The following is a 56,342-nucleotide window of genomic DNA, read 5'->3' on the forward strand; positions in this document are numbered from 1 at the left end:
CTACGTGCTGCGCGAGATGTTCGAGAACGGCTACATCACCCGCGCCGAGATGGAGCGCGCCACCGCCGCGCCGCTGGAAACCGTGCAGGGCGGCCATATCGAGCCGTTCCGCACCGCGATGCCGCCGCGGAACTACTTCACCGACGAGATCCGCCGCCAGCTGTCGGCGCAATACGGCGAGGACGAGTTCTTCACCGGCGGCTATTCCGTCCGCGCCACCATGGACGAAAGCCTCCAGGTGGTGGCCGAGCGCGCGCTGCGCCGGGCGCTGGAGCGCTTCGACCGCGAGCAGGGCGTCTGGCGCGGCGCGGTCGACACCATCGACCCCGCCCGCCTGACCGACGAGGACAGCTGGCGCGCCGCGCTGGCCGAGGCCGAGATCGCCCGCGACATCGAGGGCTGGTCCGCCGCCGTGGTGCTGGAGGTCGGGCAGAACGCGGCCCGCATCGGCATCGAGGGCGTGGAGGAGGACGAGGACGGCCATTTCATCCCCGCCGAGGATGTGACCTGGGCCCGGCCCCTGCGCGAGGACGGCAGCCGCGGGCCGCAGGCGCGCGTGGCCGGCGACCTGTTGTCGGTCGGCGACGTGGTGCATGTGCGCGCCATGACGCGGGACAGCGACGGCAGCTTCCTGCGCTGGACGCTCAGGCAGGTGCCCGAGGTGCAGGGCGCCTTCATGGCGATGGACGTGAACACCGGCCGGGTGCTGGCGATGCAGGGGGGGTTCTCCTACCAGCAGTCGTCGTTCAACCGCGCCACCCAGGCGACGCGGCAGCCGGGCTCGTCGTTCAAGCCCTTCGTCTACGCCGCCGCGCTCGACAGCGGCTACAGCCCCAACACCATCGTCATCGACGCGCCCATCGAGGTGCAGACGCCCGAGGGGGTCTGGCGCCCGCAGAACGCGTCGAACCAGTTCTACGGGCCGTCGCCGCTGCGCACCGGGATCGAGCTCAGCCGCAACCTGATGACCGTGCGGCTGGCCCAGGACGTGGGCATGGAGACCGTCGCCCGCTACGCCGAGCGCTTCGGCGTCTACGACGACATGCAGCCCTTCCTCGCCAACTCGCTGGGCAGCCAGGAGACCACGCTCTACCGCATGGTGGCGGCCTACGCGATGTTCGCCAACGGCGGCGAGCGGGTGGAGCCGACGCTGGTCGACCGCATCCAGGACCGCTGGGGCAACACCGTCTACCGCCATGACCAGCGGCTCTGCCCCGACTGCCAGCTGGCGTCGCTGCAGCCCGGCATGGCGCCCGCCATCGTGTCGAACCGCGAGCGCGTGATCGACCCGATCACCGCCTACCAGCTGACCTCGATGATGCAGGGCGTCGTCACCCGCGGCACCGCGGCGGGGCGGATCGACCTGCCGGTGCCCTCGGCCGGCAAGACCGGCACCACCAACGACGCGCGCGACGTCTGGTATGTGGGCTTCACCTCGACCATCGCGGCGGGCTGCTACATCGGCTACGACACGCCCCGGCCGCTGGGTTCGGGCGCCTCGGGCGGGGGCATGTGCGCGCCGGTGTTCAACGAGTTCATGCAGGAGGCCGTGCGCGAATACGGCGGCGGCCCCTTCGCGGTGCCCGAGGGCGGCGTGTTCTTCCCCATCGACCGCTACTCCGGTCAGCGCCTGCCCGACGGCGCGCAGGGCCCCGACGTGGTCTACGAGCTGTTCCGCGAGGGCGAGGAGCCGTATTTCGGCATCCTGTCGATCATCGACGGCGGCTGGGGCATGGGCTCGGACCTGCCGCTGGTCAGCCGCGGCGAGGGCGAGGCGGGCGACGGCGCGGTGGACGCGGACCAGACGGTGACCACCTCGACCGGCGAGGCGGCGCGGGTGCCGAGCCAGAGCGGCTTCGGCACGCTCAGCTCGGGTGGGCTCTACTAGGGGCGCCGCGGGGCGCGCGCGGCGGCCTTGTCCCGCGCTTCGGGGCTGGTATATCAGCCCCCTGACGAGACAAGGGGCCGAGCCAGATGCGCGCCGAGACGCAAGCCAACATCGAGAAGATCCGCAAGTCGCTGACGCTCCTGGGCCAGCGGCTGGGGCTGGAGACCGCGCAGCACCGGCTTGAGGAATTCAACGCCCGCGTCGAGGACCCCAACCTCTGGAACGACCCGGCCCGCGCGCAGAAGCTGATGCGCGACCGGCAGATGCTGGTCGACCGGCTGGGCACCTACGAGGCGATCCGCGCGGGGCTGAGCGACAATGTCGAGCTGATCGAGCTGGGCGAGGCCGAGGGCGACGCCGAGGTGGTGGCCGAGGCCGAGGCGGCGCTGGCCGAGCTGGTCGGCACCGCGGCGCAGAAGGAGCTGGAGGCGCTGCTGGACGGCGAGGCCGACGGCAACGACGCCTTTCTCGAGATCAACGCGGGCGCCGGCGGCACCGAGGCCTGCGACTGGGCGCAGATGCTGGCGCGGATGTATGTCCGCTGGGCCGAGAGCCGCGGCTTCGAGGTGGACCAGCAGGACATGTCGCCCGGCACCGAGGCCGGCATCAAGTCGGTGGTCTACCAGGTCAAGGGGCCGAACGCCTATGGCTGGCTGAAGTCGGAATCGGGCGTGCACCGCCTGGTGCGGATCAGCCCCTTCGGCAAGGGCACGCGCGAGACGAGTTTCGCGAGCGTGTGGGTCTACCCGGTGGTCGACGACAACATCGAGATCGAGGTCAACGCCAACGACATCCGCATCGACACCTACCGGTCCTCGGGCGCGGGCGGCCAGCACGTGAACACGACCGACTCGGCGGTGCGGATCACCCACCTACCCACCGGCATCGTGGTGACGAGTTCCGAGAAGTCGCAGCACCAGAACCGGGACATCGCGATGAAGGCGCTGAAGTCGCGGCTCTACCAGATGGAGCTGGAGAAGCGCACCGCGGCGATCACCGAGGCGCATGAGGCCAAGGGCGAGGCGGGCTGGGGCAACCAGATCCGGTCCTACGTGCTGCAGCCCTACCAGATGGTGAAGGACCTGCGCACGGGCTACGAGACCAGCGACACCGGCGGCGTGCTCGATGGCGACCTCGACGGGCTGATGGCGAGCGTGCTGGCGCTGAACGTGTCGGGCAAGAGCCGGGCCGAGGCGCGCGCGGAGGACTGAGGGCGGCGCCCGTCCTCGGGCCCCCCCGGGGGGCCCTCGTCCGGGCGACGGCGAGGCGGTGATCCGGCGTGGCGCGGGAGGCTGGCGGCACGGCCGATTGAGTATTTGGAAAGCAAAGATGGGGGCAGGGGGGAGCATGGCCGAGCTGTGGGAGCTGGAGGCGGGCGCGCTGTCGGGGCTGATCGCGCGGCGCGAGGTGTCGCCGGTCGAAGTGATGCGCGCGGTGCTGGCCCGGATCGACGCGGTGAACGGCGAGGTGAACGCCATCGTCGCGTTGCGGGATCGCGAGACGCTGATGGGGGCCGCGCGGATCGCCGAGGCGATGCCGGCGGAGGGCTGGCTGCACGGCGTGCCCGTGGCGATCAAGGACCTGATCGAGGTGAAGGGGATCCGGTCCACCTCGGGCTCGCCGCTGATGAAGGACCATGTGCCGGCCGTCGATGACGGGCTGGCCCGGCGGCTCAGGGCGGCGGGCGCCATCGTGATCGGCAAGACCAACGTGCCGGCCTTCGGGCTTGGTTCGCACACCGTGAACAAGGTCTACGGCGCCACCCGCAACCCCTATGACCTGTCGCGGAGCGCGGGCGGGTCCTCGGGCGGAGCGGCGGCGGCGCTGGCGACGCGGATGCTGCCGGTGGCCGATGGGTCGGACATGATGGGCAGCTTGCGCAACCCGGCCGCCTGGAACAACGTCTATGGCTTCCGGCCCACCGCGGGCCTGGTGCCCGGCGAGCCGCGCGACAGCGTGATCCAGCACCGGCTGTCGACCAACGGGCCGATGGGGCGCAGCGTGGCCGACATGGAGCGCCTGCTGGAGACGCTGAGCGACGGCGCCTACCGCGCCGGGTCGGGCAAGGCGCCGGCGCGGCCGCGGATCGGCTGGCTGGGCGACTGGGGCGGGGCCTACACGATGGAGGACGGGATCCTGGCGCAGGCCGAGGCGGCGCTGGCCGCCATGGAGGGCTTAGGCTGGGCGGTGGAGCCGGTGGCGCCGCCCTATCCGGCCGCGGCGCTGTGGGAGAGCTGGACCATCCTGCGCCAGTTCGCCGTGGCGATGAGCCTCGGGCCCTACTGGCGCGACGAGGCCGCCCAGGCGCAGCTGCCGCCGCAGGCCAGGTGGGAGATCACCCACGGCTTTGCCCGCAAGGGGGCCGAGGTGGAATGGGCGGCCGAGACGCGGCTGGCCTGGCTCGAGGCCGCGCGCGCCCTGTTCGCCCGCTACGACGCCGTGGTGCTGCCCGCGACGCAGGTCTGGCCCTTCCCGGTCGGGGACCGCTGGCCCGAGCGGATCGGCGGCCGCGAGATGGACACCTATCACCGCTGGATGGAGGTGGTGGTGCCGGCGAGCCTGGGCGGGCTGCCGGCGCTGGCGCTGCCCGCGGGCTTCGGGGCGCAGGGGTTGCCCGCCGGGGTGCAGATGATCGGCGCGCCGGGGGCCGACGCGATGCTGATGGCGCTGGGGCGCGCCTACCACGACGCGACCGGCTGGCCGGCGCGGAGGCTGCCCGCGCTCTGATCCCCCTTGGCGGGTGCGCCGGGGCCGGTCTACACTTCCCGCGGGAAACCGGAGCCTGTCGGGGAGGAGGGGCCATGAGCGACACCCTGGGCCATGCCGCGCCCTCCAAGGTGCCGGCGGTGCGCGAGATGGCGGTGGCCGACATCGGCGCGGCGCTGCGGGCGGGGCTGCGCGACTACCTCAGAAAGCCGATGATGGGGCTGTTCTTTTCCCACGTCTACGTGGTGGGGGGGTGGCTTCTCTACATCTTCTTCTTCGTCACCGACCAGGTCTGGTACGCGATCCCGATCACCGTGGGCTTTCCGTTGATCGGCCCCTTCCTCGCGGTGGGGCTCTACGAGGTGTCGCGCCGGCTGGAGGCGGGCGAGACGCAGTGGCGGCGCAACGACATCTTCGGCGTGATCTGGCGCCAGCGGCTGCGGCAGTTGCCGCTGATGTCCTGGGTGGTGATCGTCTACTTCCTGTTCTGGTCCTTCTTCGCGCACATGCTGTTCGCGCTGTTCCTCGGGCCGTCGGCGCTGACCAACGTGACCACCTCCTACGCCTACCTGCTGCAGCCCGAGGGGCTGACCATGCTGCTGGTGGGCACGGGGTTCGGGGCGGCCTTCGCCTTCGTGCTGTTCTGCCTGACGGCGGTGTCGCTGCCGCTGCTCCTGGACAAGGAGCTGGACTTCGTCACCGCGATGCTGACCTCGATCGCCGTGGTGCGCCGGAACCCCAGGGTCATGATCCTGTGGGGCCTGACCATCGCGGTGCTGACCTTCCTCGGCATGGTGCCGGGGCTGCTGGGCCTGTTCGTGGTGCTGCCGGTGCTGGGCCACGCGACCTGGCACATCTACCGCCGCGCGCTGGTGCCGCTGGACTGAGGCGGCCATGAAAAAAGCCGGGCGGCGGGCCCGGCTTTTCCTGTTTCGGCGGCTCCTGGCGCTCAGGAGGTCTTGAGGTCCGCGCCCGGGGCGGGGCCGGCGGCCGAGGGGCGCGGCACGGCGGGGGCGGGGGTCGACGGCGCCATGCGCGGCATCGACGACGACGCGCCGGTCGACAGCGGATCCTCGGCGCGCTGCACCGAGCCCTCGAAATGGGCGCCCGACTCGATCGCGATGGTCTTGTGGATGATGTCGCCCTCGACCCGCGCGGTGGAGGTCAGGCGCACCTTGAGGCCGCGCACCTTGCCGATCACGCGGCCGGTCACGACGATGTCGTCGGCGACGATCTCGCCCTCGATGTTGGCGCTTTCGCCCACGGTCAGCAGGTGGGCGCGGATGTCGCCCTGCACGGTGCCCTCGACCTGGATGTCGCCGGTGGTGCGCAGGTTGCCGGTCACCGTCAGGTCGGAACTCAGGATCGACGGGTTGGGCTTGGACTTGGGCGACGAGGTGGGGGTGGACATGTCTGCTCCCGGCTTGGGGCTGGATTTCGTATCGGACGCGGAGGCGGGGGCGCTGTCGGCGCCGGACGCCTTCGGCCCGGGTTCATTGATCTTGGATTTAGAAAACATCGCGTCCTGCCGTGATGAAGGTCATGGGATTCACCGGATCGCCGTTGCGCCGCACTTCGTAGTGCAGGTGCGTGCCGGTGCACCGTCCGGTGCAGCCCATATCACCGATATGCTCCCCGCGCGAGACCCTTTCGCCCTCGGAGACGTGCAGCCGGCTCAGGTGGGCGTAGCGGGTGGTGATGCCGAAGCCGTGGTCGATCTCGACCATCAGCCCGTAACCGCTTTGCCGGCCTGCGAAAACCACCCGGCCATCGCCGCCGGCCACGATGTTGGTGCCGCGCGCCCCGGCGAAGTCGATGCCGGCGTGAAGCCGCCGACCGCCGTTGAACGGGTCGCTGCGGTAGCCGAAGCCCGAGGTGTTGCGGAAGCTGCCGCGCACCGGGATCGAGAAGGGCAGCTGCTCGGCCGCGATCCGGTGCAGGTTCATCTGGTCGAGCTGTTCCAGCAGTTCGTTGGCCCGCAGGCTCATGGCGTCCGGCACCCCGTCGCCCGAGGTGGACACCGCGATCGGCATCAGCGGGCCGCCCTGGCCGGAATAGGTGGCGCGCACCTGCCCGATCAGCCGGTCGGTCGGGATGCCCGAGGCCGACAGCATCCGGTCGAGCGGCTCCATCGACACGGCGACGGCCTCCTCGATCTGGCGGAACACGCGCTCCTGCCGCTCGGCGGCGAGCGCGGCCTCGAACTGCAGCCGGTCGATCTCGGTTGCGGCCTCGGCCACCAGCACGGCGGAGCCGTCGCGCTGGTCGGCGGTGGTCTCCAGCGCGGACGCCAGCACCTCGATTGTGCGGCCGAGCTCGGCCTCGCGGGCGGCGGCGGTCTGGGCAGTGCCGGTTTCGGTGCGCAGTTCGCTGCGCAGGGCGACGACCTCGGTGCGGAAGCCGTCGCGCTCGTCGATGGTGCGGCGCAGCGTGGCCTGGATCACGTTGACCGCGGTCTCGAGCTCGCGGCGGCGCTCCTCGCTGTCCAGAAGCCGGGCCTGCATCGCCGCGACCTGGTCCATCGCGGTGGCAAAGCGTTCCTGCGCCTGCACCGCCTCCATGCTGCGCACGTCGACCTCGTGCGAGAGCTGGTTCAGGCGGGTCTGGTAGAGCAGGCTTTCGCGTGCGGCCTGTTCGCGGGCGTTGCCGGCGGAAATCGCGTCGATCAGGAACACCGAGGTGACGATCACCGTCCATCCGACGACCACCGCGAAGCCCGACAGGATGGCGGCCTGCGTCACGGGTCTCAGGCGGATGAATCGTGTGCCCTGGTCGGATTTCAGGAAGAGCCGCTGCTCGGGCAGGCGCTGTTCCAGGGCCGCATTCAAGCGGCCGATCAGCCGTGCTGTCACGTCGTTTGCCCCATCTTCCCCCCGATTATTATGACCCGTGCCGGTTCTTGTCCGACCGGCTGCGGTCCACTGGGGGAATACTCAGGACCGCGCACTGCCTCAACAGGCTATCCTGCCACGGCCCAAAAAGCACCGAAATTTGGCCGGTTTGGGCAAAAATCCGCCGATCCGGGGCGCGCGCGCGGGTCTCAATCGGCCAGCGGCCAGTAGAAATCGGGCGGCAGGCCGGCCTCGGCGCGCTTTTCCTCGTTGAAGGGCGGCTTCAGCGCGCCGTGGAAATAGTGGCGGACAAGGCCGTGAAAGGCGTCCTTCGGGTCGGCGTTCTCGCGCCCGCAGAGGAAGTGGAACCACTTCGAGCCATAGGCGACGTGGTGCACCTCCTCGGCGTAGATCACCTCCAGCGCGGCCACCGCCTGCGCCGCCGCTGGGTCGTCCTTGGCCTTGCGGAAGGTCTCGATCATCGTCGGCGTCACGTCGAGCCCGCGCGCCTCCAGCACCATCGGCACCACGGCGAGGCGGCCCATCAGGTCGTCGCGCGTGTCCTCGGCGGCACGCCACATGCCGGCATGGGCGGGCAGCGCGCCGTAGTGGCTGCCCATCGCCTCCAGGCAATCGGCGACCAGGTTGAAATGCTTGGATTCCTCGTCGGCCGCGCGCACCCAGTCGTCGTAGAAGCCGGAAGGCATCGGCACATGGGTGAAGCGCGCGATGATGTCCCAGTGCAGGTCGACGGCGTTCAGCTCGATGTGGGCCACGGCGTGCAGCAGCGCGAGGCGCCCCTCGCGGGTGCCGGGGCGGCGGCGGGGCACGTCGCGGGGGGCCAGCAGGTCGGGCTTGTCGGGGCGCGCGGGGCGGAGCGGCGGGGCGGCGGTGCCGATCTCGGGCAGCCGGCCCTCGGCGCGGGCGGCATGCCAGGCGGCGGCATGGCGGCGCGACAGCGCGGTCTTGTCCCGCGCGTCGGCGGTGGTCAGGACGGCCTCGGCCATCCGGGCAAGGGGGAGCATCTCGGTCATGGGCGCGGTGTGGCGGGGCGCGCGCCGGTCGTCAAGCCGCGCGGAAAACTCGAGTTTTCCGCACCGAAAAACTCGAGTTTTTCGTGCCGTTTTCCTGCAGGAAAACGCCGCGGCGCGCGGGCCTCAGAGCCCCTTGACCGCCGCAAGAACCGCCTCGGCGTGGCCCGGCACCTTGACCTTGCGCCATTCCGCGCGCAGCACGCCCGACCCGTCGATCAGGAAGGTCGACCGCTCGATCCCCATGTAGGTCTTGCCGTACATGGATTTCTCGGCCCAGACCCCGTAGCGCTCGCACACGTCGCTGGCCTCGTCGGAGGCCAGCACCACGCCCAGCCCGTGCTTGGCCACGAACTTGTCATGCGACTTGACGCTGTCCTTGGACACACCCACCACCACGGCGCCGGCGGCCTCGAACTCGGCGGCCATCGCGGTGAAATCCTTGGCCTCGGTGGTGCAGCCCGAGGTGTCGTCCTTGGGGTAGAAATACAGCACCACGGCCTTGGGGCGCAGCGCCGACAGCGTGATCTCGCCACCGCCGTCGCGGGGCAGGGTGAAGTCGGGGGCGGGGGCGCCTATCTCGGTCATCGGGTCCTCGTCTGGTCAGTCATCGCTCGCGGCGCCGCCCGGCGCCGGTCGAATTGCAAGCTAGGCGGATTGCGGCGAAGATAAAGCCCGGACAGGCAAGGCAGATGACAGCGGACAGGCAGGCCACCCCCGACGGCGCCCCACCCGGCGCGCGCCCCCCGCGCCGGCGGCGGCGGGGGCGTGTCGCGCTGCTGCTCCTGGCCCTCGGGCTGCTGCTCCTGCCGGCGCTGGCGGCGGGCGCGCTCTACGTCCGGCTCGGCGGCACGCCGCTGGCGCTGCCCGGGCCGATCGCCGACCGGATCGAGGCGCGCCTCGACGCCGCCATGGCCGCCAACCGGGTCGAGATCGGCACCATCGAGATCAGCCGCCCCGAGGGCACGGTCGAGCTGGGCCTGACGCTGCGCGACCTGCGCCTGTCCGACCCCGACGGCGCGCCGCGCGCGGCCTTTCCCGCGCTGTCGGTCGAGCTGTCGACCGCCGCGCTGCTGCAGGGCCGGGTGCACCCGCTGCGCGTCGACCTGGCCGGGGCGGGGCTGCGGCTGGCGCGGGACGCGTCGGGGCAGATCGACCTCGCCCTGATCGCGGGCGGCGCGGCCAGCGAGCTGAGTCTGGCCGAGACGCTCGCCCGCCTCGACACCATGTTCGCCAGCCCCGCCTTCGCCGAGCTGGAGGGCGTCACCGGCACCGGGCTGCAGCTGGTGATGGAGGACGCGATGACCGGGCAGGTGATGCGCGTCCGCGAGGCGCGGATGCGGCTCGAACGCAAGGACGGCGTGCTCAGCCTCAGCCTCGGCGGCGCGCTCGAGGGCAGCCGCGCGGCGACCCTCGACATCGCCCTCACCCGCGACGCGGGCACCGGCACCGCGAACCTCGGCTTCGCCTTTTCCGGCGTCGCCGCGCGCGACGTCGCCACCATCGGCCCGGCGCTGGCCTGGGTCGACCTGATGCGCGCGCCGATCTCGGGGTTCCTCGGCGGCGCGCTCATGGAGGACGGCTCGGTCGGCGACCTGCGCGTCTCGCTCGACATCGGGCCGGGGCAGCTGCGGGTGGACGGCGCCGAGACGCCGCTGGGCTTCGACCGCGTGGCCGCCGCGCTGCGCTACGACGCGACCAGCGGCCGGATCACCTTCGACAGCCTCGCGCTGTCCGCCCCGCAGCTGGGCTTCGACGCCACCGGCCACGCCGACGCCTCGCCCGACGGCAGCCGCTACACCGCCCAGTTCCGCCTGTCCGACATCACCCTCGCCCCGGGCGAGCTGTTCCCGGCGCCGCTTTCGCTGGATGGCGGGGCGCTGGACCTGCGCCTCACGCTGGCCCCCCGGCTCGAGATCGAGATCGGGCAGGCCGCGCTGTTCGACGACGGGCTGGCGCTGTCGGCCCATGGCCGGCTGTGGGGCACCGAGGCGGGGCTGGCCCTGTCGCTTGACGCCAGCCTGCCCGAGGCCGGGGCGGCGCAGGTGCTGGCCTACTGGCCCGAGGCCGCGATCCCGGCCACCCGGACATGGCTGGCCCGGAACCTGCCGGCCGCGCGCCTGCACGGCGTGGACGTCGCGGTGCGCGCCGCGCCGGGGCAGGCGCCCGAGGTCGCGCTCGACCTCGACTTCACCGAGGCCGAGCTGGTCGCCCTCGCGGCGCTGCCCCCCATCACCGGGGCCGCCGGCTATGTCAGCCTGGTGGGCCCGCGGCTGGTGCTGCGCCTCGACGAGGGCCAGATCGCGGCGCCGGGCGGGGCGGCGGTGGCGCTGGACGGCTCCACCATGACGGTGGCCAACACCCGCGTTCCGGGCCCCGAGGCCGAGCTGGACCTTGTGGTCGCGGGCGAACTGACCGACCTCCTGACGCTGCTGCAGGCGCCGCCGGTCCGGCTGATGCAGGGCAGTGCGATGACGCCCGCCCGGATCGGCACCGGCGCGGCCGAGATGCACGCCACCATCGTCACCCGCCTGATGCGGCAGGAGGGGATGGGCGACACCCGCTTCGAGGTCGCGGGCACGGTGCGCGGCTTTGCCTCGGACACGCTGGTGCCCGGCCGCAGCCTCGCCGCCGAGGCGCTGCAGGTCGCCGTCACCCCCGAGGCGGTGCGCATCTCGGGGCGGGCGAGCTTTGACGGCGTGCCCGTCACGGGCAGCTGGAGCCGCCCCCTCGGCCCCGGCGCCGCGCCCGCCGCCCGGGTCGAGGCCCGCACCGGACTGACGCGCGAGCGGCTGGCCGACCTTGGCCTGCCGCTGCCGGCCTGGCTGATGTCCGGGCAGGCCGAGGCGGCGCTGGTGCTCGACCTGCCGGACGGCGCCGCGCCGGTCCTGCAGGTCACGTCCGACCTGTCGGGGGCGGCGCTTGCGCTGCCGCCGCTGGGCTGGCGGCTGACGCAGGGCCAGACCGGGCGGCTGGACGCGGTGATCCGGCTCGGCCCCGCGCCCGAGGTCACGCGGCTGGCGCTGGAGGCGGGCGGGCTGACGCTGGAGGGGCGGGTCAGCCTGCGCCCGGGCGGCGGCTTCGACCGGCTGACGGCCGACCGCTTCCGCCTCGGGCGCTGGCTCGACGTGACCGGCGCCCTGATCGGCCGCGGCGGCGGGCGGCCGCCGGCGGTCGAGGTGACGGGCGGCACGCTCGACCTGCGCGGCGCGGCGCCCGCGGGCCGGGGCGGCGGCGGGGCCGGGGCCGGGGTGCCGATCACGGCGACGCTCGACCGGCTGCAGGTGACCGAGGGCATCGCCCTGACCGCGCTGCTGGCCGAGCTGACCACCGACGGCGGCCTGTCGGGCCAGTTCCGCGCGCGGGTCAACGGCGAGGCGCCGATCACCGGCACGCTGGTCGCGACCGAGGCCGGCCCCGCGGTGCGCATCAGGGCCGAGGACGGCGGCGCGGTGCTGCGGTCGGCGGGCGTGTTCCGCTCGGCCTATGGCGGCGCGATGGAGCTGGTTCTGCGCGCCACCGGGGCCGAGGGCACCTATGACGGCACCCTCAGCATCGACAGCCCGCGGCTGCGCGACGCGCCCGCCATGGCCGAGCTGCTGAACCTGATCTCGGTGGTGGGGCTCTTGGAGCAGCTGTCGGAGGAGGGCATCAACCTCGGCACGGTCGACGCGCGGTTCCGCATCACGCCGACGCAGCTGATCTTGCAGGAAGGCGTGGCCTTCGGCGCCTCGCTCGGCGTGTCGATGGACGGAACCTACGCGCTGGCCACCCGGCAGCTGGACATGGCCGGCGTGATCTCGCCGCTGAACGCGGTCAACAGCCTGTTCGGCGCGATCTTCTCGCCGCGGCGCGAGGGGCTGTTCGGCTTTGCCTACCGGTTGACGGGGCCCTCCGATAACCCGCAGGTGGCGGTCAACCCGCTTTCGATTCTGACCCCCGGCGTGTTCCGCGAGATCTTTCGCCGCCCGCCGCCGAACCTCGACTGACCGCGATGAAGCTCGACGATTTCGATTTCGACCTGCCCGAGGACCTGATCGCCACGCGCCCCGCGCGGCCGCGATCCTCGGCGCGTCTGCTCTACGCCAACGGCCCCGAGACCCAGGACCGGCATGTCCACGACCTGCCGTCGATCCTGCGCCGCGGCGACCGGCTGATCCTGAACGACACCCGCGTGATCCCCGCGCGGCTGACCGGCGAGCGGCTGCGCGCGACGCCCGAGGGCGAGGTGCGCGCCAAGGTCGAGGTCACGCTGATGGAGCCGCAGGCCGACGGCACCTGGTCGGCGCTGGCGAAACCGCTGCGCAAGCTGGGCCTGGGCGAGACCATCGTCTTTTCCCCCGACCTGTCGGCCGAGGTGCAGGGCCTGCACGACGGGCTGCGCCTGCGCTTCAACCTCACGGGGCCCGACTTCGACGCCGCGCTCAACGCCGCGGGCGCCATGCCGCTGCCGCCCTACATCGCCGGCAAGCGCGCCCCCGACGAGCGCGACCGCGAGGATTACCAGACCATCTGGGCGAAACGCGCGGGCGCGGTGGCCGCGCCGACGGCAAGCCTGCATTTCGACGAGGCGCTGGTGGCCGCGCTGGGGCAGGCGGGGATCGACTTCACCTTCGTCACGCTCCATGTCGGCGCGGGCACCTTCCTGCCGGTCACGGTCGACGACGTGACCACCCACCGGATGCACGCCGAATGGGGCGAGGTGCGCCCGCAGGCCGCCGACGAGATGAACGCGACCCGCGCCGCCGGCGGCCGGATCATCCCCGTGGGCACCACCGCGCTCCGCCTGATCGAGACGGCGGCGGCCGCGGACGGCACCATGCGGCCCTTCGAGGGCGACACCGACATCTTCATCTACCCCGGCTATGCCTGGAAGATCACCGACGGGCTGATGACCAATTTCCACCTGCCGAAATCGACGCTGATGATGCTGGTCTCGGCTCTGATGGGGCAGGACCGGGTGCGCGAGATCTACGCCCACGCCATCGCGGAGCGCTACCGGTTCTTCTCCTACGGGGATGCCTCCTTGCTCATGCCCGCCCGGATGTGAGAGACCGGGGCAGGGGCGAAACGCCCCGTGGAAAGGACCGGCCGCGATGATCGGCGTCTTGCGCACAACCTGGCCGCTGTTCCTGGGCCTGATGTTCCTGATGCTCGGCAACGGCCTGCAGGGCACGCTCCTGGGCATCCGCGGCGCCGAGGAGGGATTCACCACCGGGCAGATGTCAGTGGTGATGTCGGCCTATTTCGTGGGCTTCCTGTTCGCCTCGCGCATGGCGCCGGCGATGATCCGCCGGGTCGGGCATGTCCGCGTCTTCGCGGCGCTCGGTTCCTTCATCTCGGCCGCGCTGATCCTGTTCCCGACGCTGACCGACCCGATCGCCTGGACGCTGCTGCGCGTGGTCATCGGGTTCTGCTTCTGCGGGGTCTACATCACGGTCGAAAGCTGGCTGAACGACGCCTCGTCGAACGAGACGCGGGGGCGCGCGATGTCGCTCTACCTGATCGTGCAGATGGTGGGCATCATCGCGGCGCAGGCGCTCCTGAACCTGCCGGACCCGAGCGGGTTCCTTTTGTTCATCATCCCCTCGGTGCTGGTCTCCATCGCCTTCGCGCCGATCCTGCTGACGGCCAACCCCGCGCCGGTCTTCGCCGACGCCAAGCGGATGCGGCTGGCCGAGATCTACCGCACCTCGCCGCTCGGCTGCGTGTCGGTGTTCCTGCTCGGCGGCATCTTCTCGGCGCTGTTCGGCATGGCCTCGGTGTTCGGCACCGAGGCGGGGCTGACGGTGGGCGAGATCTCGATCTTCGTGGCGATCATCTACACCGGGGGGCTTTTGTGCCAGTATCCCATCGGCTGGGCGTCGGACCGGATGGACCGCCGCACGCTGATCCTGGGGCTGTCGGCCTTCGGGGCGGTGGCGTCGCTGGCCGTGCTGCCCTTCGTGGGCCAGTTCGGCGCGCTGCTGGTGGTGGGGTTCGTCATCGGCGGGGTGGCCAACCCGCTCTATTCCCTCGCCATCGCCTACACCAACGATTACCTTGCGCCCGAGGACATGGCGAGCGCGTCCGCGGGCCTCTTGCTCCTGAACGGGATCGGGGCGATCGGCGGGCCGCTGCTGGTGGGCTGGCTCATGGCGGCGACGGGGCCGGGGGGCTTCTTCGCCTTCATGGGCGGCCTCCTGGCGCTGATGGCGGCCTACTCGGCCTGGCGGATGACGCGGCGGCCGGCGGGGGCCAAGACCGGCGCCTTCGTGGCGGTGGTGCCCAGCGTCTCGCCCGCCACGGTGGCGGCCGCCGCCATCGAGGCGTCGGTGCGCGACCGGGCCGAACCGGGCGACGAGGCGGTGGCGAAGGGCTGAGAACAGGGGGAAGCCGGGCGATGAGGACGGCCAAGACGAACCGGGCGGGCGAGGTCCTGACCTTCTGGGAGGAGGCGGGCCCGGCGACGTGGTACGCCAAGGACGAGCTGTTCGACCGCACCATCCGCGACCGCTTCGGCGCGCTTTGGGAAACCGCCTGCGACGGGGCCTGCGACCACTGGGCGATGGGGCCGCGCGGCGCGCTGGCCCTGATCGTGCTGCTCGACCAGTTCCCGCGCAACATGTTCCGCGACAGCCCGCGCGCCTTCGCCTCGGACGCCCGCGCCCTGCGCTTTGCCAGCACCGCGGTTCTGCACGGCTGGGACCTGCGGGTGGCGGGGCCGCTGCGGCAGTTCGTCTACATGCCCTTCATGCATTCCGAGCGGCTGACCGACCAGGACCGGTCGGTGCGGCTGTTCAAGGCGCGGATGGCCGAGGGCGACAACCTGCTGCACGCCCGCGTCCACCGCGAGATCATCCGCCGCTTCGGCCGCTTTCCCTACCGCAACGCGGCGCTGGGGCGGGTGTCGACGCCCGAGGAACAGGCGTTCCTGACCGGCGCGGGCTACGGCGGCATCCTGCGCGAGCTGGAGCCGGCGGCGGCCTGAGTCGACGGAGAACCGCGGTTTTCTTGGGCGCGAAACCGCGGTGCCGCGGTTCCGTCTTGCCGAAGCCACACGCCCCCGCGCCGGCGGCCAGCCCTGCGCCCCGCGCAAACCCGCCTGCGACCCAACGGCAATTGTCCGCGCGCCCGGAAATCGTTTAACGTTGAACAAATGATTTCCGGAGGAGAACGACCCGTGGCATCCCAGAGTTTCGACGTCATCGTGATCGGTGCCGGCCCCGGCGGCTATGTCGCCGCCATCCGCGCCAGCCAGCTGGGCCTCAAGACGGCCATCGTCGAACGCGAGCACATGGGCGGCATCTGCCTGAACTGGGGCTGCATCCCCACCAAGGCGATGCTGCGGTCGTCCGAGGTTTTCCACCTGATGCACCGCGCCAAGGATTTCGGGCTCAAGGCCGAGAACATCTCCTACGACCTCGACGCGGTGGTGAAGCGGTCGCGCGGCGTGGCCAAGCAGCTGAACTCGGGCGTCGGCCACCTGATGAAGAAGAACAAGGTCACCGTCCTGATGGGCGAGGCGACCATCCCCGCCAAGGGCCGCGTCACGGTCAAGACCGACAAGGGCACCGAGGATCTGACCGCGCCCCACATCATCCTGGCCACCGGCGCCCGCGCGCGCGAACTGCCGGGGCTCGAGGCCGACGGCAAGCGGGTCTGGACCTACAAGCACGCGCTGGTCCCGCCGCACATGCCCAAGAAGCTGCTGGTGATCGGCTCGGGCGCCATCGGGATCGAGTTCGCCAGCTTCTACAACACGCTCGGCGCCGACACGACCGTGGTCGAGGTGATGGACCGCATCCTGCCCGTCGAGGACGCCGAGATCAGCGCCTTCGCCAAGAAGTCCTTCGAGAAGCAGGGGATGAAGATCATCCAGAAGGGCACGGTCAAGAAGCTCGACCGCGCGGCCGACAAGGTCACGGCCCACATCGAGGTGGGCGGCAAGACCGAAACGCATGAGTTCGACACCGTGATCTCGGCCGTCGGCATCGTCGGCAACGTGGAGAACCTCGGGCTCGAGGCGCTCGGCGTGAAGATCGACCGCACCCACGTCGTGACCGACGACCACTGCCGCACCGGGGTCGAGGGGCTGTACGCCATCGGCGACGTCGCCGGCGCGCCGTGGCTGGCGCACAAGGCGTCGCACGAGGGCGTCATGGTCGCCGAGATGATCGCGGGCCGCCCCGTGCACCCGATCAAGGCCACCTCCATCCCCGGCTGCACCTACTGCCACCCGCAGGTGGCGAGCGTCGGTCTGACCGAGGCCAAGGCCAAGGAGCTGGGCCACGAGGTCCGCGTCGGCCGCTTCCCCTTCATCGGCAACGGCAAGGCCATCGCGCTGGGCGAGCCCGAGGGGCTGGTGAAGACGGTGTTCGACGCCAGGACGGGCGAGCTTCTGGGCGCGCACATGATCGGCGCGGAAGTCACCGAGATGATCCAGGGCTACACGTTGGGCAAGCAGCTGGAGACCACCGAGGAGGACCTGATGCACACGGTCTTCCCGCACCCGACCCTGTCCGAGATGATGCACGAAAGCGTGCTCGACGCCTACGGCCGCGTCATTCACATCTGACCCGGACGCCAGGGCAAAGGGGGCGGTCCCGCCGGGGCCGCCCCTTTTTCGTGCCTACTCCAGCGTGATCGGCACCTCGGCGATGGCCGAGTAGTCGGTGCCGAGGAAGTAGCGGATCGCGTAGGCGCCGGGCGTCTCGGGCAGGGTCAGCTGGGCGGGGTTGCCGTCGCGGGTGTAGGTGTAGGCCACCCAGCCGCCGTCCGATCCGTCGGCCAGCCCGATCCCGAGGAAATCGCCGTCGTAGCCCGGCCCGGTCCAGCCCACCTCGATCGTCGATCCCGCCGCCGCACGGGCGGGCGCCGTGATCGTGGCGCCGACCGCCGTCACCGTGATCGGCGTCTGGGCGATGGCGGTGTAGTCCTGCCCGACGATGTAGCGGATCAGGTAGTCGCCGGGTTCGGTCGGCATCTCCAGGCGCAGCGGGTTGCCCTCGCGGGTGTAGGTGTAGGTCTCCCACTGGGCGCCGTCGGTCGCGTCCACCCGGCCGACGCCGAGGAAGTCGCCGTCATAGCCCGGCCCGGTCCAGCCCACCTCGACCATGGCCCCCGCCACCGCGCTGGCCGGCGCGGTGATCGACGCGCCCACGGCGGTGACGGTGATCGGCACCTGCGCCAGCGGCGTTGCGTCCTGGTTCAGGAAGTAGGTGATCAGGTAGTCGCCGGGCGTGACCGGCACCGCCAGCCGCAGGGGGCTGCCGTCGCGGGTGTAGGTGTAGTTCTCCCAGCGCCGGCCGCCCTCAGCCCCGACGAGCCCGATGCCGATGTAGTCCTGCGGCGCGTCCGGGCCGGTCCAGCCGACCTCGATGGTCGATCCGGCCACGGCGGTCGCGGGCGCGGTCAGGCTGGCGCTGGCCGCGGTCACGGTGATCGGCAGCTCGGCGATGACCGTGTTGTCCTGGTTCACGACGTAGCGGATCACGTAGTCGCCGGGGGCGGGGGGCACCTCCAGCCGCAGGGGGTTGCCCTCGCGGGTGTAGGTGTAGTTGTCCCAGCGGTCGGACCGTTCCGCGGTGGCCAGCCCGATGCCGATGAAATCCTGCGGGTAGCCGGGGCCGGTCCAGCCCACCTCGATGGTCGAACCCGCCGCCGCCGTCGCCGGCCCGGTCAGGGTGGCGGTGACCGGGGTCACGGTGATCGGCAGCTCGGCGATGACGGTCTGGTCCTGGTTCGCGATGTAGCGGATCAGGTAGTCGCCGGGCGTCACCGGCACCTCGAGCAGCAGGGGGTTGCCCTCGCGGGTGTAGGTGTAGTTTTCCCAGCGGTCCGAGCGTTCGGCCGTGGTCAGCCCGATGCCGATGTAGTCCTGCCGGTAGTCGGGGCCGGTCCAGCCGACCTCGATGGTGGACCCGGCCACGGCGGTGGCAGGCGCGGTCAGGGTGGCGCTGACCGGCGTCACGGTGATCGGCACCTCGGCCAGCACCTCGGCCCCGTCCGACGAGAAGTAGCGGATCAGGTGCGGCCCGGGCTGCATCGGCATTTCCAGCATCAGGGGCGAGGGCTCGCGGGTGTAGGTGTAGTTGTCCCAGCGCGCCGACCCGGTGGCCTCCGGGGTGCCGACGCCGATGTAGTCGCGCGGGTCGCCCGGGCCGGTCCAGCCGACCTCGATGGTGGCGCCGGCCACGGCGGTGGCGGGGGCGGTCAGGCTGGCCGCCGGCAGCGGCGCCTCGAACACCAGCACGATCTCGCGCGGCTGGTCGACGATGACGAAGTCGGCCGCCTGTTCCACCTCGCGCGCGGTCCAGTAGCCGGTGACACGGTAGGCGCCGCGGGTCAGTGCGACCTGCGCCGGGTTGGCCGGCGCGATCTCGCCCGCGGGGGCCAGCGGCGTCACCTCCCACAGCACCGGGTCGGTGATGAGCGGCCCGTCGGCGCTGTCGAGCCGCGCGGTGAAGGTCACGTCGACCAGCAGCGCGGGCAGCGGGATCACCACCTCCTGCGGCTGGCCCGAGACGACCGTGAAGCGCGCCTCATGCGTCGTGCCCTGCGCCACGCGCAGCACGCTGAGCCGGTAGTCGCCGGGCAGGAGCTGCACGTTGCCGCCGGGCGCCTGCACGGGGCCCAGCAGCACGTTGCCCGCGGCATCCGTCAGGGTCCAGTCGAGGGGCGAGGCGGGCACCGACATGTCGGGCTCCACCCGCGCGGTGAAGGTGACGGGCACCGTCTCCACGATCTCTGGCATCGGCACGACGACCGGGGCGATCCCGCCCGGCACGACGGTGAAGCCGGCCTGGTAGGGCACCGGCCCCGCGGGTTCGGCCCGCGTCGCGCGGGCGATGTAGGCGCCTGGCAGGAGGTCGGCGGCGATGGCCGCGCCCTGCGTGCCGTCGGACAGGACGGCGCCGTCGGCGGTCAGGATGGTCCAGGTCACGGGCCGGGTCGGCGGGGTGTTGCCGGGCACCACCACGGCCTGCAGCTGCACCGACACCGGGGCAGGGGCCTGCACCACCTGCTGCAGCGCGCTGGACAGTTCGGCGGCGTTGTCGGCGGTCAGGAACAGCCCGCCGGTGCCCTCGGCGATGCACTGCATCTGCGCGCGCGCCTCGGGTTCCGAGGCGACGTCGAAGCCGATCACGTGGGCGGTGAAGGCGACGCCGGCCTCTTCCAGCGCGCGGGCCATGGCGCAGGGGTCGGGGTTGCAGTTCTCGATCCCGTCCGACACCAGGATGACGGTCGCCGCCTCCTCGGTGTAGCGCAGCGACTGCGCCGCGGCGACGACGGCGTCGGTCATCGGCGTGCGGCCGCGGGGGTTGATGCTGTTCACCGCCTCGAGGATCCGGTCCTGGGTGAAGGGGCCGGGGGCGACGATGGTCTCGATGTCGGTGCAGGACCCGCGCTCGCGGTGGCCGTAGACCGTCAGGCCCAGCGACGCGTCGTCGGGCAGGTCGGCCAGCAGCTCGGCGATCACCTCGCGGGCGATGACGACCTTGTTCACCCCGTCGATCTGCCCCCACATCGAGCCCGAGGCGTCGAGCACGAGAATGGTGTTCGGCCGGTCGCCCTGCTGCGCCAGCGCGGCCAGCGGCAGCAGGAGGAGGGAAAGAAGGGCGATCAGAAAGGCACGCATCGGGAATGGTCCTGTTGTTGTGACATCGGGACGGAGTCTGTCATCCGCCACGCTAGACCACTGCGCGCCGATCAAGAAGCAAGGAATTCCGCCGGTTGGCGCCACGCCATGCTTGACCCCGGGGGGCCGCGCGGCGATGCAGGCGCCATGGCGCGCGATCTTCCCCACCTGCCGGACCGGACCCCGTGGGCGTTGATCGGCGCGCTCTACGCCGCGGGCCTCGTGGCGGCGGGGCAGTTCGCCAAGGTCTCCCTCACGCTGCCGGCGCTGGCGCTGGCCTACCCGGACGCGCCGGTCGCCTTCGCCGTGTCGGGCGTGGCGGTCATGGGCATCCTGTTCGGCGTCATGGCGGGCGGGATCACCGCCAGCCTCGGGCCGCGGCGGGCGATCCTGGCGGCGCTGGCCCTGTCGGCGCTGGCGGGGGCGGGGCAGGCGGTGCTGCCGCCCTTCGCGGCGCTGATGGCGCTGAGGGTGCTGGAGGGCGCGGGGCACCTGGTGCTTGTGGTGGCGATCCCGACGCTGATGGCCGGCCTCGCCGCGCCGCGCGACCGGGGGCTGGTCATGGGCATCTGGGCGACGTTCTTCGGCGTCGGCTTCGCGCTGGCGGCGCTGGTGGTGGGGCAGGACGCCGGCGTGGTCTACGGCACCCACGCGGGCCTCGCCGCGCTGCTGGGCCTGGTGTTGTGGCGGATGCTGCCGCCGCGGGTGGCCACGGCGCCCCGGCCCCTGCCGCGGCTGGCCGACCATGTCGCCATCTACCGCACCCCGCGCCTGTTCGCGCCCGCGCTGGGCCACGGCACCTACGCCTTCCTGTTCCTTGCGCTGGTCACCTTCCTGCCCGCCGCGCTGGGCGCGCCCTGGCTGGCGGCGGTGCTGCCGCTGGTGGGGCTGGCGGGGTCGCTGGCGGTGGGGCCGCTGACCCGGCTGGTGGCGCCGGGGGCGCTGGTCGCGGGGGGCTTTGCCGCCATGGCGGCGCTGTTCGCGGCGGCGCTGGTGCTGCCGGGGCTGGCCGTGCCGCTGGTGGTGGCGGGGATGCTGGTGTCGGGGGTCATCGCCGGCGGGGGCTTTGCCGCGGTGCCCTGGCTGAACGGCGCCGAGGCGGACCGGGCGCTGGCCAACGGCGCGCTGGCGCAGCTGGGCAACATCGGCACCTTCTCGGGCACGCCGGTGCTGGCCGCGCTGGGGGCGGGGGCGAGCCTGCCCATGGCCATCGCGGTGGGCGTTTTCGGGGCCGCGGCCACCGCGCTGGCCTATCGCGCCGCCGCGCGGGTGAATGTTCGCTGAACGTTCTCACATTTTGGTTGGAGACTCGGCCGCGCTCCCCTATCTGTTGCCGAACCGTTAACCACAGGCCCTCCCCATGCCCGAGCTGAAGCAGATCGAGGTGCGCGGCGCGCGCGAGCACAACCTCAAGAACGTCGATCTCGACATCCCCCGCGACCGGCTGGTGGTGATCACCGGGCTGTCGGGCTCGGGCAAGTCGTCGCTCGCCTTCGACACGATCTACGCCGAGGGGCAGCGCCGCTATGTCGAGAGCCTGTCGGCCTATGCGCGCCAGTTCCTCGACATGATGCAGAAGCCCGACGTGGACCACATCTCGGGCCTGTCGCCGGCGATCTCGATCGAGCAGAAGACGACTTCTAAGAACCCGCGCTCCACCGTCGGCACGGTGACGGAGATCTACGACTACCTGCGGCTCCTTTTCGCCCGCGCGGGCACGCCCTATTCGCCGGCGACCGGCTTGCCGATCGAGGCGCAGCAGGTGCAGGACATGGTCGACCGGGTGATGGCGATGGAGGAGGGGACGCGCGCCTACCTGCTCGCCCCCATCGTGCGCGACCGCAAGGGCGAGTATCGCAAGGAGTTCCTGGAGCTGCGCAAGCAGGGCTTCCAGCGGGTGAAGGTGGACGGGGAGTTCTACGAGCTCGACGCGCCGCCCACGCTGGACAAGAAGTTCCGCCACGACATCGACGTGGTGGTCGACCGGATCGTGGTGCGGCCGGGGATCGAGACGCGGCTGGCGGACAGTTTCCGCACCGCGCTGGACCTGGCCGACGGGATCGCGGTGCTGGAGACCGTGCCGCGCGGCTCCTCGGAGGCCTCCGCCTCCTCGTCGCGCGAGGAGGGCTCGGCAGAGACCGACGAGCCGGCGCGCATCACCTTTTCCGAGAATTTCGCCTGCCCCGTCTCGGGCTTCACCATCCCCGAGATCGAGCCGCGCCTGTTCTCGTTCAACGCGCCCTTCGGCGCCTGCCCGGTCTGCGACGGGCTGGGGATGGAGCTGTTCTTCGACGAGCGCCTGATGGTGCCCGACGCCGCCCTCAGCCTCGAGAACGGCGCCATCGCGCCCTGGCGCAAGGGCAAGTCGCCCTATTTCACCCAGACCATCCACGCCATCGCCCGCCACTACGGCTTCGACCCCAAGACCCCGTGGAAGAACCTGTCGCCCGCCGTGCAGCAGGTGTTCCTGCGCGGCTCGGGCGAGGAGGAGATCCAGTTCCGCTATGACGAGGGCGGCCGCGTCTACCAGGTGAAACGCACCTTCGAGGGCGTCATTCCCAACATGGAGCGCCGCTACCGCGAGACCGACAGCGCCTGGGTCCGCGAGGAGTTCGAGCAGTACCAGAACAACCGCCCCTGCGGCGCCTGCGGCGGCTACCGGCTGCGCCCCGAGGCGCTGGCGGTGCGGGTCGCGGGGCTGCACGTGGGCGAGGTGGTGCAGATGTCGATCCGCGAGGCCCATCGCTGGTGCGAGACGGTGCCCGCCCACCTGACCGCGCAGAAGAACGAGATCGCCCGCGCCATCCTCAAGGAGATCCGCGAGCGGCTGGGTTTCCTGAACAACGTCGGCCTGGACTACCTGACGCTCAGCCGCAATGCCGGCACGCTGTCGGGCGGGGAAAGCCAGCGCATCCGGCTCGCCTCCCAGATCGGCAGCGGGCTGACCGGCGTGCTCTACGTCCTCGACGAGCCCTCGATCGGGTTGCACCAGCGCGACAACTCCCGCCTGCTCGACACGCTGCGCAACCTGCGCGACCAGGGCAACACGGTGCTGGTGGTGGAGCATGACGAGGAGGCGATCCGCGACGCCGACTACGTCTTCGACATCGGCCCCGGCGCGGGCGTGCATGGCGGCCGCGTGGTGGCGCATGGCACGCCGGCCGAGATCGCGGCCGACCCGGCCAGCCTGACCGGGCAATACCTGTCGGGCGCGCGCGAGATCTCGGTACCGGCCGAGCGGCGCAAGGGCAACGGCAAGAAGCTGACGGTGGTCAAGGCCACCGGCAACAACCTCAAGGCGGTGACGGCCGAGTTCCCGCTGGGCCGCTTCGTCTGCGTCACCGGCGTCTCGGGCGGGGGCAAGTCGACCCTCACCATCGAGACCCTGTTCAAGACCGCCGCGATGCGCCTGAACGGCGCCCGCGAGACGCCCGCGCCCTGCGAGACCATCAAGGGCTTCGAGCATCTCGACAAGGTGATCGACATCGACCAGCGCCCGATCGGCCGCACCCCGCGGTCGAACCCCGCGACCTACACCGGCGCCTTCACCCCGATCCGCGACTGGTTCGCCGGGCTGCCCGAGGCCAAGGCGCGGGGCTACGCGCCCGGGCGCTTCAGCTTCAACGTCAAGGGCGGCCGCTGCGAGGCCTGCCAGGGCGATGGCGTCATCAAGATCGAGATGCACTTCCTGCCCGACGTCTACGTGACCTGCGAGACCTGCAAGGGCAAGCGCTACAACCGCGAGACGCTGGAGGTGCAGTTCAAGGGCAAGTCCATCGCCGACGTGCTCGACATGACGGTCGAGGACGCGCAGGAGTTCTTCAAGGCGGTGCCGTCGATCCGCGAGAAGATGGACGCGCTGGTCCGGGTGGGCCTCGGCTACATCAAGGTGGGCCAGCAGGCGACGACTCTCTCGGGCGGCGAGGCGCAGCGGGTGAAGCTGTCGAAGGAGCTGTCGAAACGGTCGACGGGGCGCACGCTCTACATCCTCGACGAGCCGACGACGGGGCTGCATTTCGAGGATGTGCGCAAGCTGCTGGAGGTGCTGCACGAGCTGGTCGAGCAGGGCAACAGCGTGGTTGTGATCGAGCACAACCTCGACGTGGTCAAGACCGCCGACTGGATCATCGACATCGGCCCCGAGGGCGGCGACGGCGGCGGCGAGATCGTCGCCGCCGGCACGCCCGAGCAGGTGGCCGAGGTCGAGCGGTCGCACACCGGGCGCTACCTCAAGCCGATGCTGAAGCCGCGCAAGCACGCCGCCGAGTAGCGGGCGGCGCCGCCGCGCCCCCGACCCGGCGCCGCGCGGGCGGTTGCCGGGCTTGCGTATTTTCGGAAAGATGAAGGGCGGGGCGCGGCACGGGGGAGGCGGCGATGGTGGGCAGGCCGAAGGTGGGGCTGGCGCTCGGCTCGGGCGGGGCGCGGGGCTGGGCGCATCTGGGCGTGTTGTCGGTGCTGGACGAGATCGGCGTGCGCCCCGGCTTCATCGCGGGCAGTTCCATGGGCGCGCTGGTGGGCGCGGCCGAGGCGGGCGGCGCGCGGGCCGAGCTGGAGGCCTGGGCGCGCGGGCTGACGCAGGCGAGGTTCCTGCGGCTGATGGATTTCCGGTTCTCGGCCGGCGGGCTGGTGGCGGGGCGCGAGATCGCCTCGGTGCTGGGGGAGTGGGGGCTCGACGTCGGCATCGGCGCGCTTGACATTCCCTTCACCGCGGTCGCCACCGACCTGGAAACGGGCCGCGAGGTCTGGCTCGACGACGGGCCGCTCCTGCCGGCCGTGCGTGCCTCGGTCTCGATCCCCGGCCTGTTCTCGCCGCAGCACATCGACGGGCGCTGGCTGGTCGATGGCGGGCTGACGAACCCGGTGCCGGTCTCGGTGGCGCGGGCGCGGGGGGCGCGGGTGATCCTGGCGGTGAACCCCAATGCCAAGCCGTCGGGGCGGGTCTGGGTGCCGCAGCCGCCCGGGGCGGGCCTCTGGACGCGGCTGGCCGAGGCGCTGCCCGAGGCGCTGCGGCCCGAGGCGGCCGAGCCGGAGCCGACGCCCCAGGGCGCCGACGTGGTCGCGGCCTCGATCGACATGATGATGGAATACCTGCGCCGCACCCGCGCCGCCGCCGACCCGGCCGACGTGACGATCGAGATCAACCTGTCGGCGCTGTCGAGCCTGTCCTTCTTCGAGGCCGAGACCGCCATCGCCGCGGGCCGGGCGGCGGCCGAGGCCGCGCGGCCCCGGATCGAGGCGGCGCTGGAGGCCGTGGCCTGAGCCTACTCGGCCGCGCGCAGCGGCGGGGTCGGCGTGGCGGTCGGGTCGAGCTCGGTGTCCGCGTAGGGGTCGGACTGCGGCGGCAGGTCCTCGGGCGGCGCGACCTCGTCCGGCGCGGGCGCGGGGTCGGGGCGCGGATCCTCGTCCCAGAAGATCGTGGGGTTCTTCGCCTGCCGCGCCTGCCGCTGCAGCGCCCAGTCCTGCGCGCGCTGGCTCATGCGGCGGGCGCCGAGACGCCCGAGGCCGCGGGTGACCCAGCCGAGGATGGTCCAGAACCACACCCTGAGCGCCAGCAGCGACGGCGTGAACACCAGCGTCAGCACGGTGGCGATGCCGAGGCCGAACACGACCGCGGTGGCCAGCTGTTTCCACCACAGCGCGGTGGGGCTGTCGACGGTGTAGCCGCCGTTGGCGAAGTCGAGAGAGATGCCGTACATCATCGGCGCGAGCCCGGCCATGGTGGTGATCGTGGTCAGCAGCACCGGGCGGATCCGCGCCTCGACGGTGCGCGTGATCGCCTCGATCCGCGGCATGTAGCGGGCGTATTCCTGGTAGGTGTCGATCAGCACGATGTTGTTGTTCACCACGATCCCGGCCAGCGCCACGATCCCGGTGCCGGTCATGATGATCGAGAAGGTCTGGTCCATCACCAGCATCCCGATCAGCACGCCGGCGGTGGACAGCACCACGGCCAGCAGCACCAGCACGGCGTTGTAGACCGAGTTGAACTGCGCCAGCAGGATGATGAACATCAGCCCCAGCGCCGCCCCGAAGGCCTGGCCGAGGAAGGCCTGGCTTTCGGCCTGTTCCTCCTGGTCGCCGGTCCATTCCCAGCTGACCGAGGCGGGGAAGGGGTTTTCGGTCTGGATCCACTCGGTCACGGCGGCGATGCGTTCGTTCGCGGTGACCGGCACGGCGGTGAGCGTGCCCGCGTCGAGCCCGGCGCGGAGGTCGTCGGCCGTGGTGCCCTCGACCAGCGCCGAGATCTGCCAGCCGGTGCCGGCGGCGGTGAAATCGGCGGGGCCCTGCACCGTGGCTGCGCCGGTGTCGAACAGGTAGCCGCGCGTGGCGCCGCCGGCGTCGGCCACGCGGACGAGGCCCGCGACCACGTCGGCCTTCACGTCGAAGACGCGGGACTGGTCGATGCGGTTGATCTCGGCCAGCTGCCGGGCGGGCGTGTAGGTGACGAAGTTCGACAGCGGCACCAGCCCGTCGCGGGTGCGCACGCGCAGGGTGTCGAGGGTGGACAGCACCCGCGCCTCCTCGGGGAAGCGGACGCGGATGTCGATCTCCTCGTCCGAGGTCGGCACCCGCATGGTGTCGAGCAGGATGCCGCGCGTGACCAGCTGCACCATCGCGCCCACGGTGGCGACGTCGGCGCCGAAGCGGCCCGCGGCCTCGACGTCGACGTCGATCTGCCAGTCGATGCCGGGCAGCGGCAGCGTGTCCTCGATCAGGGTCAGGCCGGGCAGCCCCTCGAAATGGGCGCGCGCGATGCGGGTGGCCTCCTGCAGCTCCTCCCAGTTGTCGCCGGACAGGCGCAGGTGGACGGGCTTGCCCGAGGCGGGGCCGCGGGACTGCGAGAAGATCTCGGTCTGGATGCCGGGCAGCTGGTCGAGGCGCGCCTGCAGCCGGTCGAGGATGACGTCCCCGTCCTCGCGCTGGCCCCAGGGCTCGAGGTCGAGCTGGACCTGGCCGATGGTGTCGGCGGGCGCCGCGGCGCCGCCGGTGTTGTTGTTGAGCCCGCCCTCGCCGGCGAAGGCGAACACGTCGCGCACGCCCTCGGTGTCGAGCACGATCGCCTCGACCTGGCGCACCAGCGCGTCCTGTTCGGAGACCGACAGGTTGCCGCGGGCGCGGACGTAGACGATGGCGTTCTCGGGCTCGCTCTCGACGAAGAACTCGACGCCGTTGTTGTTCTCGCCGAAGTAGGTGAACACGGCGATCACGAAGGCGACCACGGCGGCGATGGTCACCAGCGGCATCACCGGGTTGCCGACGATGGCGTGGATGACCCAGCCGAAGACCGTGCGGCGGTAGCCCGCCCGGACCTTGCCGGCCTTGCGTTCGATCCGCACCGAGCCCAGCAGCACCGACATGGCGATGGAGCCCAGCAGGAACATCGCCGCGCCCGGCGCCATCTGCAGCATCGGCGCGGCGTCGGCGGGCACCGGGATCAGCACGCCCGGCCGGATCGTCTGCAGCGCGGCGAGGAACATGAAGTAGGCCGTTGCCAGCGTCAGCACGAGGCGCGCGGCGTACCACGGGATCACCACCATCACGACCGCGGTGATGCGGTCGACGATGCGGGTGAAGCGCGCCGCGACGCCGCCGATCACCGGCAGGTAGATCAGCGCCACGATCAGCGAGGCGGTCAGCACGAAGATCAGCGTCACGGGCAACATGCCCATGAACTCGCCGGGCACGCCGGGCCAGAACAGCATCGGCAGGAAGGCGCAGAGCGTGGTCGCGGTCGAGGACACGACCGGCCAGAACATGCGCTTGGCCGCGTCGGTGTAGGCCTGCATGGGGCGCGCGCCTTCCTGCAGGCGCTTGTCGGCGTATTCGACGACGACGATGGCGCCGTCGACCAGCATCCCCACCGCGAGGATCAGGCCGAACATCACGATGTTCGAGATGGTGACGCCCATCACGCCGAGAAGGATGAAGCACAGCAGGAACGAGGTGGGGATCGCAAAGCCCACCAGCAGCGCCGAGCGCGTGCCGAGCGAGGCCAGCACCACGATCATGACAAGCGCGATGGCGGTCAGCACCGAGCCCTCGAGCTGGCGCACCATGCTGTCGACGGTGACCGACTGGTCCAGCGTGGTGGCGACCTGCACCGATTCCTGCAGCTCGGGCGGCCAGGTGGCGCGGACCTGCTCGACCGTCTCGCGCACCAGCGCGGCGGTGTCGATGATGTTGAAGCCCTGCCGCTTGACCACCTGCAGCGCGATGGTGGTCTCGCCGTTGAAGCGCGCGGTGCCGGCGCGGTCCTGGTAGGTCAGCCGGATCTCGGCCAGCTCGCCCAGCGTGACCACGCGGTCACCGTTCACCGTGATCGGCAGGCCGTAGACATCGGCCGCATTGTCGAAGGACGACGGGATCTTGACCGAGATCGCCCCGTTCTCGGTGGTGACCTCGCCGGCGGCGATCAGCTGGTTGTTGTTCACGACCGCGTTGATGAGGTCGGCCGCGGTGACGTCGTAGGCCTCGAGCGCGAGCGGGTCGAGGATGACCTCGAGCATCTCCTCCCGCGTGCCGGCAAGCCCCGCCTCGAGCACCGGCGACAGCGCCTCGAGCGCCTCCTGCATCTCGTTGGCGAGCCGGATCAGCGTGCGCTCGGGCGCGTCGCCCGACAGCGCCACGATGATGATCGGGAACTCGGAGAAGTTGATCTCGTTGATCGAGTAGCTTTCGGCGCCCTCGGGAAACTGCGCCTCGGCGCGGCCCATGGCGTCGCGCACGTCGGCGATGGTGGCGCCCTTGTCCCAGCCGAACTCGAATTCCAGGAACACCCCCGCGAAGCCCTCGGACGCGGTGGCGTTGATCGAGGTCAGCCCGTCGAGGTCCTGGAACTCGGCCTCCATCGGGCGCACCAGAAGCCGCTCGCTGTCATCGGCCGAGATGCCGGGAAAGGGGACCGAGACGAACAGGCCGGGGATGTCGATGTCGGGCTCGCCCTCCTTGGGCAGGCCGACATAGGCCGCGGTGCCCATCACCAGCGACAGGATCACGAAGGCCACGACCATGCGGGCGCGGCTGGCGGCCCAGTCGATGACGCCGATCATTGCGTCAGCTCCTCGTAGGTCACCTGCACCGGCACGCCGTCGGTGACGAACTCCTGGCCCACGGTGATGACGTCGGCGACCTCCGGCAGGCCGGTCAGCCAGACGCCCGTGGCGGTGTCGCGGATCATGCGGACGGGGACGAAGCGGACGACGCCGTCCTCGACGATGCGCACGCCGAGCGCGCCGTCGTCGCTCAACGTCATCGCCGAGGCGGGCAGCAGGTGCGCGGGCGTGCCGTCGGTCTGGATCAGGATGTCGGCGGTCTGGCCGTCGCGGATCGACACGTCGGGGTTCGGCACGGTGATCTCGACGCGGAAGGTGCGCGTGGCGGGGTCGGCCGAGCGGCTGAGGAAGCTGACGGTGCCCAGCACCTCGCGGCCCGACGCGAGCCGCGCGCCGGCGGTGGCGCCGACCTCGACACGGTCGACCTGCGCCTCGGGGACGAAGCCCACCAGCTTGATCGGGTCCAGCTCGATGATGGTGGCGCAGGGGCTGCCGGGCTGCATCAGCGTGCCCAGCTCGGCGGTGTCGGTCTCGAGGTAGCCGGGGAAGGGGGCCGCGATGCGCAGGCGTCCGATCTCCTCCTCGGCGCGGGTCACGGCGGCCTCGGCCGAGCGGATGCCCGAGCGCGCCTGCGACACGGCGGCCTCGGCCGACTGGATCTGCGCCAGCGCGCCCTCGCGGGTGGCGGCGGCGCTGGCGGCGCGTGTCTCGGAGGCGAAGCCGCTTTCGCTCAGGCGGCTGGCGGCGTTTGCGTCGATCTCGGCGGCGGTCAGCTGCGCGCGGGCGCCGGCCAGTTGCGCCTCGGCCTCGGGCAGGCGGGCGCGCGCGGTGTCGAGCGCGGCCTGCGCCTCCTCCAGCGCGGACAGGCGGGTGCCGGGGTCGATCTCGCACAGGAGCTGCCCGGCCTCGACATAGGCGCCGGCGCGGATCGGCGCCGACAGGATGCGGCCCGAGGTCTCGGCGGCGACGGTGACCTCGCGCATCGCCTCGGTCCGGCCGCGCAGGAGCACGGCGTTCTCGGTCACCTGCGCGGTGGAGCGGCGGGCGACGACGTGGATGCGCGGGTCGGCCTCGGCCTCGGCGGCGGGGGCTTGGTCGGCCTCCGCGACGGCCGGGGCGGCGGCCTCCTCGGCGGGGGTGGCGGCGCCGAAGCGGCCCGCGAACTCCATCAGGCGGTCGCGGTCGAGGATCAGGAAATACAGGGCGACGCAGACCAGCGCCGCGAACAGGAGGGGGAAGAAACGCATCGTGAACCTCGATCCCGGGCCGCCGGGGCATCCGCGGCGATCCGGCCATGCCTGCCGTTCCGTCGGCTCGCAGGAGTTACGCTGAACCAACCGGTTCAGATTAAATTTTTCTGCGGTGCCGCGCAAGACTGAACTAAGCCGTTCAGATTTGCCGTCAACGGCTGCGGCCGGGGCGGCGCGCCCTTGCGGCGACGGGTCCGAACGGGCTAAGAGGCGCCGAGGCATGACAGACGAGCGGGGCCCCGGCGGGATGTCCAGTACCGACAGTTTCATCGACGAGGTCACCGAGGAGGTCCGCCGCGACCGGCTCTACGCGCTGTTCCGCCGCTGGGCGTGGCTGGTCGCGCTGCTGGTGGTGGGGATCGTCGGCGGCGCGGCCTGGCTGGAATACAGCCGCGCGCAGGAGCGGGCCGCGGCCGAGGCCTTCGGCGACGCGCTGATCGCGGCGCTGGACACCGCCGACCCCGAGGCGCGGGTGGCCGCGCTCGAGGCGGTCCCGGCGGGCAGCCCCGAGGCGCGCATCCTCGTGGCGCTGATCGCCGCGGGCGAGGTCGCGCAGGGCGGCGCCGAGGCGTCCGCCGCCGCGGCGGCGCTCCGGGCGGCGGCCGAGGCGCCCGACCTGCCGCGGCGCTACCGCGACCTCGCCACCCTCAAGGCCGAGATGCTGGCGCCCTCCGAGCCCGCCGCCGCGCGGCTGATCCTCGGCGCGCTGGCCGAGCCGGGCGCGCCCTACGCGGCGCTGGCCGAGGAGCAGCTGGCGCTGGTCGACATCCGCAGCGGCGACCTGGAGGCCGGGCTCGACCGGCTGCGGGCGCTGGAGCGCAGCGCGGCGGCGACGCCGGGCTTGCAACAGCGGGCGTCTCAGTTGATTGTGGCGCTGGAAGCGGGCTCGACCCTGGTCGATACCGCCCCCGTGCCCGAGCCGGCCCCCGCCGAGGAGGCCCCCGCCGAGGAGGCGGCCCCGCCGGAGGCCGCGCCCGAGGCGGTCGCCCCGGCCGAAGGGGCGCCCGGCGATGGCGACGCGGCGGCGGATGCCCCCGTGGAACAACAGTGAAGACCGCTGCCATGGCGGCAGGACAGGAAGGCCGGGGCGCATGATCGGGGTCGAGGGCAGGGCAGCAGCAATCCATCGCGGCGCGCGTCTGGCGCTGGGGCTCTGCGCGCTCCTCGTGCTGGCCGCCTGCGAGCGCGACCAGGCGCTGCCGGGCGAACGCTTCGGCACCCGCGTGCCGCTGGCCGCCACGCTGCCCGGCGCCGACGGCCGCGCCGCCGCCTCGGACCTCGCCGACACCGACGCCCCCCGCGCCATCAGCCTGCCCGCGCCGACCCGCCTCGGCGACTGGCCGAGCCGCGGCTACAACACCGTCAACCGCCTGCCGCACGCCACCCTGTCGGCCGCGCCCGCGCCGCTCTGGGTCGCCGACATCGGCACCGGCAACAGCCGCCGCAACCGCATCGCGACCGACCCCGTGGCCGGCAACGGGCTGGTGTTCACCATCGACGCCGGGGGCCAGCTGCAGGCGACCTCGCTCTCGACCGGCGCGCCGGCCTGGATCGCCAGCCTCGTCCCCGATTTCGACCGCGGCGGCAACGCCTCGGGCGGCGGCCTCGCGCTGTCGGGCGACCGGCTCTACGCGACCTCGCCCTATGGCGAGCTGCTGGCGCTGAACGCCTCCACCGGCGCGGTGATCTGGCGCCAGCGCCTCGGCACGGTGCTGGGCGCGCCCACCGTCTCGGGCGGGCTGGTCTACGTGGTCGGCCGCAACTCCGAGGCCTGGGCGGTCGAGGCCGATGACGGCCGCCTGCGCTGGACCATCCCCAGCTCCGACGCGCCCTCGGTCCTCGTCGGCGGCGCGGCCCCCGCGGTGGCCGACGGCCGCGTGATCTTCCCCTTCCCCTCGGGCGAGATCGTGGCGGCCCTGCCGAACACCGGCATCACGCTGTGGAATTCCTTCGTCGCCGGCGGCCGCCTCGGCACGGCTTACGCGAACATGAACGACATCACCTCGGACCCGGTGGTGGTGGGCGGCACGATCTACGCCGGCAATCAGTCGGGCCGCGTGGTGGCGATGGACGGCCGCACCGGCACCCGCCAGTGGACCGCGGCCGAGGGCGCCTATTCGCCGGTGCTGGTCGCCGGCGGCGCGGTGTTCTTCGTGTCCGACCGCAACGAGCTGATCCGGCTCGACGCCGACACCGGCGCGCGCGTCTGGGGCACCGAGCTGCCGCTTTACGTCGCCAACCGCGAACGGCGGCGCAAGGCGGTGTTCACCCATTACGGGCCCATTCTCGCGGGCGGCCGTCTGATCGTCGCCTCGGGCGACGGGCTGGTGCGGATGTTCTCGCCCGAGAGCGGCGAGCTGGTCGGCACGCTGGAGCTGCGCGGCGGCGCCGCCTCGCACCCCATCGCGGTGGGCGACATGCTGCTGGTGGTGGGGCAGGACGGGCGGCTGCACGCGTTCCGGTAAGGCGCGCGCCGAGCTGTCAGTGCAGCCAATCTCCGCGGCGGCTGTCCTCGATGCCAAGCGCCCCGCCGACCCGCCACGCGGCATAGCGGCCCGCGTTGAACCACAGTGCCACGCTTTCCCGCAGCAGCATGGTCCAGTCCGGCGTGCCATCGCGCCCGGCCCTCAGCCGCAGCGCGGGGTATAGCGCCGCCACCTCCACCCCCATCGCCCGGAACGACGCCCAGGCCCGCGGCAGGTGGAACGCCTCGGTGACGAGGATCACCCGCGCCCCCTCGGGCAGCCGTGGCCGGGTATTGAGCGCGTTCTGCAGGGTGGAGTGCGCGTCTTCCTCCAGGAGGACCGAAGCTTCCGCCACCCCCGCGGCCCGTGCCACCGCGGCCATGCCCGCCGCCGCCGAGGGCGCGCCGGGCGCCGCCGCCCCGCCGGTGAAGACGACCACCGGCGCCGCCCCCGCGCGGGCGAGCGCCGCGCAGGCCCCGGCCCGCGCCCGGCTGGCGGCGTCGATCACGCCCGCCGCGTTGACGCCTGCGCCGAGGCAGACGATCGCGTCCCCGCGCGGCAGGGGCCGGTCCAGCGGCCAGAGAAACGTCCACAGGCAGACGGCGGCGAGGCTTGCCGCCCAGAGCAGCAGGGCGGTGCGGATCAGGCGGCCGAGGCGCCTTACTCCCACTCGATCGTCCCGGGCGGCTTTGACGTGATATCGTAGGTGACCCGGTTGATCCCCTTGACCTCGTTGATGATCCGCGTCGCGGTCTCGCCGAGGAAGTCGTGGGTGAAGGGGTAGTAATCCGCCGTCATCCCGTCGACCGAGGTCACCGCCCGGAGCGCGCAGGCGTAGTCATAGGTCCGCCCGTCGCCCATCACGCCCACGGTGCGCACCGGCAGGATCGCCACGAAGGCCTGCCAGATCTCGTCGTAGAGCCCGTGCTTGCGGATCTGGTCGATGTAGACCGCGTCGGCCTTGCGCAGGATCTCCAGCTTTTCGCGGGTGATCTCGCCGGGGCAGCGGATGGCGAGGCCGGGTCCGGGGAAGGGGTGGCGGCCGATGAAGCTGGCGGGCAGGCCCAGCTCGTGGCCCAGCGCGCGGACCTCGTCCTTGAACAGCTCGCGCAGCGGCTCGACCAGCTTGAGGCCCATCTTCTCGGGCAGCCCGCCGACATTGTGGTGCGACTTGATCGTCACCGAGGGTCCGCCCGAGAAGCTGACCGATTCGATCACGTCGGGGTAGAGCGTGCCCTGCGCCAGGAACTCCGCCCCCTCGATCTGGTCGGCGTAGTGCTGGAACACGTCGATGAACAGTTTGCCGATGGTCTTGCGCTTTGTTTCCGGGTCGGAAACGCCCTCCAGCGCGCCGAGGAAACGCTCGGACTCGTCGGCGTGGATCAGCGGGATGTTGTAGTGGTCGCGGAACATGCTGACCACCTCCTGCGCCTCGTTCAGCCTGAGCAGCCCGTGATCGACGAAGACGCAGGTCAGCTGGTCGCCGATGGCCTCGTGGATCAGCACGGCCGCGACCGACGAATCCACGCCGCCCGACAGCCCGCAGATCACCTTGGCGTCGCCCACCTGCTCGCGGATGGCGCGGATCGCCTCCTCGCGGTAGGCGCGCATGGTCCAGTCGCCCTTGAACCCCGCCAGCCGGATGAAGTTCTCGTAGAGCGTCTTGCCGTTCGGGGTGTGGTGCACCTCGGGGTGGAACTGCACCGCGTAGAAGCGGCGGTCGAGGTCGGCGGTGATGGCGAAGGGCGCGCCCGGCGAGGTGCCCAGCACCTCGAAGCCCGGCGCGATCTCGGAGACGTGGTCGCCGTGGCTCATCCAGACCTGCTCGCGCCCCGAGCCGTCCATGAACCAGCCGGTCAGGAAATCGGGCCGCGACCCCTTGGGCGTGACCCAGGCGCGGCCGAATTCGGCGGTGGCGTGCTCGCCCGCTTCGACCTTCCCGCCCAGGTCCTGCATCATCACCTGCTGGCCGTAGCAGATCCCCAGGATCGGCACGCCGCGGGCATAGACCGACTGCGGCGGGCGGGGGGACCCCGCGCGCGTCACGCTGTCGGGCCCGCCGGAAAAGATCACCGCCTTCGGGTCGAAGGCGTCCAGGAAGGCGTCGGTGACGCTCTGGTAGGGGTGGATCTCGCAGTAGACGTTCAGCTCGCGCAGGCGGCGGGCGATCAGCTGCGTGACCTGGCTGCCGAAGTCGATGATCAGCAGGCGGTCGTGGTCGTGCGGGTCGGGCGTGGCGGCGGTGCTCATGGCCCATCGCTTAGGGCCGCCGCCGCAAGGGTGCAAGGCCCATCGGCGCCAAGGGGCGGGGCAATCGGCGCCCCGCCCCCGGGGTCAAGTCAGAACCGGAACAGCACCCCGAGCTCGAACACCGTCGCGTCCATGCCGACGCCCTGGTAGAGCACGTCGGTCTGGAAATCGTCGTCGTTGAAGACGTAGCGGTTCACGCTGGCGCGCACATGCACCGTCTGCGACGCCGCCCATTCCACGCCGAGGCCGAACTGGTAGCCGTTCACGTCGTTGTCGGTGCCGAACGGGCCGGCCCCGTTGTCGGTGGTGACATCGACATTCGCCGTGGTCAGGCCGAGCGTGCCGTACACCATCATCTCGGGCGACACGAGATAGCCCAGGTTCCCGCGCAGCGCGGCGATGTAGTTGAAATCGACGTCGCAGGTGAAGGCCGGGTTGCTGCAGGCTTCGCTGCCGCTGAGGCTGGTGCCCATCAGCGCAAGCTCCGGGCCGAAGACCCAGCTGCCGTTCTGGAAGTAGTAGCCCACCACGCCGCCATAGGTCGCGCCGTCGAGATCACCCTCGCCGTCGCCGGGAAAAAGGTCGTCGTTCCCGTAGGTTCCGGTTCCGAAGCCGAGCGTGAGGCCGCCGTAGAACCCGGCCCAGTCGGCGACCGGGGCCGGCGTGTAGACCGGCGCGGGGGCCGGGGCGACGGGAACCGTGCCGTTCGCCAGCACGGGTGTCGCGAGAACCGTCGTGGCCAGGAGGGCCGGTACGAGACGCAGCATGGTCATGGTGTCTTTCCTTGTTCCCTTTGTGGATGCTCGGAAAACCCGTGGTCGACACCGCCGGCGGATCGCGGGGGATCGTGCCGGCATCGGGCCAACGTCGCGGCCTTCCAGCTTCTTTCCTCGGATATGATTCTATCTGCAATATTTGACAATTACTATAGTAACATTCCGGTCGCATTGATCTGTGTCAGATCGGCAACCGCATGTCGCTTTCCCCCGCAGGGTGCCGCAATCGGCCCGCGGCCGGGGGGCGGGGCGCGCTAGGAAACGGCACCAGCGGACCCACAGACCGGGGGAGATCGGGACATGGCGCTAGCGGAAGAGACGGCGGCACGGCGGGCACGCGGCGGCGGCGGGGCCGCGCGGCGGGCCGCGCGCTCGGCGGTCAGCTTCGAGACCGCGCGCTTCATCGAGCGCAACATCCCCAACTTCGACATCCTCACCCCCGAGGCGATCGAGATCATCGAGCACAACGCCGAGACGGTGCTCGAGGAGATCGGCGTCAACTTCGTCGAGAACCCCGCCGCGCTGGAGCGCTGGCGGCAGGCCGGCGCCGACGTGCAGGGCGAGCGGGTGCACATCCCCCGCGGCCTCGCCCGGCAGCTCTGCGCCACCGCGCCGTCGCGCTTCACCCAGCACGCCCGCAACCCTGCCCGCAACGTCGAGATCGGCGGCAAGTCCATGGTGCTGGCCCCGGTCTACGGGCCGCCCTTCGTGCGCGACCGGGTGGCCGGGCGGCGCTACGCCACGATGGCCGATTTCGAGATGTTCGTGAAACTCGGCTACATGTCGAAATGGCTGCACCATTCCGGCGGCACGGTGTGCGAGCCGACCGACATCCCGGTGAACAAGCGCCACCTCGACATGCTCTATGCGCACATGGCGCTGTCGGACAAACCCTTCATGGGGTCGGTCACCGAACCCTCGCGCGCCGCCGATTCGGTCGAGATGGCGCGCATCCTGTTCGGGTCCGACTTCGTCGACAGCCACTGCGTGATGACCTCGCTGGTCAACATCAACTCGCCGCTGACCTTCGACAGCGTGATGATGGGCGCGCTGGAGGAATACGCCGCCGCCGGGCAGGCCTGCATCGTGTCGCCCTTCATCGTGGGCGGCGCCATGGCGCCGGTCTCGGTCGCTGGCACGCTGACGCAGGTGCTGGCCGAGGTGCTGGCCGGCATCGCCTACAGCCAGCTGATCCGCCCCGGCTGCCCGATGATCTTCGGCGCCTTCGTGACCTCGATCGACATGAACTCGGGCGCGCCGACCTTCGGCACCCCCGAGGCCAGCCAGATCACCTACGGCGCGGGCCAGCTCGCGCGGCGGCTGAACCTGCCCTACCGCTCGGGCGGGGCCTTCACCGGCTCCAAGCTGCCCGACGCGCAGGGCGCCTACGAGAGCGCGAATTCGCTGAACGCCGCGCTCCTGTCGGGGGTGAACTTCATGCTGCACGCCTGCGGCTGGCTCGAGGGCGGACTGGTGGCCAGCCCCGAGAAATTCGTGATGGACGCCGACCAGCTCGGCATCCTGCACAAGCTGGCCGAGGGCGTGCCCGTCGACGACAACGCCCAGGCCATGGGCGCCCTGCGCGAGGTCGGCCCCGGCGGGCATTTCCTGGGCTGCGCGCATACCCAGGCGAATTATTCCACGGCGTTCTGGCGCACCGGCCTGCTGGACTACAAGCCCTACGAGACCTGGTCCGAGGAAGGCGCCCGCGACACCGAGGCGCTGGCCTCGGCCAAGGTCGACCGGATGCTGGCCGACTACCAGCAGCCCTACCTCGACCCCGCCACCGACGAGGCGCTCAGGGCCTACATGGCGCAGAAGAAGGCGTCGATGCCCGACGCCTTCCTCTGAGGCTCAGCTGACCGACCGCGCGGCGCACAGGATCGCGCTCATCACCTCGACGTGGCGGGTGGGCGAATAGCCCAGGCCGCCCCCGAGGCGTGCGGCGTTCAGCTTTTCCTCCTCGGCCAGCAGCGCCTGCACCGGGCGGCGGGCGGCGCGGCGGTGCGCGTCGCCGGTCAGCGCGGCCATGCGCGCGGCCCTCAGCAGCAGCCCCGGGCGGCGCATCCGCGACAGCGCGGCGGTGAGATCGGTCATCGGGAACCCTCCGGCAAGATGTCATCCGCGGCCCATGCTGGGGCGGCCCGAGGGGGTGTTGCGCACAGGCTTATCCACCGCGCGCTGCCCGTCTATCCGTTTACGTTCTGGAAACAAATTGTGGATTATCCACAGATTTTAACCAATCAGTAATCAATTCGGCGAAAACCTGCTGCCGTTGACCACGTGCGAGGGAGGTGGGACCATGACTTCGGCCTCGGCCGAGACCGGCCGATCCATGCCTGACGCCGGCCTTGCGGCGACCAGCCTGCCCGGCTGGCTGCCGGCCCCGGCGCGGCAGTATCTCGCCCATACCGCGGCCGGCCGCTCGCTGCGCCAGATCGCGCGCGCCGACGGCGACCCGGCCTCGACGGTCAGCCGCCGCGTGCGCCGCGTCGAGGCGCGCCGCGACGACCCGCTGTTCGACGAGGCGCTGGCCCTGCTCGGCCGCGCCGCCGTCCTCCCCCCTTGCCCGTCCCCCGAAGAGGAGCCCCTGCCCATGACAGCCCCGTTCCGGTCCCCGCTCGGCGATGACAGCACGATCGACCGCGAGGCCCGCCGCATCCTGCGCCGGCTGTGCGAGACCGACGCCGTGCTGGCCGTCGCGCAGGACCTCGACAAGGCGGTGGTGCTGCGCCCGGGGCCGGGCGGCGAGCAGACCCGCACCGCGGTGGTGGAACGCCGCATCGCGCAGGCCTTCGCGGTGAAGGACTGGATCTCCTGCCTGCGGGCCGGCCGGATCGCGCGCTACACCATCACCGCGGCCGGCAAGGCGGCGCTGAAGCGGCTGATCGACGAGGACCGCCGCCGCCGGCAATCGGCGCTCGGCTTTGCCGAAGCCGCGACGCCGTTCCAGGCCCAGCACGCGGTCTGGGGCATGGCGCAGGTGGCCGAACCGGGCGCGCGGCCGCGCAAGCTGCGGGTGAACCTCGCGGAATCGCCGCTCGCCGTGCTGGGCCGCCGCGCCGGGCCGGACGGCCGGCCGTTCCTGACCCCCGACCTGATCCAGGCCGGCGAGCGCCTGCGCGAGGATTTCGAGCGCGCCCAGATGGGCCCCCGCGTCGGCCAGAACTGGGACCGTTTCCTCACCGGCGGCGCCGATCGCGGCGGATTTCTGAACGACAGCGGTCTTGCCGAGGGGCCGCGCGCCGCGCGCCAGCGGGTGTCGGACGCGCTCGACCACCTCGGGCCGGGCCTCGCCGACGTGGTGCTCCGGGTGTGCTGTTTCCTCGAAGGGCTGGAGTCGGCCGAGAAGCGGCTGGGCTGGTCGGCCCGTTCGGGCAAGGTGGTGCTGAAGATCGGGCTGCAGCGCCTGCTGCGGCACTACGAGGACCGCCACGGCTTCGTCCCGGCGATCCGGGAGTGAGCCCTTGTATTGTACGGGTCTCTGTACATATCCTGTCGGTAAACCCGCGATCCCGAGGCTCCCATGGACGTGATGACCTATTCCGACGCCCGCGCGCAGCTCAAGCGCGTGATGGACCGTGCCATCGACGACCGCGAGGAGATCGTCGTGACCCGCCGCAACGGCGAGGCGGTGGTCGTGGTGTCGCTCGAATCCTGGAGCGCGATCACCGAAACGCTGCATCTCCTGTCCACGCCGAACAACGCAGGCCGGCTCCGCGACGCGGTGGCGGAACTGGACGCAGGGCAGGGCACGGAGCATGACCTGACCCCGTGAAGATCGTCTTTGCCTCCGCCGCCTGGGAGGATTACCAGCACTGGGTGGCGACCGATCCCCGCACGCTCGCGCGCGTCAACGACCTGATCCGCCAGTCCATGCGCACGCCCTTTGCCGGAACCGGCAAGCCCGAACCGCTCAAGGGCGACCTCAGCGGCTGGTGGTCGCGCCGGATCACCCGCGAGGACCGCATGGTCTACCGCGTCGCCGGCAGCGGTGCGGACCAGCGCCTCGAGATCGCGCAATTGCGGTTCCACTACTGACACTTGCACGCCCCGCAACCCGGCTGTGCCGAAATGTTCCATGCAGGGCAGGGCAGGATGCGCTACATATCCCCCGACAGGAGGAGCGAGGCCCACCCATGCGCGATCTGAAGATCCCCGACCAGCGCCACCCCGAGAAGGCGCACCGCCCCGACAACGCCCAGCCGAAGAAACCCAGCTGGATCCGCGTCAAGGCGCCCGTCGGCAAGGGATACCAGGAAACCCACCGCATCATGCGCGAGCACAAGCTCGTCACGGTCTGCGAGGAGGCGGGCTGCCCCAACGCCGGCGAATGCTGGAGCCAGGGCCACGCCACCATGATGATCATGGGCGAGATCTGCACCCGCGGCTGCACCTTCTGCAACGTGGCGACCGGCCGCCCGCAGGCGCTCGACCTGTTCGAGCCGGGGCGCGTGGCCGACGCGGTGGCGAAACTGGGCCTCAACCACGTCGTCGTCACCAGCGTCGACCGTGACGACCTCGAGGACGGCGGGGCGGAGCATTTCGCCATGACCATCCGCGCCATCCGCAAGCGCGCGCCCGACACCACCATCGAGATCCTGACACCCGACTTCCTGAAATGCGGGCCCGAGGCGCTGGAGACCGTCGTCGCGGCGAAACCGGACGTGTTCAACCACAACCTCGAGACCGTGCCCGGCCTCTACCCCGAGGTGCGCCCCGGCGCGCGCTACTTCCACTCGCTGCGGCTCCTGCAGCGGGTGAAGGAGCTCGACCCGGCCATGTTCACCAAGTCGGGCATCATGGTCGGCCTCGGCGAGGACCGGCAGTCGGTCCTGCAGGTCATGGACGACATGCGCGCGGCCGACGTCGATTTCCTGACCATCGGCCAGTATCTGCAGCCCACGCCCAAGCACCACGCCATCGACCGCTTCGTCCACCCCGACGAATTCGCGGCCTATGAAAAGGCGGCCTATGGCAAGGGTTTCCTGATGGTCTCGGCCACGCCCCTGACGCGGTCCTCCTACCACGCGGGCGACGATTTCGCCCGGCTTCGGGACGCACGGCTGAAAAAGCTCGGGCGCGCCTGAGGGGGCGGGAAAGCCACCGTATCGCGGCGCCCGCGGGCTGGGGTAGGGTGGCGGCATCTCCTTCACCCTAGGTGCCGACATGCCCCGATTCCCGCTTCGTGCCGCCGCGGCCCTGATGGCCGCGGCCCTGCTTGTGTCCGCCGCGCCGTCCGCGCTCCTGGCCGATGACTTCGCGACCGAGCGCGCCGCCGTGGCCGAGGCCGTCGCCGCCTACGAGGCCGTCGATCTGGCCGGCGCCCTCCGGCTGGCCGAACCCGCCGCCGCCGCCGGCAACCCCGTCGCGCTGCATATCCTGGGCCTGGTCCGGCTCGACCCCGCCGGCCCCGCCCATGACCCCGCCGCGGGCGAGGCCGCGCTGCGGGCCGCGCTGTCGGCGGGCTATCCCGATGCCGGGTTCGAGCTGGCGCGGGCGCTCCACGAGGGCCGGCTGGGCCGCCCCGCCGACCCGGCCGCCGCCGTCGCGGTCCTGGCCGGGGTGATCGCCCGCGACCCGTCCTACGCCCCGGCCTATCCCGCCCTTGCCGCGCTCTATGCCCGCGAGGAGACGACCGAGGATTTCGCCGCCCTGCAGGCGATCCTGCCCACGGGCCTTGCGCTGAACCCGGGGCACCCGGGCCTCCTGTCGATCCGGGGCGATGCCGCCTTCTTCGGCCTCGCGCAGCCCGAGGACCGCGCCGCGGCGCTGGCCGACTACGAGGCCGCCGCCGCCGCGGGCCACGGCTATGCCCTGTTGCGGCTGGCCGAGATGTACCGCTTCGGCGACGCGCCCGTCGCGCAGGATCACGTCCGCGCCCGCGCCTACCTGCGGGACGCCGCCGCCCGGGGCGAGGCTGGCGCCCTCTCGACGCTGGCCGACATGGACTATTTCGGCGAGGGCGGGCCGGTCGATCACCCGTCCGCGGCCGCCGGGTTCGCCGCGGCGCTTGCCGCCGACCCGACCGACGCCTTCGCGGCCTATTCGCTGGGCTACATGCTGATGCGGGGCGAGGGGGCGGCGGTGGATCACCCCCGCGCGCAGGCGCTTCTGGAACAGGCCTCGGCGCTTGGGGACATCTACGGCGATCTGGAGCTTATCGTGCTCCTGGCGCCGCACCCGGACTTCACGGTCGCGGCGCCCGATCCCGCCCGCGCCTGGGGGCTGTGCCTGCGCCACGCGGCCTACATCGCCGAGGACCCCGAGGGCGTGCTGGACCAGACGCCCGAGGCCTGCGCCCACCTGGACGCCACGATGTCGCCCGAGACCCGCGCGGCGGGCGAGGCGCTGGCCGCTGCCGACTGACCGGCCCCCCGAACCGGGGGGTTGCGGGGGCAGGGGGCGGCGCGCAAGGCTGGCGGCGCATCGTCCGCCCGGAGCCTGCCGCCCTTGTCCCTGCGTGCCGCCCTTGTCGCCCTTGTCCTTGCCCTGTCGCCGGTGACAGCCGGGGCCGACCCCTTCGCCGCCGAGCTGGCCCGCATCGAGACCGGTCTGGTGGCGATCGAGTCCGGCGATTTCGACACCGCCGAGCGGGTGTTCCGGCAGGAGGCCGAGGCCGGCAACCTGTCGGCGCGGGTCTGGCTCGGCATCCTGATGACCGTGCCCGAAAGCCCCGTCTTCGACCTTGCGCGGGGCATGGCGATCCTTGAGGCGGGGGCCGCGGCCGGCCACCCGGCCGGCGCCTCGGCGCTGGGGCGCATCCATTCCGAGGGGCGGCCCGGCCTGCCCGCCGACCCCGCCGCCGCCGAGGCGCAGTTCGCCCGCGCCCTGGCCCTCGACCCCGCCGACCCGGTCACCCACCGGCTGCTGGTCAACCACCGGCTGACGATGGGCAGCCGGACCGGCGATTTCGGCCCCCTGCACGCGGCGCTGGCGCCGGGGCTGGCCGCGCATCCCGATGACCCGTTCCTGCGCCTCGCCCGCGGGCTGACCGCGCTGCATGGCGCTGGCGTGCCGGTCGACCCGGCGGCGGCGCTGGCCGATTTCGAGGTCGCGGCGGCGGGCGGGAACCTGCTGGCGATGCAGAACGCCGCGGCCCTGCTCAGCAACGGTGCCGACGGCCTGCCGCGCGACCCCGAGGGGGCGTTTCGCATGTACGGGATGATGGCCGAGGCCGGCGACCCGGACGGGCAGGTGCTGATGGCCGGCGCGCTCCTCGCCGGGGACGGCGTGGCGGCCGACCCGGTCGCCGCCCGGGCGCTTGTCGACGCGGTGCTGGCCCGCGACCCAGGGAACCCCTCGGCCCTGATGATGCGGGCCAGTATCGACGCCCTGGGCGACGCGGGTCGGGCCGACCCGGCGGTCGTGCGCGCGCGGCTGGCCGAGCTGGGGATCGAGGGGCTGGACGCGGCGGGGATCGAGCTGGTGATGATGCTGATGGGCCCGGTGGCGGGATCGGAGCCCGCCGACGCGGTCGAGGTGGTGGCCCGCTGCGAGGTTCACCGCGACGGGCTGCTGGCCGCGGGCGCCCCGGACCAGGCCGCCGCGACCGAGGAGATCTGCGCCGCGTTCCGCCGGCAGCTCGACCCCGCGCGCCTGCCCGATGTGGCGGCGCGGGCGGCGGCGATCAGGGCTGCGGCACCGGCAGCGCCTTGAGATAGGCGGCGATGGCCAGCCGGTCGGCCTCGGGCAGCATCGCCATGTTGCGGATCACCGACACCATGTGCCCGCCCGCGCTGTCGAAATCGGGGGTGAAGCCGTCGTTCAGGTAGGCCGCGATCTCGGCCTCGGACCAGCGCAGCCGGTCGGGCGTCAGGGCCGGGACCGTGCCGCGGCCCGAGGGGTCGGGCGCGCCCGCCATCCAGCGCGTCCGGTCTAGGCCCCCCAGCGCGTCGCGGGGCGTGTGGCACTCGGCGCAATGGGCGAGCGCCTCGGCGAGGTAGCGGCCGCGGGCCTGCTGTTCGGTCAGCTCGCCCGTTACCGCGAAATCGTCCCGCAGGTTCAACAGGTTCCACACCCCCACCGCGCGCCGGATGGAAAACGGGAACCCCACCTCGTGCGGCTGGCTTTCCGCGTCCGAGGCCGGCAGGGTCTGCCAGAACGCCCAGAGATCGGCCAGGTCCTGCCGCGTGGCGAGGCGATAGGCGGTGTAGGGGAAGGCGGGGTAGTAGTGCCGCCCCTCGGGGCTGGTGCCCTCCTGCAGGGCGGTCACGAACTGGGCAAAGGTCCAGCCGCCGATGCCGTGCTCGGGGTCCGTCGACACGTTCGGCGCGACGAAGGTGCCGAAGTCGGACGGAAACCGCTGGCCGCCTGACAGGACCAGCCGCGCGTCGCCCGTCGCGCCCTCGGCGGCATGGCACGAGGCGCAGCCGGCGGCCCAGAACACCGCCTCGCCCGCCACCGGGTCGCCGCTGAGGCCGGCCAGCGCGGCCTCGGGCACGGTCGCGGGCCGCGTCAGGGCCCAGGCCCCGGCGAACCCGGCCAGCCCGATCACGGCGAGGGAGACAAGAAACCGGCGCATGGCGGCACCGGGCCGGGGCAGGGGCCCCGGCCCGGATCACCTCATTCCGCGGCGCGGTAGGCGTCGTGGCAGGCGCCGCAGGACGCGCCGACCGGGCCCAGCGCGGCGCGCATCGGGTCGAGCCCTTCGCCCGCGACGGCGGCCAGCCCCTGCGCCGCGGCGCCGAAGGCCTGCCACTTGGACACCACGTCGGGGAGGTTCTCCCAGATCGCGGGCAGGGCGCGGGTGCCGTCGAGCGCGAAGTTGTCGGTGCCCTCGGGCCAGTGGAAGCTCTGGTCGATGGTCGACATCGCCACCAGGTTGTTGGCCGCGATCTGCGCGGTGGCGGCGTCGTATGCGGTGTTGCCGCGGGCCATGTTGCCCAGCACGCCGACGTTCAGCGCCATGATCTGGAACTGGCCCTGGCGCGCCTGCACCGCGGCGGGCAGGTCCTGGGCGAGGACGGGGGCGCCGGCGCCGAGGACGGCAAGGGCGGCGAGGCTGAGGAGGGGCTTGCGGAACGTCATGGCGTGGGGAACTCCCTGGCAATGGGTGAAGACGGTCGCTCACCCCTCAGGCTAGAGACTGCCGCCCTTGCGTCAACTGAAGCTTCTGTGAGCCGCCGCAGGGGGATGGTGCGCGGCGGGGGGCCCCCGTCAGGGCGCCGACAGGCGCGGCCCGCGCGGCACCCGCTCGGGCGTCAGCCACTCGGGCCAGCCCACCAGCCATTCGATCGCCGCGAAGGCGATGCCGATGCCGCAGACCACCGCGATGGCGATCTGCTGGTTGCGCGACGGCGGGTGGCGCAGCCACAGGTACATCCGCATCAGGAAGGGCGGCATCAGCCCGCCGCCCCGGGCAGCATCCGCACCTTGCCGATGTAGGGCAGGTTGCGGTTGCGCTGCGCGTAGTCGATGCCATAGCCCACGACGAATTCGTCGGGGATCTCGAAGCCGGTCCAGTCGGCGCGGATGTCGACCTCGCGCCGCGTCGGCTTGTCGAGGAGCGCGATGGTCTTGAGCCGCGCCGGCCCCTTGGATTTCAACAGGTTGACGACGTGGTGCAGGGTGTGGCCGGTGTCGACGATGTCCTCCACCACCAACACGTCGCGGCCCGCGATCTCGCCGCGCAGGTCCTTGAGGATGCGCACCTCGCGCGAGCTCTGCATCGCGTTGCCGTAGCTCGACGCCTCCAGGAAATCGACCTCCACCGGCAGGTCGATCTCGCGCACGAGGTCGGCGATGAACACGAAACTCCCGCGCAGCAGGCCCACGACCACCAGCTTGTCGGTGCCGGCGAAGGCCGCCTCGATCTCGCGCGCCAGCCCCTCGATCCGGGCGGCGATGGCCTTGGCCGAGATCATCTGCACGACCTCGTAGCCCGGTGTCGCCTGCGACTGCGCCATAATGCCCCCCGGCCGCTCGGGCCCGAAACCCTTGAAATCTTGGCCCCGTTTTATGACATGGTCGTCGCAGGCGAAAGACGAAAGGCGGACATGCCGACCCATTCCGAGACCAGAAGGCTGCCCTACAGCCCCGAGCAGATGTATGCGCTGGTGGCCGACGTGGCGCGCTACCCGCAGTTCATCCCGTGGATCAGCGCAAGCCGCGTTCGGTCGGTCACGCCCGAGGACGACCACGCGGTGATGCTCGCGGACCTGGTGATCGGGTTCAAGATGTTCCGAGAACGCTTCCTCAGCCGCGTGACGCTGTGGGAAGAGGCCCGCAAGATCGACACGGAATACGTGGACGGGCCGTTCAAGCACATGATTTCCAACTGGGAATTCGCGCCCGCGCCGAACGGCTGCGAGGTGCGCTTCGCGGTCGATTTCGAGTTCCGCAACAAGCTCTTGCAGGGCGCGGCGGGGCTGTTCTTCCACGAGGCGATGCAGCGCATCGTGCGCGCCTTCGAGGCCCGGGCCGAGGCGCTTTACGGCAAGGGCGGGGCGGCGGCGACGGCTTGAGCCCGCCTCAGTCCTCGGGCGGGATCAGGCGGATCTCGCGCTCCTCCTCCAGCGCCCGGATCGCGGTGACGACCTCGGCCATCGCCGCCTCGCCCTCCTCGGGGCGCAGGCGGGTCATGGCCTCGGCCTCGTCCCGGATCTGGTCGGCCAGCCGTTTCGACATGTTGGCCAGCAGGAACTCCACCGTCAGCGGCGCGGCCTGCATCCCCGCGGCGATGGCGCGGGTGACGGTCTCGGGTTCGACCCGGCGCAGGATGCGCGGCACATCCGCCGGCTCCACCCGTTTCGGGATGTGCTGGAAGGTGAAGATCGCGCGCCGCACCTCGCCGGCAAAGCCCGCGTCGCGCGCCTCGAGCCCGCCGAGCAGCGCCTCGCGCAGCCCCGCGCCGACCGAGTTCAGGATCGCGCCGACCCGGTCCACCGGGCTCTTGCGGAAGGCGGGTTCGGGGTCGGCCTGCATCTGCTGCACCAGCTGCGCGCCGATGCGCTCGACCATGGCGGGCGTCACCGTGGCGGTCAGCGACACCGCGTGGGCGATCACCTGCGCCCGGTCCTCGGGCAGGTCGGACAGCAGCGCCGCGGCCTTGGCGACGCCCAGCTTGGACAGGAGGATCGCCGCCACCTCGGCGCTTTCCGTCAACAGGAGGGGGCGCAGCCGGTCGGGCGCCATGGCGGCAAGGCGCGTCCACGGGTCGGCGGGGTCGCCCGCCTCGGCCTCGGCGCGCAGCCCGTCGCGGGCGATGGGCGAGATGTGCGGCTCCAGCAGCGCCAGCGCGGCCGCCAGCCCGTTCGGCGCGGTCAGCGCGAGCCCGTCGAGCCGCGCGGTGAACTCCTGCACCACCTGCGCCAGCGTCGCCCGGCTGATCGGCCCGAGGCTTGCCATGGCGCGGGCCAGCGCCGCCTGCTGGTCCGGGCTCAGCCGGTCGAGGCCCGGCCGCACGTCCTGCGACAACAGCAGCCGCACGATCACGGCGGCCTTCTGCCGCGATGTCAGCCGCGCCGGCGGCTCCACCACGCGCGCGCCGTCGCCGGGCGGCACGCCCCATTCCTGATGCAGGCCCATGACCCCACCCCGTTCCCGATCCAAGCACCACCCGGGGGGCAGATTGGCGGGGCATCGGTTAAGGCTCTGCCTACGGCGGCGGGAAAGCCCGGCGGATTTTCCGCGAATGCGTGGGGATTGGACGCCCGGAAAAGGAAAATCGCGCGTCGGACGGGCCGGCGCGCGATCTTCGGTGTCAGGTCTGGCGGCGTGGTCTCAGCTGGTCGCGGTCGGCACGCAGGCCTGGGCGGTCGCATCCCAGCTCATGCCCTCGGCACAGCTCATGGTCACCTCGTGGGCCCGGCCCCACGAGCATTCGGCGTAGGCGAAGCCCGGCACGGCCATCAGGACGAAGGCGGCCAGGAGGGTCTTGATACGCATGTCGCGTCTCCTCGGTCAGCTGCGGTCTGGTCGTCTTACTTGCAACGGAAAGGGTAGCACGGGGGCGACAAAAGGCAATGATGTTGCGCGCGGCGCCCCGGCGCCGCACGGTCCTGTCGTCGAATGGCGGGCAGGCGCCTCAGGCGTCGCCGAAAACCCGGGCGAAGATCGTGTCGACATGCTTGGTGTGATAGCCAAGATCGAACTTCTCCTCGATCTCGGACGGGCTCAGCGCTGCGGTCACGTCGGGGTCGGCCAGCAGCTCTTCCTTGAAGTCCTTGCCCTGTTCCCAGACCTTCATCGCGTTGCGCTGCACCAGCGCGTAGGCGTCCTCGCGGCTGACACCCGCCTGGGTCAGCGCCAGCAGCACGCGCTGCGAATGCACCAGCCCGCGGAACTTGTTCATGTTGGCGATCATGGTGTCGGGGTAGATCACCAGCTTGTCGATCACGCCGGTCAGGCGCGCCAGCGCGAAGTCGAGGGTGATGGTGGCGTCCGGGCCGATCATCCGCTCGACCGAGGAATGCGAGATGTCGCGCTCGTGCCAGAGCGCCACGTTCTCCAAGGCCGGCACCACGGCCGAGCGCACCATGCGCGCCAGCCCCGTCAGGTTCTCGGTCAGCACCGGGTTGCGCTTGTGCGGCATCGCGCTCGAGCCCTTCTGGCCCTTGGAAAAGAACTCCTCGGCCTCCAGCACCTCGGTGCGCTGCATGTGGCGGATCTCGATGGCGATGTTCTCGATCGACGATGCGATCACGCCCAGCGTGGCGAAGAACATCGCGTGGCGGTCGCGCGGGATCACCTGCGTGCTGATCGGCTCGGGGCTGAGGCCCAGCTGGGCGCAGACATGCGCCTCGACCCGCGGGTCGATGTTGGCGAAGGTGCCGACCGCGCCCGAGATGGCGCCGGTGGCGATCTCGGCGCGCGCCGCCTGCAGGCGGGCGCGGTTGCGGTCCATCTCGGCGTAGAAGCGGGCGAAGGTCAGACCCATGGTCACGGGCTCGGCGTGGATGCCGTGCGACCGGCCGATCCGCACCGTCATCCTGTGCTCCATCGCCCGCCGTTTCAGCGCGGCGAGGAGCTGATCGAGATCGGCGAGGAGCAGGTCGGCCGCGCGCATCAGCTGGATGTTGAAGGTGGTGTCCAGCACGTCCGACGAGGTCATCCCCTGGTGGACGAAGCGGGCCTCCTCCGCGCCGACGATCTCGGCGAGGTGGGTCAGGAACGCGATCACGTCATGCTTGGTCACCGCCTCGATCTCGTCGATGCGGGCGACGTCGAACTCCACGTCCTTCGCCTTCCACACGGCGTCGGCGTTGGCCCTGGGGATCACGCCCAGCTCGGCCATCGCGTCGCAGGCGTGCGCCTCGATCTCGAACCAGATGCGGAACTTGGTGGCGGGCTCCCAGAGGGCGACCATCTCGGGGCGGGAATAGCGGGGGATCATCGGCTCGGCCTTGCGTTCGGTCCACGGTTGGCGCTCTCATAGGCGGCATGGAGCGGAGGAACAAGGTGACGCTGACCCGCAGATCGACGCGGGCGCTGGCCGTGGTGGCGGCGCTGGCGCCGGCGCCCGCGCTGGCCGACTGGCGCGTGGTGCACCGCGACGAGGCGGTCGCCCTCCTGACCACCCACGACATCGCCTACGACGACATCGCCTGGGAACGGCACGAGGCCGACGGGCGGCTCCTGGCCCGCGTGGCCGAGGGGGCGCGGGCGACGACCAGCGTCGGCGAGTGGCGCTTCGTGGGCGACGCGCGCTGCCTGCGCTGGTCGGGCGCGGACCGCTGGGAATGCTACCGGGTCGAGGCCGACGACGCGGGCGGCGTCCGCTTCATCGACGGCTACCGGAATGTCAGCACGGGCGCGCTGGTGGCCCGGGCGGCGCCGTGATCGGCCTGTCGGACCTGGCGGGGGCCTGGCGGCTGACGCGGGTGATCGAGGATCGCCGCGCGGGGCTGACGGGGCAGCTGACCGGCACCTGCCGCTGGGTGCCCGACGGCCCCGGGCTCAGGCAGGAGGAGGTGGGCGTTCTGACCTACGGCAGCGCGCCGCCCATGCAGGCGAGCCGGGTCTACCTGTGGCGCGCCGACGGCGACGGGCTGGCCGTGTTCTTCGAGGACGGCCGCCCCTTCCACCGCCTCGGCCCGGGGCGGACGGCCGACCGGCACTGGTGCGACCCCGACACCTACGACGTGACCTACGACCTCGGCGGCTGGCCGGTCTGGCAGCAGGCCTGGACCGTCACCGGCCCCCGCAAGGACGCCCTGATCGTCAGCCGCTTCGCCCCCGCCGACGCGGGCCCCGGGGCCCCGTGACGGCGCCGCGGCTGATCTACGTCGGCGGGGCGCGCGGGGCGGGGAAATCCGTGGCGGCCGCCCGGCTGGGGGCGCGGCTCGGGCGCGCGGTGGTGCGGATCGACCGCTACTACGTCGCCTGCCTGCGGGCCGCCCGCGACCCCGCCGTCGCCCTGGCCGCCGCCGAGGAGATCGCGCGCCGGCTGGTCGACGACCTGGTGGCCGCACGGGCCAGCGCGGTGATCGAGGGGGCGTGGCTGCGCCCCGACGAGGCGCAGGCGCTGCGGGCCGCGCACGGGGTGGCGCCGGTGTTCCTGGGCTATCCCGACGCCTGCGCGGCGACGCGCCTCGCGGCGTTCCGGGCGGGCGTGGACGTGGCGCTGCATGGCCGGCTGCACGACCTCGCCGACCGGCCCGACGCCGAGGCGCTGGCGCTGATCGAGGCCGAGATGGCGCAGGGCCGCTGGCAGCGCGACGCCTGCGCCCAGCTGGGCCTGCCCTTCGTCGACACGACCGATTTCGCCGCCGCCGAGGCGGTGCTCGACGCGCTGTTCCCCGCCGGCGCCGACCCCGGTCAGCGCGGGTAGAACCGCGCCCGGGCGAGGTCGGCGGCCTTGCCCATGCCGACCGCGTCCAGCACCAGCATCCCCTGCACCAGCGCCAGCATCTCCCGCGCCCGGGTGCGCGGCTGCCGCAGGCCCTCGGGCAGCCGGGTCATCAGGATGCGGACCTGGCCCTGCAGCAGCCGGTGCGCCGCCGCCCCGTGGGTGGCGTCATCGCGCCCCGCGGCGGACAGGATGTCGAACCAGACCCGCAGGTAGGGCCGGAAGGTCGGCGTCCGCAGCAGGTCGATCACCGCCGCGGCGATGTCGGCCTCGCTTTCGGCGCGCTGCGGGGGCAGGGCGGCGGCGAAGGCCCCCAGCATCTCGTCGATCAGCCGGTCGAGCAGCGCCGCGATCAGCCGGTCCTTGCTGCCGAAATGGTAGATCAGCATCCGGTCCGAGGTGGCCGCCGCGCGGGCGAGCGGGCGCAGGCTCGCCCCGGCCAGCCCGTTGGCCCGCACATGGCCCGCCATCGCGGCCAGAAGATCGGCCTTGTTCAGTGTCGCCATCCCGGCTCCTTGCCCGCCGCCGCCCGGGCGCGGGCGGCGCGGTCTGTGCTTGCCCGCCCCCGGGCCGTCACGGGGCCTCGGCCCCGTCGGCGCCGGCGCGGGCCGCCGCCGCCAGCCGGTCGGCCTTGCGCCGCACCAGCACCGTGCGCAGGTCGTGCATCGCCAGCAGCAGGCGGTCGGTCACCTCCTCCAGCTCGGCGTCGGTGGCCCGGCCCTGCGCCCAGTGCGTGGTCAGGTTCAGGTGGTCGATGGCGCGGTGGATGTCGTCGATGTCGCGGTCGGCCAGCACCGCGCGGCGGTCGTCGGCCCAGGCCTCGATCACCGCCTGCTCCGCGGCGGTCAGCGTGCGGTCGCCATGGGCGCGGATGTTGCCGTTGCGGATGTTGACGACGGCGATCTCCTCCATCTCGATCCGCCGCTGCCGGTTGTCGGTGGAGACCCGGAACACCGCGGCCCCGGTCTCGCGGATGCGGAAATAGAACTCGGGAAGATCGCCCATCACACTGCCTGCCTGCCGGAGCCCTGGCGGCCCGTTTCGGCGCGAAGCCTAGGGGCGCGGGCGCAGGCTGTCAAAAGGTCTGCACCCGCGCCGCGAGGGGCGCGGGTGCAGAGGGCCGCCCTCAGGACGACACGTCGTAGGCCCGCTCGCCGTGGACGGCGAGGTCGAGGCCGCCGATCTCGGTCTCCTCGTCCACCCGCATCGGCGTGACCCAGCCCACCAGCTTCACCAGCACCACGGTGATCACCACCGTGTAGGCGCCCACGATGGCCAGCCCGCCCAGCTGCGCCACCCAGGCGCCCTGGCCGAAGACCGCGATCATGATCGTGCCGAAGATGCCGCCGACCCCGTGCACGGCAAACACGTCGAGCGTGTCGTCGATCCGCAGCTTGTTGCGCATCAGCCCCACCGCCTCCTGGCAGAGGATGCCGGCAGCGGTGCCGATGATCAGCGCCGCGACCGGCCCGACGAAGCCCGAGGCCGGCGTGATCGAGGCAAGCCCCGCGATGGTGCCGGTGACGACGCCGACCATGCTGACCTTGCCGTGCTTGACCCGTTCCCACAGGCCCCAGCTGAGCGAGGCCGCCGCGGCCGAGATATGCGTGACGGTCAGCGCCATCGCCGCGCCCCCGTCGGCGGCCAGCTGCGAGCCGCCGTTGAAGCCGAACCAGCCGACCCACAGCATCGCCGCCCCGATCATCACGTAGCCCGGGTTGTGCGGCGGCGTGGTCATGTGCCGGCGCGCGCCCAGCATCACCGCGATCACCAGCGCGGCGAGGCCCGCGGTTTCATGCACCACGATGCCGCCCGCGAAGTCGCGCACGCCCGTCTCGCCCAGGATGCCGCCATCGGCCAGCATCCCGCCGCCCCAGATCCAGTGCACCACCGGCGCGTAGCACAGGAGCATCCAGAGCCCCGAGAACAGGAGCACGAAACCGAAGCCGATCCGCTCCACGTAGGCGCCCACGATCAGTGCGGGCGTGATGATGGCAAAGGTCATCTGGAACGCGAAGAACAGCACCTCGGGCAGCGTCCCCGACAGGCTGTCGGCCGTCACGCCGTTGAGGAAGGCGCGGTCGAGCCCGCCCCAGAGGCCGCTTTCGCCCGGGCCGAAGGCAATGGAATAGCCCACGGCCAGCCACAGCAGGCTCATCAGGCAGGCGATGGCGTAGCAGTGCAGGAACACGCTCAGCACGTTGCGCGCCCGCACGAGGCCGCCGTAGAACAGCGCCAGCCCCGGCAAGGTCATGAAGAGGACCAGCGCCGTGGCGACGATGATCCATGCGGTGTCCGCTCCGTTCATGTCGGATTGTCCCTTCCGATTGTCTCTCTCTCCGGCGCGCTGCAGAGCGCGTTCCGGCTGCGCGAAAAAGCGGCAAGAGGGGCGGAGGGCGCACAGGATGCGGGCAATTCCCGAAGTGCCGGGATTATGGGCGTTCTGTGGGCTGGATGCCCGCGAAACGGGCGCCCGGCGGATCGGCCCGACTCAGCGCGCGCGGCGCTCGAAGCTGGCGCTCAGCACCATGTTCAGGGCGTGGCGCACCGCCGCCGCGCGCACCTCGGACCGGCCGAGCGGGCCGAAATCGCGCGTCTCGGTCAGGACGCGGCCGCCATGGGCCAGGCCGAAGCAGACCCGCCCCTCGGGCTTGTGCGCCGACCCGCCCGGCCCGGCGATGCCGGTGACCGAGACGGCGATCTGCGCCTCAGACCGATCCAGCGCGCCCTGCGCCATCTCGGCCGCGACCGGCTCGGACACCGCGCCGTGGGCGTCCAGCGTGGCGCGGTTGACGCCCAGCATCTCGACCTTGGCGGCGTTGGAATAGGTGACGAAGCCGCGGTCGAAGGCGTGGGACGAGCCGGGGATCTCGGTGATCGCCGCGGCGACCAGCCCGCCGGTGCAGCTTTCGGCCGTGGCGAGCATCCAGCCCCGGGCGCGAAGTGCCGCCAGCACGTCGGCCGCGGTCATCCCAGCACCATGGGCAGATGCGCGATCACGGCGAACACCGCCACCACCATCGCCGCCAGCCAGCCCGCGATCAGGTCGTCGGCCATCACGCCGGTCGCGCCCGGCTGCCGGTCGGCCCAGCCCACCGGCCCGGGTTTCCAGATGTCGAACAGGCGGAAGGCGAGGAAGGCGGTCAGCACGCCGGGCCAGAGCGCCCAGAACTCCGCCCCCGCGACCTGCGCGCCCAGCGACACCGGCCAGAGCGCCACCCACTGCCCCGCGACCTCGTCGATGACGATTTCCGAGGGGTCCTTGTCGGCGCTGCCCTTCGTCGCCTCGCGCACCGCCCACCAGCCCGCCGCGGTGACGGCCAGCGTGGCGAGGAGGAGGAGGGGGAAGCCCCCCAGCGCGTGCAGCCCCCAGGCCAGCGGGACGGCGGCCGCGCTGCCCCAGGTGCCGGGGGCGGGCTTCAGGTGGCCGACGGGGCCGAGGGTGGTGAGCGCGCGGATCATGGCTTCACCAGCGTGACGGTGGCCAGCGCCGCGATGCCTTCCTCGCGGCCGGTGAAGCCCAGCTGTTCGGTGGTGGTCGCCTTGACCGAGACGCGGCCCATGTCGATCCGCAGGAGCTCCGCCAGCCGCGCCCGCATCGCCGCGGCGTGGGGCCCGATCTTGGGCCGCTCGCAGATCAGCGTCAGGTCGGCGTGGGTGATGGCGAAGCCCTGCGCCGCCGCCATGTCGACCGCATGGGTCAGGAAGATGTGGCTTTCGGCCCCCTTCCACTGCGGGTCGGACGGCGGGAAATGGGTGCCGATGTCGCCGGCACACAGCGCGCCGTAGATCGCGTCGGTCACGGTGTGCAGGCCCACGTCGGCGTCGGAATGGCCCTGCAGCCCGCGCCCGTGCGGCACCTTCACGCCGCACAGCATCACGTGGTCCCCCGGCCCGAAGCGGTGCACGTCGAAGCCGTTGCCGGTGCGGATATCCATGCGCGTCTCCATCAGTCGCGTCGCGCGGTCGAAATCCGCGGCGGTGGTCAGTTTCAGGTTGGCCTCGTCGCCCGGCGTGATCGCCACGGTCAGGCCATGGGCGCGGGCGACCTCGACATCATCCGCGGCCGCGGGGCGGGCGGGGTCGGAGAGGTGCGCCGCATGGGCGGCCCGGATCGCGGGCAGGCGAAACCCCTGCGGTGTCTGCGCGCGCCACAGGCCGGTGCGGTCCTCGGTGCCGGTCACGGTGGCCTCGCCCCGCCAGAGCGCGTCGGTGACGGGCAGGGCGGGGGCGGCGCCGTCATGGGTGGCAAGCGCGGCGAGGACGCCGTCAATCACCGCGGCCGACACCAACGGCCGCGCGGCGTCGTGGATCAGCACAAGGTCGATCCCCTCGGGGATGGCGTCGAGCCCCGCCCGGACCGAGGCGTCGCGCGTGGCACCCCCGACCGCCTCGACGAGCGGCAGCCGCGTCCCCGGACGCGCGGCCGCGAGGAGAGGCGCGTCGTCGGCGTGCCGCACCACCACCAGTGCCGCGATGGCCGGATGCGCGTCGAAGGCCGCGATCGTCCGCGCGATCACGGGCTGGCCGGCGAGGTCCCTGTATTGCTTGGGCATTCCGCCGCCCGCGCGCAGGCCCCGCCCGCCGGCGACGATCAGCGCGGCGGCCCTCGGGGCGGTCGGTGTGGGGGTGGTCTCAACCATGTTCCGGGTGATAGTCGCTTGGCCGTCGCCGCACAACGCGGCATGACGGATGCCTTGGAATCCGGCTCGCCGCCCAATATTTGTGCAAATGCGCCGGGGCGGCGGCCTGTCACGAGAGTTTCTTTTGAACTCCCCGGCGGGTCGCCCTATCCCCTCCAAGTGTGTGCACAAGGATTGAGCACTTGACTGTTTCGCTGGCAGACATGCCCCTCGCGCCGCCCGTCCTGCTGGCGCCGATGGCCGGAATCACCGACCGACCCTTCCGCGACCTCGTCGCGGGGTTCGGCGCGGGCCTCGTGGTGTCCGAGATGGTCGCAAGCCAGGAGATGGTCGAGGCCAGGGCCTCGGTCCGCGCGCGGGCCGAGCTGGGCTGCGACGCCGCCCGCACCGCGGTGCAGATCGCCGGCCGCGAGGCGCACTGGATGGCCGAGGCCGCCCGCATCGCCGAAGGGCAGGGCGCGCGGATCATCGACATCAACATGGGCTGCCCGGCCAAGAAGGTGACCAGCGGCTATTCCGGCTCGGCGCTGATGCGCGACCTCGACCATGCCCTGTCTCTGATCGAGGCGGTGGTGGGCGCGGTTTCGGTCCCCGTCACGCTCAAGACCCGCCTCGGCTGGGACGACGCGCAGCGGAACGCGCCGGCGCTTGCCGCCCGCGCCGAGGCCGCGGGTGTGCAGATGATCACCATCCACGGCCGCACCCGCTGCCAGTTCTACCAAGGCTCCGCCGACTGGGCCGCGATCCGCGCCGTCAAGGAGGCCGTTTCCATCCCCGTCATCGCCAACGGCGACATCACCGATTCCGCCAGCGCGGCCCGCGCCCTGCGCCTCTCGGGCGCCGACGGCGTGATGGTCGGCCGCGGCGCGCAGGGGCGGCCCTGGGCGCTGGCCGGGATCGCCGCGGCGCTGCACGGCACGCCCGCGCCCCAGGTGCCCGAGGGCGCCGCGCTGACCGATCTGGTCACCGGCCACCACGCCGCGATGCTGGGCTTCTACGGCCGCGACCTTGGCCTCCGCGTCGCGCGCAAGCACCTCG

50 protein-coding genes (2 of these 50 only partly in view) are annotated in these 56,342 nt (G+C 72.0%); 26 read left to right on the top strand and 24 right to left on the bottom strand.

Annotated elements, in window-relative coordinates:
• The 4 genes from HCU73_RS17485 to HCU73_RS17500 all read left to right on the top strand — a co-directional run.
• Window positions 1–1,888, top strand: the 3' portion of a protein-coding gene (locus tag HCU73_RS17485; RefSeq protein WP_168624776.1) for a penicillin-binding protein 1A. Its footprint begins 686 nt before the window's first position; 1,888 of the gene's 2,574 nt are visible here — the last part of the coding sequence; its start codon lies beyond the left edge, outside the window; the stop codon is at window positions 1,886–1,888.
• Window positions 1,889–1,974: 86 nt separating this feature from the next.
• On the top strand, window positions 1,975–3,099 hold the full coding sequence (gene prfB, locus HCU73_RS17490; protein WP_168624777.1) for a peptide chain release factor 2: 1,125 nt from the start codon (window positions 1,975–1,977) through the stop codon (window positions 3,097–3,099).
• Window positions 3,100–3,235: 136 nt separating this feature from the next.
• Complete coding sequence (locus tag HCU73_RS17495; RefSeq protein ID WP_239025621.1) at window positions 3,236–4,615, top strand: amidase; 1,380 nt, start codon at window positions 3,236–3,238, stop codon at window positions 4,613–4,615.
• Between the two features lie 74 nt (window positions 4,616–4,689).
• Window positions 4,690–5,481, top strand: a complete 792-nt coding sequence (locus HCU73_RS17500) for a DUF2189 domain-containing protein (RefSeq protein ID WP_168624779.1) — start codon at window positions 4,690–4,692, stop codon at window positions 5,479–5,481.
• A gap of 62 nt (window positions 5,482–5,543) precedes the next feature.
• On the opposite strand, the gene HCU73_RS17505 is transcribed toward HCU73_RS17500, so the two are convergent.
• The 4 genes from HCU73_RS17505 to HCU73_RS17520 all read right to left on the bottom strand — a co-directional run bounded on the left by HCU73_RS17505 (window position 5,544) and on the right by HCU73_RS17520 (window position 9,044).
• A complete protein-coding gene (locus tag HCU73_RS17505) occupies window positions 5,544–6,113 on the bottom strand; it encodes a bactofilin family protein (protein ID WP_168624780.1) in 570 nt (189 codons plus the stop codon).
• Window positions 6,103–7,446: a DUF5930 domain-containing protein gene (locus HCU73_RS17510; RefSeq protein ID WP_168624781.1), complete on the bottom strand. Its 1,344-nt coding sequence runs from the start codon at window positions 7,444–7,446 to the stop codon at window positions 6,103–6,105. Before HCU73_RS17510 ends, HCU73_RS17505 begins: the two co-directional genes overlap by 11 nt.
• A 188-nt stretch (window positions 7,447–7,634) precedes the next feature.
• On the bottom strand, window positions 7,635–8,450 hold the full coding sequence (locus HCU73_RS17515) for a ferritin-like domain-containing protein (RefSeq protein ID WP_168624895.1): 816 nt from the start codon (window positions 8,448–8,450) through the stop codon (window positions 7,635–7,637).
• 132 nt (window positions 8,451–8,582) lie between these two features.
• Window positions 8,583–9,044, bottom strand: coding sequence for a peroxiredoxin (locus tag HCU73_RS17520; protein ID WP_168624782.1), 462 nt, complete (start codon window positions 9,042–9,044; stop codon window positions 8,583–8,585).
• 104 nt (window positions 9,045–9,148) lie between these two features.
• On the opposite strand from HCU73_RS17520, the gene HCU73_RS17525 reads away from it, so the two are divergent.
• From HCU73_RS17525 to lpdA, 5 genes are all read left to right on the top strand, one after another.
• Complete coding sequence (locus tag HCU73_RS17525; RefSeq protein WP_168624783.1) at window positions 9,149–12,445, top strand: YhdP family protein; 3,297 nt, start codon at window positions 9,149–9,151, stop codon at window positions 12,443–12,445.
• Between the two features lie 5 nt (window positions 12,446–12,450).
• On the top strand, window positions 12,451–13,506 hold the full coding sequence (gene queA, locus HCU73_RS17530) for a tRNA preQ1(34) S-adenosylmethionine ribosyltransferase-isomerase QueA (RefSeq protein WP_168624784.1): 1,056 nt from the start codon (window positions 12,451–12,453) through the stop codon (window positions 13,504–13,506).
• 46 nt (window positions 13,507–13,552) lie between these two features.
• On the top strand, window positions 13,553–14,818 hold the full coding sequence (locus HCU73_RS17535; protein WP_168624785.1) for an MFS transporter: 1,266 nt from the start codon (window positions 13,553–13,555) through the stop codon (window positions 14,816–14,818).
• Between the two features lie 20 nt (window positions 14,819–14,838).
• A complete protein-coding gene (locus tag HCU73_RS17540; RefSeq protein ID WP_168624786.1) occupies window positions 14,839–15,426 on the top strand; it encodes a DUF924 family protein in 588 nt (195 codons plus the stop codon).
• 192 nt (window positions 15,427–15,618) lie between these two features.
• The gene (lpdA, locus tag HCU73_RS17545; protein ID WP_168624787.1) at window positions 15,619–17,013 is read left to right on the top strand and encodes a dihydrolipoyl dehydrogenase; all 1,395 of its coding nucleotides are present in this window, start codon (window positions 15,619–15,621) and stop codon (window positions 17,011–17,013) included.
• 54 nt (window positions 17,014–17,067) lie between these two features.
• Here the strand turns inward: lpdA and HCU73_RS17550 are convergent, their stop codons facing one another.
• On the bottom strand, window positions 17,068–20,076 hold the full coding sequence (locus tag HCU73_RS17550; protein WP_168624788.1) for a VWA domain-containing protein: 3,009 nt from the start codon (window positions 20,074–20,076) through the stop codon (window positions 17,068–17,070).
• Between the two features lie 147 nt (window positions 20,077–20,223).
• Here HCU73_RS17550 and HCU73_RS17555 point away from each other — a divergent pair, with 147 nt between their 5' ends.
• The 3 genes from HCU73_RS17555 (at window position 20,224) to HCU73_RS17565 (ending at window position 25,335) form a co-directional block, all read left to right on the top strand.
• Window positions 20,224–21,360: an MFS transporter gene (locus HCU73_RS17555; RefSeq protein WP_168624789.1), complete on the top strand. Its 1,137-nt coding sequence runs from the start codon at window positions 20,224–20,226 to the stop codon at window positions 21,358–21,360.
• 76 nt (window positions 21,361–21,436) lie between these two features.
• The gene (gene uvrA / locus HCU73_RS17560; protein WP_168624790.1) at window positions 21,437–24,346 is read left to right on the top strand and encodes an excinuclease ABC subunit UvrA; all 2,910 of its coding nucleotides are present in this window, start codon (window positions 21,437–21,439) and stop codon (window positions 24,344–24,346) included.
• Between the two features lie 104 nt (window positions 24,347–24,450).
• Window positions 24,451–25,335, top strand: coding sequence for a patatin-like phospholipase family protein (locus HCU73_RS17565; RefSeq protein ID WP_168624791.1), 885 nt, complete (start codon window positions 24,451–24,453; stop codon window positions 25,333–25,335).
• Window positions 25,336–25,337: 2 nt separating this feature from the next.
• On the opposite strand, the gene HCU73_RS17570 is transcribed toward HCU73_RS17565, so the two are convergent.
• The gene (locus HCU73_RS17570) at window positions 25,338–29,126 is read right to left on the bottom strand and encodes an efflux RND transporter permease subunit (protein WP_168624792.1); all 3,789 of its coding nucleotides are present in this window, start codon (window positions 29,124–29,126) and stop codon (window positions 25,338–25,340) included.
• Window positions 29,123–30,376, bottom strand: a complete 1,254-nt coding sequence (locus HCU73_RS17575) for an efflux RND transporter periplasmic adaptor subunit (protein ID WP_168624793.1) — start codon at window positions 30,374–30,376, stop codon at window positions 29,123–29,125. The genes HCU73_RS17570 and HCU73_RS17575 overlap by 4 nt, the downstream gene beginning before the upstream one ends.
• Window positions 30,377–30,626: 250 nt before the next feature.
• On the opposite strand from HCU73_RS17575, the gene HCU73_RS17580 reads away from it, so the two are divergent.
• Both HCU73_RS17580 and HCU73_RS17585 read left to right on the top strand, forming a co-directional pair.
• On the top strand, window positions 30,627–31,430 hold the full coding sequence (locus HCU73_RS17580) for a hypothetical protein (protein ID WP_239025622.1): 804 nt from the start codon (window positions 30,627–30,629) through the stop codon (window positions 31,428–31,430).
• A gap of 40 nt (window positions 31,431–31,470) precedes the next feature.
• Window positions 31,471–32,844, top strand: coding sequence for an outer membrane protein assembly factor BamB family protein (locus HCU73_RS17585; protein ID WP_168624794.1), 1,374 nt, complete (start codon window positions 31,471–31,473; stop codon window positions 32,842–32,844).
• A gap of 16 nt (window positions 32,845–32,860) precedes the next feature.
• On the opposite strand, the gene HCU73_RS17590 is transcribed toward HCU73_RS17585, so the two are convergent.
• The 3 genes from HCU73_RS17590 to HCU73_RS17600 form a co-directional block, all read right to left on the bottom strand.
• On the bottom strand, window positions 32,861–33,514 hold the full coding sequence (locus HCU73_RS17590; protein ID WP_168624795.1) for an ElyC/SanA/YdcF family protein: 654 nt from the start codon (window positions 33,512–33,514) through the stop codon (window positions 32,861–32,863).
• Window positions 33,505–35,094: a glutamine-hydrolyzing GMP synthase gene (guaA, locus tag HCU73_RS17595; protein ID WP_168624796.1), complete on the bottom strand. Its 1,590-nt coding sequence runs from the start codon at window positions 35,092–35,094 to the stop codon at window positions 33,505–33,507. The genes HCU73_RS17590 and guaA overlap by 10 nt, the downstream gene beginning before the upstream one ends.
• An 89-nt stretch (window positions 35,095–35,183) precedes the next feature.
• The gene (locus HCU73_RS17600; protein ID WP_168624797.1) at window positions 35,184–35,867 is read right to left on the bottom strand and encodes an outer membrane protein; all 684 of its coding nucleotides are present in this window, start codon (window positions 35,865–35,867) and stop codon (window positions 35,184–35,186) included.
• 303 nt (window positions 35,868–36,170) lie between these two features.
• On the opposite strand from HCU73_RS17600, the gene HCU73_RS17605 reads away from it, so the two are divergent.
• Window positions 36,171–37,721: a trimethylamine methyltransferase family protein gene (locus HCU73_RS17605; RefSeq protein WP_168624798.1), complete on the top strand. Its 1,551-nt coding sequence runs from the start codon at window positions 36,171–36,173 to the stop codon at window positions 37,719–37,721.
• A gap of 3 nt (window positions 37,722–37,724) precedes the next feature.
• Here the strand turns inward: HCU73_RS17605 and HCU73_RS17610 are convergent, their stop codons facing one another.
• The gene (locus HCU73_RS17610) at window positions 37,725–37,967 is read right to left on the bottom strand and encodes a DUF6477 family protein (protein WP_168624799.1); all 243 of its coding nucleotides are present in this window, start codon (window positions 37,965–37,967) and stop codon (window positions 37,725–37,727) included.
• 238 nt (window positions 37,968–38,205) lie between these two features.
• Here HCU73_RS17610 and HCU73_RS17615 point away from each other — a divergent pair, with 238 nt between their 5' ends.
• The 6 genes from HCU73_RS17615 (at window position 38,206) to HCU73_RS17640 (ending at window position 43,529) form a co-directional block, all read left to right on the top strand.
• Complete coding sequence (locus HCU73_RS17615; RefSeq protein ID WP_168624800.1) at window positions 38,206–39,333, top strand: DUF6456 domain-containing protein; 1,128 nt, start codon at window positions 38,206–38,208, stop codon at window positions 39,331–39,333.
• 63 nt (window positions 39,334–39,396) lie between these two features.
• Window positions 39,397–39,648 carry a type II toxin-antitoxin system Phd/YefM family antitoxin gene (locus HCU73_RS17620; protein WP_168624801.1) on the top strand — a complete coding sequence of 84 codons (252 nt, stop codon included), beginning with the start codon at window positions 39,397–39,399 and terminating at the stop codon, window positions 39,646–39,648.
• Complete coding sequence (locus tag HCU73_RS17625) at window positions 39,645–39,911, top strand: Txe/YoeB family addiction module toxin (RefSeq protein ID WP_168624802.1); 267 nt, start codon at window positions 39,645–39,647, stop codon at window positions 39,909–39,911. Before HCU73_RS17620 ends, HCU73_RS17625 begins: the two co-directional genes overlap by 4 nt.
• Window positions 39,912–40,009: 98 nt before the next feature.
• The gene (gene lipA, locus HCU73_RS17630) at window positions 40,010–40,960 is read left to right on the top strand and encodes a lipoyl synthase (RefSeq protein WP_168624803.1); all 951 of its coding nucleotides are present in this window, start codon (window positions 40,010–40,012) and stop codon (window positions 40,958–40,960) included.
• A 79-nt stretch (window positions 40,961–41,039) separates the two neighbouring features.
• The gene (locus tag HCU73_RS17635) at window positions 41,040–42,239 is read left to right on the top strand and encodes a tetratricopeptide repeat protein (RefSeq protein WP_210730695.1); all 1,200 of its coding nucleotides are present in this window, start codon (window positions 41,040–41,042) and stop codon (window positions 42,237–42,239) included.
• A gap of 84 nt (window positions 42,240–42,323) precedes the next feature.
• Window positions 42,324–43,529, top strand: coding sequence for a tetratricopeptide repeat protein (locus HCU73_RS17640; protein WP_168624805.1), 1,206 nt, complete (start codon window positions 42,324–42,326; stop codon window positions 43,527–43,529).
• On the opposite strand, the gene HCU73_RS17645 is transcribed toward HCU73_RS17640, so the two are convergent.
• From HCU73_RS17645 to hpt, 4 genes are all read right to left on the bottom strand, one after another.
• Window positions 43,501–44,394 (bottom strand): cytochrome c, encoded by an 894-nt coding sequence (locus HCU73_RS17645; RefSeq protein WP_168624806.1) that lies wholly within the window; start codon window positions 44,392–44,394, stop codon window positions 43,501–43,503. The genes HCU73_RS17640 and HCU73_RS17645 overlap by 29 nt on opposite strands.
• Window positions 44,395–44,435: 41 nt before the next feature.
• On the bottom strand, window positions 44,436–44,900 hold the full coding sequence (locus HCU73_RS17650; protein ID WP_168624807.1) for a c-type cytochrome: 465 nt from the start codon (window positions 44,898–44,900) through the stop codon (window positions 44,436–44,438).
• Window positions 44,901–45,029: 129 nt separating this feature from the next.
• Entirely contained in the window at window positions 45,030–45,215 is a 186-nt protein-coding gene (locus HCU73_RS17655) for a hypothetical protein (protein WP_168624808.1), read from the bottom strand.
• The gene (gene hpt / locus HCU73_RS17660) at window positions 45,215–45,778 is read right to left on the bottom strand and encodes a hypoxanthine phosphoribosyltransferase (protein ID WP_168624809.1); all 564 of its coding nucleotides are present in this window, start codon (window positions 45,776–45,778) and stop codon (window positions 45,215–45,217) included. The genes HCU73_RS17655 and hpt overlap by 1 nt, the downstream gene beginning before the upstream one ends.
• A 90-nt stretch (window positions 45,779–45,868) precedes the next feature.
• Here hpt and HCU73_RS17665 point away from each other — a divergent pair, with 90 nt between their 5' ends.
• The gene (locus HCU73_RS17665) at window positions 45,869–46,336 is read left to right on the top strand and encodes a type II toxin-antitoxin system RatA family toxin (protein ID WP_168624810.1); all 468 of its coding nucleotides are present in this window, start codon (window positions 45,869–45,871) and stop codon (window positions 46,334–46,336) included.
• 7 nt (window positions 46,337–46,343) lie between these two features.
• Here the strand turns inward: HCU73_RS17665 and HCU73_RS17670 are convergent, their stop codons facing one another.
• The 3 genes from HCU73_RS17670 to purB form a co-directional block, all read right to left on the bottom strand.
• A complete protein-coding gene (locus tag HCU73_RS17670; RefSeq protein ID WP_168624811.1) occupies window positions 46,344–47,399 on the bottom strand; it encodes a FliG C-terminal domain-containing protein in 1,056 nt (351 codons plus the stop codon).
• Between the two features lie 195 nt (window positions 47,400–47,594).
• Entirely contained in the window at window positions 47,595–47,759 is a 165-nt protein-coding gene (locus HCU73_RS17675; RefSeq protein WP_168624812.1) for a carbohydrate-binding module family 14 protein, read from the bottom strand.
• 139 nt (window positions 47,760–47,898) lie between these two features.
• Window positions 47,899–49,206: an adenylosuccinate lyase gene (purB, locus tag HCU73_RS17680; protein ID WP_168624813.1), complete on the bottom strand. Its 1,308-nt coding sequence runs from the start codon at window positions 49,204–49,206 to the stop codon at window positions 47,899–47,901.
• 65 nt (window positions 49,207–49,271) lie between these two features.
• Here purB and HCU73_RS17685 point away from each other — a divergent pair, with 65 nt between their 5' ends.
• The 3 genes from HCU73_RS17685 to HCU73_RS17695 are packed head-to-tail and all read left to right on the top strand — an operon-like array spanning window position 49,272 to window position 50,643.
• Window positions 49,272–49,652 (top strand): hypothetical protein, encoded by a 381-nt coding sequence (locus tag HCU73_RS17685; protein WP_168624814.1) that lies wholly within the window; start codon window positions 49,272–49,274, stop codon window positions 49,650–49,652.
• Window positions 49,649–50,077 carry a DUF6314 family protein gene (locus HCU73_RS17690; protein ID WP_168624815.1) on the top strand — a complete coding sequence of 143 codons (429 nt, stop codon included), beginning with the start codon at window positions 49,649–49,651 and terminating at the stop codon, window positions 50,075–50,077. Before HCU73_RS17685 ends, HCU73_RS17690 begins: the two co-directional genes overlap by 4 nt.
• Complete coding sequence (locus HCU73_RS17695; protein ID WP_168624816.1) at window positions 50,074–50,643, top strand: AAA family ATPase; 570 nt, start codon at window positions 50,074–50,076, stop codon at window positions 50,641–50,643. The genes HCU73_RS17690 and HCU73_RS17695 overlap by 4 nt, the downstream gene beginning before the upstream one ends.
• Here HCU73_RS17695 and HCU73_RS17700 read toward each other — a convergent pair.
• The 6 genes from HCU73_RS17700 to HCU73_RS17725 all read right to left on the bottom strand — a co-directional run bounded on the left by HCU73_RS17700 (window position 50,631) and on the right by HCU73_RS17725 (window position 55,304).
• The gene (locus HCU73_RS17700) at window positions 50,631–51,167 is read right to left on the bottom strand and encodes a TetR/AcrR family transcriptional regulator (protein WP_168624817.1); all 537 of its coding nucleotides are present in this window, start codon (window positions 51,165–51,167) and stop codon (window positions 50,631–50,633) included. The two genes, HCU73_RS17695 and HCU73_RS17700, sit on opposite strands and share 13 nt — an antisense overlap.
• Window positions 51,168–51,234: 67 nt before the next feature.
• Complete coding sequence (locus HCU73_RS17705; RefSeq protein WP_210730696.1) at window positions 51,235–51,666, bottom strand: hypothetical protein; 432 nt, start codon at window positions 51,664–51,666, stop codon at window positions 51,235–51,237.
• Between the two features lie 121 nt (window positions 51,667–51,787).
• Window positions 51,788–52,969, bottom strand: a complete 1,182-nt coding sequence (locus HCU73_RS17710) for an ammonium transporter (protein WP_168624819.1) — start codon at window positions 52,967–52,969, stop codon at window positions 51,788–51,790.
• Between the two features lie 183 nt (window positions 52,970–53,152).
• Window positions 53,153–53,632 carry a CinA family protein gene (locus tag HCU73_RS17715; RefSeq protein ID WP_168624820.1) on the bottom strand — a complete coding sequence of 160 codons (480 nt, stop codon included), beginning with the start codon at window positions 53,630–53,632 and terminating at the stop codon, window positions 53,153–53,155.
• A complete protein-coding gene (locus tag HCU73_RS17720) occupies window positions 53,629–54,123 on the bottom strand; it encodes a phosphatidylglycerophosphatase A family protein (protein ID WP_168624821.1) in 495 nt (164 codons plus the stop codon). Before HCU73_RS17720 ends, HCU73_RS17715 begins: the two co-directional genes overlap by 4 nt.
• Window positions 54,120–55,304, bottom strand: a complete 1,185-nt coding sequence (locus HCU73_RS17725; RefSeq protein ID WP_168624822.1) for a bifunctional 2-C-methyl-D-erythritol 4-phosphate cytidylyltransferase/2-C-methyl-D-erythritol 2,4-cyclodiphosphate synthase — start codon at window positions 55,302–55,304, stop codon at window positions 54,120–54,122. The genes HCU73_RS17720 and HCU73_RS17725 overlap by 4 nt, the downstream gene beginning before the upstream one ends.
• 182 nt (window positions 55,305–55,486) lie before the next feature.
• Between HCU73_RS17725 and dusB the strand changes: the two genes are divergently transcribed.
• Window positions 55,487–56,342 carry the 5' portion of a tRNA dihydrouridine synthase DusB gene (gene dusB / locus HCU73_RS17730; protein ID WP_420853593.1) on the top strand. The gene runs 131 nt beyond the window's last position, so only the first 856 of its 987 coding nucleotides appear in the window; its start codon is at window positions 55,487–55,489; the stop codon falls past the right edge of the window.

Source organism: Roseicyclus persicicus (genome assembly GCF_012395815.1).
Classification (GTDB): Bacteria; Pseudomonadota; Alphaproteobacteria; order Rhodobacterales; family Rhodobacteraceae; genus Roseicyclus; species Roseicyclus persicicus.

Coding starts and splice junctions, on each gene's coding strand:
- HCU73_RS17620 (WP_168624801.1), top strand. CDS start 39,397: ATGGACGTGATGACCTATTCCGACGCCCGCGCGCAGCTCAAGCGCGTG.
- HCU73_RS17645 (WP_168624806.1), bottom strand. CDS start 44,394: ATGCGCCGGTTTCTTGTCTCCCTCGCCGTGATCGGGCTGGCCGGGTTC.
- HCU73_RS17670 (WP_168624811.1), bottom strand. CDS start 47,399: ATGGGCCTGCATCAGGAATGGGGCGTGCCGCCCGGCGACGGCGCGCGC.
- HCU73_RS17575 (WP_168624793.1), bottom strand. CDS start 30,376: ATGCGTTTCTTCCCCCTCCTGTTCGCGGCGCTGGTCTGCGTCGCCCTG.
- HCU73_RS17665 (WP_168624810.1), top strand. CDS start 45,869: ATGCCGACCCATTCCGAGACCAGAAGGCTGCCCTACAGCCCCGAGCAG.
- HCU73_RS17705 (WP_210730696.1), bottom strand. CDS start 51,666: ATGGGCGATCTTCCCGAGTTCTATTTCCGCATCCGCGAGACCGGGGCC.
- hpt (WP_168624809.1), bottom strand. CDS start 45,778: ATGGCGCAGTCGCAGGCGACACCGGGCTACGAGGTCGTGCAGATGATC.
- HCU73_RS17580 (WP_239025622.1), top strand. CDS start 30,627: ATGTCCAGTACCGACAGTTTCATCGACGAGGTCACCGAGGAGGTCCGC.
- HCU73_RS17605 (WP_168624798.1), top strand. CDS start 36,171: ATGGCGCTAGCGGAAGAGACGGCGGCACGGCGGGCACGCGGCGGCGGC.
- HCU73_RS17505 (WP_168624780.1), bottom strand. CDS start 6,113: ATGTTTTCTAAATCCAAGATCAATGAACCCGGGCCGAAGGCGTCCGGC.
- HCU73_RS17700 (WP_168624817.1), bottom strand. CDS start 51,167: ATGGCGACACTGAACAAGGCCGATCTTCTGGCCGCGATGGCGGGCCAT.
- HCU73_RS17725 (WP_168624822.1), bottom strand. CDS start 55,304: ATGGTTGAGACCACCCCCACACCGACCGCCCCGAGGGCCGCCGCGCTG.
- HCU73_RS17715 (WP_168624820.1), bottom strand. CDS start 53,632: ATGACCGCGGCCGACGTGCTGGCGGCACTTCGCGCCCGGGGCTGGATG.
- HCU73_RS17500 (WP_168624779.1), top strand. CDS start 4,690: ATGAGCGACACCCTGGGCCATGCCGCGCCCTCCAAGGTGCCGGCGGTG.
- HCU73_RS17525 (WP_168624783.1), top strand. CDS start 9,149: ATGACAGCGGACAGGCAGGCCACCCCCGACGGCGCCCCACCCGGCGCG.
- lipA (WP_168624803.1), top strand. CDS start 40,010: ATGCGCGATCTGAAGATCCCCGACCAGCGCCACCCCGAGAAGGCGCAC.
- HCU73_RS17570 (WP_168624792.1), bottom strand. CDS start 29,126: ATGATCGGCGTCATCGACTGGGCCGCCAGCCGCGCCCGCATGGTCGTG.
- uvrA (WP_168624790.1), top strand. CDS start 21,437: ATGCCCGAGCTGAAGCAGATCGAGGTGCGCGGCGCGCGCGAGCACAAC.
- HCU73_RS17585 (WP_168624794.1), top strand. CDS start 31,471: ATGATCGGGGTCGAGGGCAGGGCAGCAGCAATCCATCGCGGCGCGCGT.
- guaA (WP_168624796.1), bottom strand. CDS start 35,094: ATGAGCACCGCCGCCACGCCCGACCCGCACGACCACGACCGCCTGCTG.
- HCU73_RS17550 (WP_168624788.1), bottom strand. CDS start 20,076: ATGCGTGCCTTTCTGATCGCCCTTCTTTCCCTCCTCCTGCTGCCGCTG.
- HCU73_RS17650 (WP_168624807.1), bottom strand. CDS start 44,900: ATGACGTTCCGCAAGCCCCTCCTCAGCCTCGCCGCCCTTGCCGTCCTC.
- HCU73_RS17675 (WP_168624812.1), bottom strand. CDS start 47,759: ATGCGTATCAAGACCCTCCTGGCCGCCTTCGTCCTGATGGCCGTGCCG.
- HCU73_RS17710 (WP_168624819.1), bottom strand. CDS start 52,969: ATGAACGGAGCGGACACCGCATGGATCATCGTCGCCACGGCGCTGGTC.
- HCU73_RS17600 (WP_168624797.1), bottom strand. CDS start 35,867: ATGACCATGCTGCGTCTCGTACCGGCCCTCCTGGCCACGACGGTTCTC.
- HCU73_RS17720 (WP_168624821.1), bottom strand. CDS start 54,123: ATGATCCGCGCGCTCACCACCCTCGGCCCCGTCGGCCACCTGAAGCCC.
- purB (WP_168624813.1), bottom strand. CDS start 49,206: ATGATCCCCCGCTATTCCCGCCCCGAGATGGTCGCCCTCTGGGAGCCC.
- HCU73_RS17635 (WP_210730695.1), top strand. CDS start 41,040: ATGCCCCGATTCCCGCTTCGTGCCGCCGCGGCCCTGATGGCCGCGGCC.
- HCU73_RS17655 (WP_168624808.1), bottom strand. CDS start 45,215: ATGCCGCCCTTCCTGATGCGGATGTACCTGTGGCTGCGCCACCCGCCG.
- prfB (WP_168624777.1), top strand. CDS start 1,975: ATGCGCGCCGAGACGCAAGCCAACATCGAGAAGATCCGCAAGTCGCTG.
- HCU73_RS17520 (WP_168624782.1), bottom strand. CDS start 9,044: ATGACCGAGATAGGCGCCCCCGCCCCCGACTTCACCCTGCCCCGCGAC.
- HCU73_RS17540 (WP_168624786.1), top strand. CDS start 14,839: ATGAGGACGGCCAAGACGAACCGGGCGGGCGAGGTCCTGACCTTCTGG.
- HCU73_RS17615 (WP_168624800.1), top strand. CDS start 38,206: ATGCCTGACGCCGGCCTTGCGGCGACCAGCCTGCCCGGCTGGCTGCCG.
- queA (WP_168624784.1), top strand. CDS start 12,451: ATGAAGCTCGACGATTTCGATTTCGACCTGCCCGAGGACCTGATCGCC.
- HCU73_RS17515 (WP_168624895.1), bottom strand. CDS start 8,450: ATGCTCCCCCTTGCCCGGATGGCCGAGGCCGTCCTGACCACCGCCGAC.
- HCU73_RS17555 (WP_168624789.1), top strand. CDS start 20,224: ATGGCGCGCGATCTTCCCCACCTGCCGGACCGGACCCCGTGGGCGTTG.
- HCU73_RS17610 (WP_168624799.1), bottom strand. CDS start 37,967: ATGACCGATCTCACCGCCGCGCTGTCGCGGATGCGCCGCCCGGGGCTG.
- HCU73_RS17535 (WP_168624785.1), top strand. CDS start 13,553: ATGATCGGCGTCTTGCGCACAACCTGGCCGCTGTTCCTGGGCCTGATG.
- HCU73_RS17565 (WP_168624791.1), top strand. CDS start 24,451: ATGGTGGGCAGGCCGAAGGTGGGGCTGGCGCTCGGCTCGGGCGGGGCG.
- HCU73_RS17495 (WP_239025621.1), top strand. CDS start 3,236: ATGGCCGAGCTGTGGGAGCTGGAGGCGGGCGCGCTGTCGGGGCTGATC.